General features: G+C 58.7%; 55 protein-coding genes (2 of these 55 only partly in view). 22 read left to right on the plus strand and 33 right to left on the minus strand.

The features are described from left to right. The 3 genes from F6R97_RS20725 to F6R97_RS20735 all read left to right on the plus strand — a co-directional run. Positions 1 to 279: the end of a DsbA family oxidoreductase gene (locus F6R97_RS20725; protein WP_315867011.1), read on the plus strand. The gene continues 387 nt to the left of window position 1, outside the view; 279 of the gene's 666 nt are visible here — the last part of the coding sequence; the start codon falls outside the window, past its left edge; it ends in the stop codon at positions 277 to 279. Positions 280 to 374: 95 nt separating this feature from the next. Then, positions 375 to 1,070 carry a hypothetical protein gene (locus F6R97_RS20730; protein WP_038981848.1) on the plus strand — a complete coding sequence of 232 codons (696 nt, stop codon included), beginning with the start codon at positions 375 to 377 and terminating at the stop codon, positions 1,068 to 1,070. Then, positions 1,067 to 1,975 (plus strand): hypothetical protein, encoded by a 909-nt coding sequence (locus F6R97_RS20735; RefSeq protein ID WP_315867012.1) that lies wholly within the window; start codon positions 1,067 to 1,069, stop codon positions 1,973 to 1,975. Before F6R97_RS20730 ends, F6R97_RS20735 begins: the two co-directional genes overlap by 4 nt. A gap of 141 nt (positions 1,976 to 2,116) precedes the next feature. Here the strand turns inward: F6R97_RS20735 and F6R97_RS20740 are convergent, their stop codons facing one another. The 11 genes from F6R97_RS20740 to F6R97_RS20790 form a co-directional block, all read right to left on the minus strand. After that, positions 2,117 to 2,446 (minus strand): GlpM family protein, encoded by a 330-nt coding sequence (locus F6R97_RS20740; RefSeq protein WP_315867088.1) that lies wholly within the window; start codon positions 2,444 to 2,446, stop codon positions 2,117 to 2,119. 8 nt (positions 2,447 to 2,454) lie between these two features. Further along, complete coding sequence (locus F6R97_RS20745) at positions 2,455 to 3,783, minus strand: sigma-54-dependent transcriptional regulator (RefSeq protein WP_048395545.1); 1,329 nt, start codon at positions 3,781 to 3,783, stop codon at positions 2,455 to 2,457. Next, positions 3,780 to 5,681: a sensor histidine kinase gene (locus F6R97_RS20750; protein ID WP_050682196.1), complete on the minus strand. Its 1,902-nt coding sequence runs from the start codon at positions 5,679 to 5,681 to the stop codon at positions 3,780 to 3,782. Before F6R97_RS20750 ends, F6R97_RS20745 begins: the two co-directional genes overlap by 4 nt. Positions 5,682 to 5,903: 222 nt before the next feature. Next, positions 5,904 to 6,638 carry an amino acid ABC transporter ATP-binding protein gene (locus tag F6R97_RS20755; protein WP_038981857.1) on the minus strand — a complete coding sequence of 245 codons (735 nt, stop codon included), beginning with the start codon at positions 6,636 to 6,638 and terminating at the stop codon, positions 5,904 to 5,906. Continuing rightward, the gene (locus F6R97_RS20760; protein WP_048395547.1) at positions 6,635 to 7,306 is read right to left on the minus strand and encodes an amino acid ABC transporter permease; all 672 of its coding nucleotides are present in this window, start codon (positions 7,304 to 7,306) and stop codon (positions 6,635 to 6,637) included. The genes F6R97_RS20755 and F6R97_RS20760 overlap by 4 nt, the downstream gene beginning before the upstream one ends. Beyond that, on the minus strand, positions 7,306 to 8,052 hold the full coding sequence (locus F6R97_RS20765; RefSeq protein WP_048395548.1) for an amino acid ABC transporter permease: 747 nt from the start codon (positions 8,050 to 8,052) through the stop codon (positions 7,306 to 7,308). The genes F6R97_RS20760 and F6R97_RS20765 overlap by 1 nt, the downstream gene beginning before the upstream one ends. A gap of 194 nt (positions 8,053 to 8,246) precedes the next feature. After that, on the minus strand, positions 8,247 to 9,161 hold the full coding sequence (locus F6R97_RS20770) for a glutamate/aspartate ABC transporter substrate-binding protein (RefSeq protein WP_048395549.1): 915 nt from the start codon (positions 9,159 to 9,161) through the stop codon (positions 8,247 to 8,249). A 447-nt stretch (positions 9,162 to 9,608) separates the two neighbouring features. Further along, complete coding sequence (gene glpD / locus F6R97_RS20775; RefSeq protein WP_048395550.1) at positions 9,609 to 11,147, minus strand: glycerol-3-phosphate dehydrogenase; 1,539 nt, start codon at positions 11,145 to 11,147, stop codon at positions 9,609 to 9,611. A 285-nt stretch (positions 11,148 to 11,432) separates the two neighbouring features. Beyond that, entirely contained in the window at positions 11,433 to 12,188 is a 756-nt protein-coding gene (locus F6R97_RS20780; protein ID WP_007898523.1) for a DeoR/GlpR family transcriptional regulator, read from the minus strand. Positions 12,189 to 12,272: 84 nt separating this feature from the next. Continuing rightward, positions 12,273 to 13,778 carry a glycerol kinase GlpK gene (gene glpK, locus F6R97_RS20785; protein ID WP_007898522.1) on the minus strand — a complete coding sequence of 502 codons (1,506 nt, stop codon included), beginning with the start codon at positions 13,776 to 13,778 and terminating at the stop codon, positions 12,273 to 12,275. Between the two features lie 76 nt (positions 13,779 to 13,854). After that, positions 13,855 to 14,706: an MIP/aquaporin family protein gene (locus F6R97_RS20790; protein ID WP_315867089.1), complete on the minus strand. Its 852-nt coding sequence runs from the start codon at positions 14,704 to 14,706 to the stop codon at positions 13,855 to 13,857. A 370-nt stretch (positions 14,707 to 15,076) separates the two neighbouring features. Here F6R97_RS20790 and ybaK point away from each other — a divergent pair, with 370 nt between their 5' ends. Continuing rightward, a complete protein-coding gene (ybaK, locus tag F6R97_RS20795; RefSeq protein ID WP_007938929.1) occupies positions 15,077 to 15,547 on the plus strand; it encodes a Cys-tRNA(Pro) deacylase in 471 nt (156 codons plus the stop codon). A gap of 116 nt (positions 15,548 to 15,663) precedes the next feature. Continuing rightward, positions 15,664 to 16,446 (plus strand): PhzF family phenazine biosynthesis protein, encoded by a 783-nt coding sequence (locus F6R97_RS20800; RefSeq protein ID WP_315867013.1) that lies wholly within the window; start codon positions 15,664 to 15,666, stop codon positions 16,444 to 16,446. A gap of 89 nt (positions 16,447 to 16,535) precedes the next feature. Here F6R97_RS20800 and F6R97_RS20805 read toward each other — a convergent pair whose 3' ends face one another. Next, positions 16,536 to 17,645 carry an ABC transporter ATP-binding protein gene (locus tag F6R97_RS20805; protein ID WP_315867014.1) on the minus strand — a complete coding sequence of 370 codons (1,110 nt, stop codon included), beginning with the start codon at positions 17,643 to 17,645 and terminating at the stop codon, positions 16,536 to 16,538. Continuing rightward, a complete protein-coding gene (gene argF, locus F6R97_RS20810; protein ID WP_315867015.1) occupies positions 17,642 to 18,562 on the minus strand; it encodes an ornithine carbamoyltransferase in 921 nt (306 codons plus the stop codon). The genes F6R97_RS20805 and argF overlap by 4 nt, the downstream gene beginning before the upstream one ends. 405 nt (positions 18,563 to 18,967) lie before the next feature. On the opposite strand from argF, the gene F6R97_RS20815 reads away from it, so the two are divergent. From F6R97_RS20815 to grxD, 3 genes are all read left to right on the plus strand, one after another. Beyond that, complete coding sequence (locus F6R97_RS20815; RefSeq protein WP_038981868.1) at positions 18,968 to 19,258, plus strand: hypothetical protein; 291 nt, start codon at positions 18,968 to 18,970, stop codon at positions 19,256 to 19,258. Positions 19,259 to 19,392: 134 nt separating this feature from the next. Next, positions 19,393 to 21,501 (plus strand): molybdopterin oxidoreductase family protein, encoded by a 2,109-nt coding sequence (locus tag F6R97_RS20820; RefSeq protein WP_315867016.1) that lies wholly within the window; start codon positions 19,393 to 19,395, stop codon positions 21,499 to 21,501. Between the two features lie 97 nt (positions 21,502 to 21,598). Next, positions 21,599 to 21,940 carry a Grx4 family monothiol glutaredoxin gene (gene grxD, locus F6R97_RS20825; RefSeq protein WP_007898513.1) on the plus strand — a complete coding sequence of 114 codons (342 nt, stop codon included), beginning with the start codon at positions 21,599 to 21,601 and terminating at the stop codon, positions 21,938 to 21,940. A 179-nt stretch (positions 21,941 to 22,119) separates the two neighbouring features. On the opposite strand, the gene bfr is transcribed toward grxD, so the two are convergent. Both bfr and F6R97_RS20835 read right to left on the minus strand, forming a co-directional pair. Next, a complete protein-coding gene (bfr, locus tag F6R97_RS20830; RefSeq protein ID WP_038981870.1) occupies positions 22,120 to 22,590 on the minus strand; it encodes a bacterioferritin in 471 nt (156 codons plus the stop codon). 198 nt (positions 22,591 to 22,788) lie between these two features. Then, the gene (locus F6R97_RS20835; RefSeq protein WP_007938921.1) at positions 22,789 to 23,007 is read right to left on the minus strand and encodes a bacterioferritin-associated ferredoxin; all 219 of its coding nucleotides are present in this window, start codon (positions 23,005 to 23,007) and stop codon (positions 22,789 to 22,791) included. 317 nt (positions 23,008 to 23,324) lie between these two features. Between F6R97_RS20835 and F6R97_RS20840 the strand changes: the two genes are divergently transcribed. Next, entirely contained in the window at positions 23,325 to 23,927 is a 603-nt protein-coding gene (locus F6R97_RS20840; RefSeq protein WP_038981872.1) for a peroxiredoxin, read from the plus strand. A 120-nt stretch (positions 23,928 to 24,047) separates the two neighbouring features. Here the strand turns inward: F6R97_RS20840 and rnt are convergent, their stop codons facing one another. Together rnt and pyrC are read right to left on the minus strand one after the other, a co-directional pair. After that, positions 24,048 to 24,725 carry a ribonuclease T gene (gene rnt, locus F6R97_RS20845; protein WP_007898509.1) on the minus strand — a complete coding sequence of 226 codons (678 nt, stop codon included), beginning with the start codon at positions 24,723 to 24,725 and terminating at the stop codon, positions 24,048 to 24,050. Beyond that, the gene (gene pyrC, locus F6R97_RS20850) at positions 24,722 to 25,768 is read right to left on the minus strand and encodes a dihydroorotase (protein WP_315867017.1); all 1,047 of its coding nucleotides are present in this window, start codon (positions 25,766 to 25,768) and stop codon (positions 24,722 to 24,724) included. The genes rnt and pyrC overlap by 4 nt, the downstream gene beginning before the upstream one ends. Before the next feature lie 157 nt (positions 25,769 to 25,925). On the opposite strand from pyrC, the gene F6R97_RS20855 reads away from it, so the two are divergent. Together F6R97_RS20855 and F6R97_RS20860 are read left to right on the plus strand one after the other, a co-directional pair. After that, the gene (locus F6R97_RS20855) at positions 25,926 to 26,834 is read left to right on the plus strand and encodes a flagellar protein MotY (protein ID WP_038981874.1); all 909 of its coding nucleotides are present in this window, start codon (positions 25,926 to 25,928) and stop codon (positions 26,832 to 26,834) included. Between the two features lie 129 nt (positions 26,835 to 26,963). Next, on the plus strand, positions 26,964 to 28,181 hold the full coding sequence (locus F6R97_RS20860) for an argininosuccinate synthase (protein ID WP_007898502.1): 1,218 nt from the start codon (positions 26,964 to 26,966) through the stop codon (positions 28,179 to 28,181). Between the two features lie 142 nt (positions 28,182 to 28,323). On the opposite strand, the gene F6R97_RS20865 is transcribed toward F6R97_RS20860, so the two are convergent. Beyond that, the gene (locus F6R97_RS20865) at positions 28,324 to 28,938 is read right to left on the minus strand and encodes a hypothetical protein (protein WP_038981875.1); all 615 of its coding nucleotides are present in this window, start codon (positions 28,936 to 28,938) and stop codon (positions 28,324 to 28,326) included. 573 nt (positions 28,939 to 29,511) lie between these two features. Between F6R97_RS20865 and F6R97_RS20870 the strand changes: the two genes are divergently transcribed. Further along, positions 29,512 to 30,138, plus strand: a complete 627-nt coding sequence (locus tag F6R97_RS20870; RefSeq protein WP_007943575.1) for a response regulator transcription factor — start codon at positions 29,512 to 29,514, stop codon at positions 30,136 to 30,138. A 90-nt stretch (positions 30,139 to 30,228) separates the two neighbouring features. Here the strand turns inward: F6R97_RS20870 and F6R97_RS20875 are convergent, their stop codons facing one another. The 8 genes from F6R97_RS20875 to metG all read right to left on the minus strand — a co-directional run bounded on the left by F6R97_RS20875 (position 30,229) and on the right by metG (position 37,205). After that, a complete protein-coding gene (locus tag F6R97_RS20875; protein WP_007898493.1) occupies positions 30,229 to 30,408 on the minus strand; it encodes a PA3496 family putative envelope integrity protein in 180 nt (59 codons plus the stop codon). A 107-nt stretch (positions 30,409 to 30,515) separates the two neighbouring features. Further along, positions 30,516 to 31,154 (minus strand): endonuclease III, encoded by a 639-nt coding sequence (gene nth / locus F6R97_RS20880; RefSeq protein WP_253553524.1) that lies wholly within the window; start codon positions 31,152 to 31,154, stop codon positions 30,516 to 30,518. Between the two features lie 25 nt (positions 31,155 to 31,179). Further along, on the minus strand, positions 31,180 to 31,770 hold the full coding sequence (locus F6R97_RS20885) for an Rnf-Nqr domain containing protein (protein WP_038981877.1): 591 nt from the start codon (positions 31,768 to 31,770) through the stop codon (positions 31,180 to 31,182). Beyond that, positions 31,763 to 32,374, minus strand: a complete 612-nt coding sequence (locus F6R97_RS20890; RefSeq protein ID WP_315867018.1) for an RnfABCDGE type electron transport complex subunit G — start codon at positions 32,372 to 32,374, stop codon at positions 31,763 to 31,765. The genes F6R97_RS20885 and F6R97_RS20890 overlap by 8 nt, the downstream gene beginning before the upstream one ends. After that, on the minus strand, positions 32,371 to 33,363 hold the full coding sequence (locus tag F6R97_RS20895; RefSeq protein WP_315867019.1) for an RnfABCDGE type electron transport complex subunit D: 993 nt from the start codon (positions 33,361 to 33,363) through the stop codon (positions 32,371 to 32,373). Before F6R97_RS20895 ends, F6R97_RS20890 begins: the two co-directional genes overlap by 4 nt. Continuing rightward, complete coding sequence (rsxB, locus tag F6R97_RS20900) at positions 33,350 to 34,357, minus strand: electron transport complex subunit RsxB (RefSeq protein ID WP_315867020.1); 1,008 nt, start codon at positions 34,355 to 34,357, stop codon at positions 33,350 to 33,352. Before rsxB ends, F6R97_RS20895 begins: the two co-directional genes overlap by 14 nt. Further along, positions 34,354 to 34,923, minus strand: coding sequence for an Rnf-Nqr domain containing protein (locus tag F6R97_RS20905; RefSeq protein WP_038981881.1), 570 nt, complete (start codon positions 34,921 to 34,923; stop codon positions 34,354 to 34,356). Before F6R97_RS20905 ends, rsxB begins: the two co-directional genes overlap by 4 nt. A gap of 230 nt (positions 34,924 to 35,153) precedes the next feature. Then, complete coding sequence (gene metG / locus F6R97_RS20910) at positions 35,154 to 37,205, minus strand: methionine--tRNA ligase (RefSeq protein WP_048395569.1); 2,052 nt, start codon at positions 37,203 to 37,205, stop codon at positions 35,154 to 35,156. A 264-nt stretch (positions 37,206 to 37,469) separates the two neighbouring features. On the opposite strand from metG, the gene apbC reads away from it, so the two are divergent. After that, on the plus strand, positions 37,470 to 38,564 hold the full coding sequence (gene apbC / locus F6R97_RS20915) for an iron-sulfur cluster carrier protein ApbC (RefSeq protein WP_315867021.1): 1,095 nt from the start codon (positions 37,470 to 37,472) through the stop codon (positions 38,562 to 38,564). A gap of 92 nt (positions 38,565 to 38,656) precedes the next feature. Here apbC and F6R97_RS20920 read toward each other — a convergent pair whose 3' ends face one another. Continuing rightward, on the minus strand, positions 38,657 to 39,415 hold the full coding sequence (locus F6R97_RS20920; RefSeq protein WP_038981884.1) for an SDR family oxidoreductase: 759 nt from the start codon (positions 39,413 to 39,415) through the stop codon (positions 38,657 to 38,659). 164 nt (positions 39,416 to 39,579) lie between these two features. Here F6R97_RS20920 and F6R97_RS20925 point away from each other — a divergent pair, with 164 nt between their 5' ends. The 4 genes from F6R97_RS20925 (at position 39,580) to groL (ending at position 43,088) form a co-directional block, all read left to right on the plus strand. Then, positions 39,580 to 40,311 (plus strand): HugZ family protein, encoded by a 732-nt coding sequence (locus tag F6R97_RS20925; protein WP_038981885.1) that lies wholly within the window; start codon positions 39,580 to 39,582, stop codon positions 40,309 to 40,311. A gap of 66 nt (positions 40,312 to 40,377) precedes the next feature. Continuing rightward, on the plus strand, positions 40,378 to 40,854 hold the full coding sequence (locus tag F6R97_RS20930) for an FxsA family protein (protein WP_048395571.1): 477 nt from the start codon (positions 40,378 to 40,380) through the stop codon (positions 40,852 to 40,854). A 247-nt stretch (positions 40,855 to 41,101) separates the two neighbouring features. Further along, a complete protein-coding gene (locus tag F6R97_RS20935; RefSeq protein WP_007898444.1) occupies positions 41,102 to 41,395 on the plus strand; it encodes a co-chaperone GroES in 294 nt (97 codons plus the stop codon). 49 nt (positions 41,396 to 41,444) lie between these two features. Then, entirely contained in the window at positions 41,445 to 43,088 is a 1,644-nt protein-coding gene (gene groL / locus F6R97_RS20940) for a chaperonin GroEL (RefSeq protein WP_008155543.1), read from the plus strand. A gap of 203 nt (positions 43,089 to 43,291) precedes the next feature. Here the strand turns inward: groL and F6R97_RS20945 are convergent, their stop codons facing one another. Further along, complete coding sequence (locus tag F6R97_RS20945; protein ID WP_048395575.1) at positions 43,292 to 44,035, minus strand: phosphatase PAP2 family protein; 744 nt, start codon at positions 44,033 to 44,035, stop codon at positions 43,292 to 43,294. 218 nt (positions 44,036 to 44,253) lie between these two features. Between F6R97_RS20945 and colR the strand changes: the two genes are divergently transcribed. The 5 genes from colR to F6R97_RS20970 all read left to right on the plus strand — a co-directional run bounded on the left by colR (position 44,254) and on the right by F6R97_RS20970 (position 47,971). Continuing rightward, positions 44,254 to 44,937, plus strand: coding sequence for a two-component system response regulator ColR (gene colR, locus F6R97_RS20950; protein ID WP_008069526.1), 684 nt, complete (start codon positions 44,254 to 44,256; stop codon positions 44,935 to 44,937). Further along, a complete protein-coding gene (locus F6R97_RS20955; protein WP_038981888.1) occupies positions 44,927 to 46,207 on the plus strand; it encodes a sensor histidine kinase in 1,281 nt (426 codons plus the stop codon). Before colR ends, F6R97_RS20955 begins: the two co-directional genes overlap by 11 nt. Before the next feature lie 147 nt (positions 46,208 to 46,354). Next, entirely contained in the window at positions 46,355 to 47,023 is a 669-nt protein-coding gene (locus F6R97_RS20960) for a class I SAM-dependent methyltransferase (protein ID WP_038981889.1), read from the plus strand. A 4-nt stretch (positions 47,024 to 47,027) separates the two neighbouring features. Beyond that, a complete protein-coding gene (locus tag F6R97_RS20965) occupies positions 47,028 to 47,741 on the plus strand; it encodes a lipopolysaccharide kinase InaA family protein (RefSeq protein ID WP_038981890.1) in 714 nt (237 codons plus the stop codon). 2 nt (positions 47,742 to 47,743) lie between these two features. After that, positions 47,744 to 47,971: a hypothetical protein gene (locus tag F6R97_RS20970; RefSeq protein ID WP_080772094.1), complete on the plus strand. Its 228-nt coding sequence runs from the start codon at positions 47,744 to 47,746 to the stop codon at positions 47,969 to 47,971. A 204-nt stretch (positions 47,972 to 48,175) separates the two neighbouring features. Here the strand turns inward: F6R97_RS20970 and F6R97_RS20975 are convergent, their stop codons facing one another. From F6R97_RS20975 to F6R97_RS20995, 5 genes are all read right to left on the minus strand, one after another. Beyond that, entirely contained in the window at positions 48,176 to 51,202 is a 3,027-nt protein-coding gene (locus tag F6R97_RS20975; RefSeq protein WP_315867022.1) for a multidrug efflux RND transporter permease subunit, read from the minus strand. 13 nt (positions 51,203 to 51,215) lie between these two features. Next, entirely contained in the window at positions 51,216 to 52,364 is a 1,149-nt protein-coding gene (locus F6R97_RS20980; RefSeq protein WP_038981892.1) for an efflux RND transporter periplasmic adaptor subunit, read from the minus strand. A 170-nt stretch (positions 52,365 to 52,534) separates the two neighbouring features. Further along, complete coding sequence (locus F6R97_RS20985; RefSeq protein WP_315867023.1) at positions 52,535 to 53,635, minus strand: DUF1513 domain-containing protein; 1,101 nt, start codon at positions 53,633 to 53,635, stop codon at positions 52,535 to 52,537. 14 nt (positions 53,636 to 53,649) lie between these two features. Further along, a complete protein-coding gene (locus tag F6R97_RS20990) occupies positions 53,650 to 54,714 on the minus strand; it encodes an imelysin family protein (protein ID WP_315867024.1) in 1,065 nt (354 codons plus the stop codon). Between the two features lie 27 nt (positions 54,715 to 54,741). Then, positions 54,742 to 55,787 carry the 3' portion of a di-heme oxidoredictase family protein gene (locus F6R97_RS20995; protein ID WP_315867025.1) on the minus strand. Its footprint extends 382 nt past the window's final position, so the window shows 1,046 of its 1,428 coding nt (coding positions 383-1,428); its start codon lies beyond the right edge, outside the window; its stop codon occupies positions 54,742 to 54,744.

The following is a 55,787-nucleotide window of genomic DNA, read 5'->3' on the forward strand; positions in this document are numbered from 1 at the left end:
TTCACCGAGGGCGGCAATCCGTCCGATCACGGGCAATTGGCGCAGCTCGCCGAAAGCGTGGGGCTGAATCGGCAGCGGGCCGAGGAGATTCTGGCGTCCGACGAATTCGCCAAAGAGGTTCGCGAGGAAGAACAGTTGTGGTTATCACGCGGCGTGAGTTCAGTGCCGACGGTAGTGTTCAACGGGCAGTACGCCGTCAGTGGCGGGCAGCCGGTGGAGACGTTTGTCGGTGCGATTCGCCAGATCATGAGTGAAGCCAAGGGCGGTACGGTCAACTGACGGCTGCGGGTCGAAAATATATCAATGTGCTACTACGGTTTTTGCCGAGGCTGCCGACATAAGCAGCATCGTTAATAATCATAGGGACTTGATCCATGAATCTTCACGTTCTACGCACTTGGGCAGTGCTGACGTTGCTCGCCTGCCTGACCCTCACTGGCTGTGCTCATGTGCAACCTCCAGTGCCGCTGGACCACCAATTCTGGGATGCCAAAGAGTCGACCATCGGCGTAGCGATCACCGTAGTGCCGGAGCCGGTGCTGGCGTTGACCGGCAATCAGGGGCTTCTGCAATTCGCTATCAACAAAGGCGTTAACAGCAAGCTCAGTAGCAACGTCGAAAAATGGCAAGTACGTGACCTCAACACCTTGCCGGATGCCATCGTCGCCAAGCTGCAGGCCAAGGGTTACAAGGCGAAGCGGATCGATGAGCCAGTCGACCTGTCGGTCTACAAGCAAACCGACTTCCGCGAAGGCTACATGACCCGGGACCTGAAGCCGGTCAAGGCGACCTACGGTGTCGATCGTCTGCTATTGGTGAATGTCTATGCCACCGGTGCCACCCGCAGCTACTACAGCGTCGTGCCGACCAGCGTGCCGATGGCGCAAGTGGGCGGACAGGGTATGGTGATCGATCTGGCGGACAACAAGCTGCTGTGGTTCAAACCCTTTGTCGTGACGCAAGCCGCTCAGGGCGAGTGGGATGAACCGACCTACACCAACCTGTCCAACGCGTTTTATCAGGCTGTGGACAATAGCCGTCAGCAAATGATTACCCCGTTCGCGCAATGAAGCGCCTGCCCATAGTGGTCGGCGCGCTGGCCCTGCTGATGCTGACGGGGTGTGCGCAAAAACCGGCCCCTGAGGTCGGTTTCAAGGACCAGAGTGCCTTGCCTTACGTCCAGGCCCACGGGCTTAAGGTCGATGTGCAGTTGCCGCAATCCTTTGTCGGTGCGAGCACAGTGATTGACTCCCAGGCGGCCTTGAAGGCTGCGTCGTCGAGTCATAACCTGGTGGCCAGTTCGGGCAACACTGCCGGGCTTGCCGGTTTGCTGATCGCCAGCCTGATCAACACCCAGATGGGCAGCGGCAGCTTGCAGCGCGATGCGGAAAAAACCGCGCTCAAGGAGGCGCGACCGATGGCTGACTTGCTTGCAGGTGTTCCGTTGCAGGAGCGTCTACAAAAGCGCTATCAACAGGCTTCGCAAGTGGCCGGGTTCAAGCAAGGAGAAGGGCAGGTCACCGCGCGTTTGGTGATTGAGCCCAAACTGATGCTTACCCCCGATCGCGGCAGTTTCGTGCTGGTCAATCAGGTGCAGGTTCAGGACATTGCCGGTTCGGCGCTGTATCGCATGCGGATCGAAGTCGTCAGCCAGCCGATTCGGCGCTGTGGCAAGCAGTGCATTGACGACGGCAGCCTCGATTTGGCGAAGGTCACGGCCGTGCTCGACGAGTGTATCGACGAGTCGATGCGCGTTTTGTCCACCGACCTGATGCAACCGGCACCGCCAGCGGCAGCCCAGGAAACCTTGCGTTATATCCTTGATGGCCAGCGAGTGGTCGAGCGTGGTTATCAACTGGCCAACAACGGTAACTATTGGCGTTATCGCAACCTCTACGGCGCGGTGAAGTCGGTGCCGGTACCGTTTGAGGATGCGTTGACACAAGCGCAGTTGCAGAAGGTTTACGGACAGTAATCCAGGGACTCGCCCCGTACCCCTGTAGGAGCTGCCACAGGCTGCGATCTTTTGATCTTGATCTTTTGCGATCTGGTTGCCGTCGAGAATCAAGATCAAAAGATCGCAGCCTGCGGCAGCTCCTACGGGTGTTTTGTCGCGTCAGCCGTGAAGGCGCATCCACACGCTGACCAACACCGTCGCCGCGATCACCCACGCCACCGCAGCCACCGCCAACGAAGCCTCCAGCCGCATCCGGTCGACCATCACATACAAGGTCGCCAGGTAGACGAAGTACGGAATGATCGACCACATGCCAAACACGATGGTGGTTTTCAGATCATCCAGCGAGCGCCCCTTGCCGACGATGTAATGAGCGATCAGCGCAAAGGTCGGAAACAGCGGCACCAAGCCTGCGATGTAATAGTTTTTGGTCTTGGCCAGCATGGCCAGAATCACCACCACCGCCGCGCCCAGGGTCGCTTTGAACATCAGGTCCATCAGTGACTCAGCCCGTATTTCTTCACTTTGTCGAACAGTGTGGTCTTGGCCATCCCCAGTTCCAGACTGGCCTGGGTCAGGTTGCCGCCGCTGCGCTGCAAGGCGTCGCTGAGCAGGTTACGTTCGAAGGCTTCCACCGCTTCGGCGAAGGCCAGGCCCTGATTACTGCCGCTGGTGCCGGATTTTTTGAAGGCCGGCAGGCCCAATGCGAAACGCTCGGCGACGTTGCGCAATTCGCGCACGTTGCCGGGCCAGTCGTGGCTCATCAGGTTCGACAGGGTCTGATTGTCCAGCTCCGGCACCGCGCGGTCGAAGCGCAGGGATGACTGCTGCAAAAAGTGTTCGAACAATTGCAGGATGTCTTCGCGGCGTTCGCGCAGCGGCGGCAGTTCCAGGGTTACCACGTTCAGGCGGTAATACAGGTCGCTGCGAAACTCGCCGGCCTTGCTCGATTGATCCAGATCGGACTTGGTCGCGGCGATCACCCGGCAATCCACCGCCACGCTCTGGTTCGAGCCCAGGCGTTCAAGGGTGCGTTCCTGCAACACCCGCAGCAGTTTGATCTGCAACGGCAGCGGCATGCTTTCTACTTCGTCGAGGAACAGCGTGCCGCCGTCGGCGTGTTCGATCTTGCCGATCCGCCGCTTGCCGGCACCGGTGAAGGCGTTGGCCTCGTGGCCGAAGATTTCGCTTTCGAACAGGTTCTCCGGCAGGCCACCGCAGTTCAGCGCGACGAACTGTTTGGTGTGCCGACGGCTGAAGTCGTGCAGGCAGCGCGCGACCAGTTCTTTACCGGTCCCGGTCTCGCCTTCGATCAGCACGTTGGCCGAGGTATCGGCGACGTTGGCGATCAGTTCCCGCAGGTTTTGCATGGCCGGCGAGCGCCCGATGATCCGGCCTTCGAGCGAATCGCGCTCGAACAGTTGTCGACGTAACGACGACACTTCCCGCGCCAGGCTGCGTTGCTCCAGCGCACGGCGGGCGACGTCCACTAAACGTTCCGGGGAGAAGGGTTTCTCCATGAAGTCATAGGCGCCTTTCTGCATCGCGCCGACGGCCATCGAGATGTCGCCGTGGCCGGTAATCAGCACCACCGGAAGGCTGCGATCGCGGGCCTTGAGCCGGGTCAGCAGCTCCAGGCCATCGATGCCCGGCAGGCGGATGTCGCTGATGACAATGCCGGCGAAGTTATCGCCGACCCGCTCCAGCGCTTCTTCGGCGCTGCCGACACCCACGCAGGGAATGTCTTCCAGGGTCAGCGCCTGTTGGCAACCGAGCAGGACATGGGGGTCGTCTTCGACGATCAGCACACTAAGGTCGTTGTTCATATTGGCTCGGCGGGAGTGGGGCTTACCAACGGTAAACTGAGGACGAAGGTGGTGCCACCGCTGGCGGGGTGTTCGACACCCAAATGCCCGCCGGTGGCGGCGGCCAGGCTGGCTGAAAGGGTCAGGCCGAGGCCCAGGCCCTGTTCGCCGGGTTTGGTGGTGAAGAACGGTTCGAACAAATGCTTGCGCGCTTCGGCATCGATGCCGTGACCGTTGTCGCGTACCCGCAGGCGATACTTGCCGTCGAATTCCTCGGCTTCGAGCCACAACTCTGGCTGAGGCTGCGACTGCATGGCGTCGAGCGCATTGCCGATCAGGTTGACCAGGATTTGCTCCAGACGGGTCTGGTCGATCTGCACCTGCACATCTTCGAGGTCGCGATGCAATTGCAGATGAGCGCTTTCCATCCGGCCGCCCAGCAATTGCAGCGCGGCGTCTACGGCTTTGCCAAAGCTGGCCTGGCCCTTGTCATCACCGCGCCGGGCGAAGGAGCGCAGGCTGGCGGTGATCCGGCCCATGCGGTCGATCAGTTCATTGATGGTCTTGAGGTTGGTGCTGGCCACATCCAGCTGACCGCGTTCCAGAAAGCGCACGGTATTGCCGGACAAGGTCCGCAAGGCGGCCAGCGGCTGGTTCAATTCGTGGGCGATGCTGGTGGACATCTGGCCGATGGCGGCCAGTTTGCCGGCCTGGACCAGTTCGTCCTGGGCGCGGCGCAAGGTCTCTTCCGCCTGCCGACGTTCGCGGATCTGACCCTTGAGCCGTTCGTTGCTGGCGCGCAGGTCGGTGGTGCGTTCGGTAATCCGACGCTCCAGTTGATTGTTGGCTTCCTGCAAGGCTTCCCGCGCCGCGAGGCGGGTGGCGATCACCTTGCGCCGCTCGTTCCAGGCGATCAGCAGAAACGCCACCAGGGCAAACGCCACCGCCACCAGAATCCCCTGATTGATCGCTTCACGCCGCAGGTCTTGCAGGGGCGTGAGCAGGGTGAAGTTCCACGGGGTATCGCTCAGCGGCCGGGTTTGCGAGAGGTAGCTGATGTTCTCTTCATCGGACACCAATTCGCTGTTGGCGGGGAAGGTCAGTTTTTCCTCGCCTTCGGCCAGTTTCTCCCGCGCCAGCGGTTGCAGTTCGTTCAGTGGAAACCAGTAATACTGCAGGCTGCGGGCCAGTTTTTCCTTGGTTTCCTCGCTCAATGGCACAACCGATTTAAGCCGTCGCGCCGGATCGCTGGAGAGAATGATGATGCCGTTCTCGTCGCTGACGAAGGCTTCCAGGCGCGCACGCTGCCAGCGTTCTTCCATGGCTTCGAGGCGGACCTTGACCACGGCGACGCCGATGATCTTGCCGTGCTCTTCCAGCCCGTGCGCCAGGTAATAGCCAGGTTCGCCGCTGGTGCTGCCGATGCCGTAGAAACGCCCAGGCTGACCGCGCACGGCGTTCTGGAAATAGGCGCGGAAGGACAGGTCCTCACCTAGATAACTGTCGACATCGCGCCAGTTGCTGGTGGCCAGTACGCGACCGGTGGTGTCCATCACATAAATGGCCCGACTGCGGCTACGCCGGTTCAGGCCTTCAAGGTATTCGTTGACCGTCTGCCGGTGTTCCGGCGACGTGTCGGCCAGCAGCTTGGAAACACTGGATTCGAGTTCCAGCAGGCTGGGCAGGTAGGTGTACTTGCTGATCTCGCTCTCGACGGCGCGGGCGTGCAGTTCCAACTGACGCTGGCCATTCTCGCTGAGGCCGCGAATTCCGTAGTGTTCACTGACCCAGAAGCCGATGTAACCCAATCCGATCATCAGGGCGATGACCAGCGGCGGCAGGAACAGATGGCGAATCAAACGGGGTTTCACGGCGAGTGATGGCGGCGCGGCGCGATAGAGAGTGGAGTCGCATTTCATCACAGATGCCTTGGGTCAACCACAACACAAATATCCATATACCCACGAGCCCCCTGTGGGAGCGGGGTGTGGTGAGGGGGCAAACCCAATGGGACCGTAGGAGCCAGGCTTGCCGGCGAAGGCGTCCTTAAGTGCGCTTTCGCCGGCAAGCCTGGCTCCTACGAAAAGCGGTTCACTCCCACACAAGTCCGCTCCCACATTAGTTGGGGAGCGGTGCCGTTCTTAGTGCTGCAAAATTTTCGCAAGGAAGTGCTGTGTACGCTCGGCACGGGCATTGATGTCGCCGAAGAACTCTTCTTTCTTGCAGTCTTCGATGATCTTGCCCTGGTCCATGAAGATCACCCGGTCCGCCACTTTACGGGCGAAGCCCATTTCGTGGGTCACGCACATCATGGTCATGCCTTCGTGGGCCAGTTGCACCATCACGTCGAGTACTTCGTTGACCATTTCCGGGTCCAGCGCCGAGGTCGGTTCGTCGAACAGCATGACGATCGGATCCATCGCCAGCGCACGGGCAATCGCCACACGCTGTTGCTGACCACCGGAGAGTTGGCCCGGGTGCTTTTTGGCATGGGCGGAGAGGCCTACACGCTCAAGCAGTTGCAGGGCTTTTTTGCTGGCTTCTTCCTTGCTGCGGCCCAGCACCTTGATTTGCGCGATGGTCAGGTTATCCATGATGCTCAGGTGCGGGAACAGTTCGAAATGCTGGAACACCATGCCGACGCGCGAACGCAGTTTTGGCAGATTGGTCTTCGGGTCGGCGATGGACGTGCCATCGACGATCACGTCGCCTTTCTGGAACGGTTCCAGCGCGTTGACGCATTTGATCAGGGTGGACTTGCCGGAACCGGATGGCCCGCACACCACGATCACTTCGCCTTTTTTGACCTCGGTGCTGCAGTCAGTCAGTACCTGGAAGTCGCCATACCACTTGTTGACATTCTTGATAGAGATCATACGGCAAACCTTTTTTGCAGACGCTTGACCAGCTGCGAGGCGGCAAAGCTGATGATGAAGTATGTGAAACCGGCGAAGATCAGGAACTCATTGGAGCGGCCGATGATGTCGCCACTGGCGCGCGAGGCATTGAGGAAGTCCACCAGGCCCACCGCGTAAACCAGCGAGGTGTCTTGAAACAGGATGATGCTCTGTTGCAGCAACAGCGGGGTCATCTTGCGGAACGCTTGCGGCAGGATGATCAACCGCATCATCTGGCCGTAAGTCATGCCCATGGCCTGGGCAGCCGCCATCTGGCCTTTGGGAATCGACTGCACGCCGGCCCGGACGATTTCGCAGAAGTACGCCGCTTCGAACATCATGAACGCCACGATGCAGGAGGCGAACGCGCCGATCGGAGTGTCTTCGCCGGTGATCCAGCGTAGTACGAACGGCACCGCCAGGTAGAACCAGGTGATGACCAGCAGCAATGGAATCGAGCGGAAGTAGTTAACGTAGGCGCCGGCGATGTTCGACAGCAGTTTGCTGTGGGACAGGCGCATCAGTGCCAGGATCGTGCCGAGGATGATCCCGCCGACGACGCCCAGCGCCATCAGTTGCAGGGTCATGACCATGCCGTTCCACAAACCCGGCAAGGACGGGATGATGCCCGAGAAGTCGAATTCCATCATTTACCCCCTACGGAGATCAGGCCCGGTACGGCGACTTTCTTCTCGACCCCACGCATCACCAGCATCAGGCCCATGTTCAGGGTGAAGTAGATCAGCGTTGCCAGGGTGAAGGCTTCGAACAGGTTGGCGGAGAACTCGGCGGTCTGTTTGGTCTGCGCGAGCAGCTCCATCAGGCCGATCAGCGAGGCCACGGACGAGTTCTTGAATACGTTCAGGAATTCCGAGGTAAGCGGCGGAATAATGATGCGGTAAGCCTGGGGCAGCAGCACGTTCCAGTAGATCTGCGGCAGCTTGAAACCCATGGCACGGGCAGCGGATTCCTGGCCGCGAGGCAGCGCCTGGATACCGGTGCGCACTTGTTCGCAAACCCGAGCGGTGGTGAACAGACCCAGGCACACGACGACACTGAGGAAGGCCGAGGTGGTCGGGTTGAGATCCTGTTTGTACCACTCCTGGATGTCCGCAGGCAGCAGGTCGGGCACCAGGAAGTACCAGATGAACAGTTGAACCAGCAGTGGCACGTTACGGAAGAGTTCGACGTAGCAGGTCGCGATACCCGATACGATGCGATTCGGTACCGTGCGCATGACACCCAGAATCGAGCCCAGCAGCAGCGCGATGATCCAGGCTGCGATGGCGATGGCGATGGTCCAGCCCAAACCGGAGAGGTACCAGTCGAAATAAATCTCGCTGCCCACGCCGGTGGACTTGAAGAACACGCCCCAGTCCCAGTTGTAATTCATTAGGGTCTCCCCTCGGATTCGTTCGATTTACAAATGCCCGCCTGGGGAAGCTCCGTTCCCGCCCGACCTTGAAGATCAGGCACACACGAGCGGCTCGACAGCCACCGGTTCGAGTGTTTTCCAGAAATGCCAGCAGGGAATGACAACCCCCTGAAAGGGCAGAGGCCCTCTCAAGGGATAAGGTTAGTCAGAAATCAGGATTTCTTTTCGTCAGCCGCTTTGTCGGTTGGATTGGCGATCAGGCCCTTGAGCTCTTCGCTCATCGGGAACATCAGGTTCAGGCCTTTTGGCGGGATTGGCTGCATGAACCATTTTTCGTAGATCTTGTTGATCTCGCCGGACTTGTAGGTCGCGATGATGGCGTCGTCGACAGCTTTCTTGAACGGTGCGTCGCCCTTGCGAACCATGCAGCCGTAAATCTCATTGGACTGCGCAGTCCCGGTCACGGCCCAGTCAGTCGGCTTCTTGGCCTTGGCCATTTCACCGGCCAGCAAGGCGTCGTCCATCATGAAAGCCACGGCACGGCCGGTTTCCAGCATCTGGAAGGACTCGCCATGGTCTTTGGCGGAGATCACGTTCATGCCCATCTGCTTGTCGGCGTTCATCGACTTGAGGATGCGCTCGGACGTGGTGCCCGCGGTGGTCACGACGTTCTTGCCTTTGAGGTCGGCAAAGTCTTTGTACGGGGAATCTTTCTTGGACAGCAGCTTGGTGCCGATTTCGAAGATGCCGACGGAGAAGTCAACTTGCTGCTGACGTTCGACGTTGTTGGTGGTGGAGCCGCACTCGACGTCCACGGTGCCGTTCTGCACCAGCGGGATACGGGTTTGCGAGGTCACCAGGTTGTATTTGACCTGGAGGTTGGGCATGTCCAGGTCTTTCTTGATGGCTTCGACGATTTTCAGTTGGATATCGTGGGAGTAGCCAACCGGTTTGCCGGAAGCGTCCGCGATGTAGGAAAACGGAATGGAAGCGTCACGATGCCCGAGGGTGATGGTGCCGGACTCTTTGATCTTCTTCAGTGTGCCGGTGAGTTCGGCGGCGAAAACTGGAGTGCTAATCAGAGCGGCAGCAATGGCTGCGCCCAGGATATGGGGAACGATGCGCATCAAATTTTCCTCGACATTGTTTTTATATGGAGCCAGTTCATCGGCCTATTGGTGCTTCGAATGCCTGACGGCTCCTGAAGTGTTGGCACAACAGGCATTCGTTCAAGAGTGTAGAGCATGACTCGTGCCAGGCCAGGCGATATAGATCAACTTATTGATTTATAAGGGTATTAAATATTTGTGGCGTGTTTTTTCATGATCAGTAATCCGGTTAACCGAATCGACCGACAAGTCGCGTTCGGAAAACCGAATACAATCTTGGATTTTACTCAAACCCTGTGGGAGCGGGCTTGCTCGCGAAAGCGTTCTATCAGCCGACGGAGATGTTGAATGTTAGTCAGTCTTCGCGAGCAAGCCCGCTCCCACAGTTGATCAATGGTGTTCTCTAGAATGCAAAAAGCCCCTGAACCTTTCGATTCAGGGGCTTGGGTTCAACCGGATTCCCGATCAGGCCGCTTCGATCTTGCTGCGGTTCTGTTCGACCTTGTTCAGGTAATCCTTGAGCTTTTGCTGTTCCGCCGGGGTGGTGAACAGCCCGAGCTTGCTGCGGCGCCACAGAATGTCGTGGGCGGTGGTCGCCCACTCTTCGCTGCACAGGTAATCGACTTCGCGGGTGTAGAGACCGCCGCCGATGTGTTCGCCCAGATCACTGAGGCCTTCCACTCCTTCGAGCATGCGCCAGGTGCGGCTGCCGTAAGTAGTGGCCCAGCGTCGGGCGATTTCGGTGGGCACCCAGTCGAACTTGTCGCGGATCCGCGACCTCAAGGCCTGTGGAGTGGTCATGTCTTCACCGCCAGGCAGGGTGGCGCTGGCGGTCCAGCTTGGCTTGATGTGCGTGAAGTACGGAGCCAGTTGCGCCAGCGCCGACTCGGCCAATTTGCGGTAAGTCGTCAGTTTGCCGCCGAACACTGACAACAACGGCGCTTCTTCGCCACTGCCCGACAACGCCAATGTGTAATCGCGGGTGACGGCTGACGGGTTGTCGGATTCGTCGTTGCACAGCGGACGCACGCCGGAATAGCTGTGCAGGATGTCGTCGCGGCTGAGTTGCTTTTTGAAGTGAGCGTTGACCACTTTGAGCAGGTAATCGGTTTCGCTTTCAGTGATTGCAACGGCAGCCGGGTCGCCGGTGTACTCGCGGTCGGTGGTGCCGATCAGGGTGAAGTGGTTCAGGTAAGGAATGGTGAACACGATGCGCTGATCTTCGTTTTGCAGAATATGCGCGTGTTCGCCTTCATATAGTTTCGGCACGATCAGGTGGCTGCCCTGGATCAGACGGATGCCATAGGGCGATTCCATCTTCAGGTCGTCACGGATGAACTTGGCGACCCACGGGCCGGCTGCATTCACCAGCGCTTTGGCGCGGATCGAAAACAGGCTGCCATCGGCGCGTTCCAGATTCAGGTGCCACAGGCCCTTGGTGCGACGGGCACTGACGCAACGGGTTTGGGTATGGACGTGAGCGCCTTTCTCGCGGGCGGCCATGGCGTTCAGTACAACCAGGCGTGCGTCATCGACCCAGCAATCGGAGTATTCGAAGCCTTTGGTGATTTCGCTTTTCAGTGGGCTGTCCGGGCCGAACTTGAGGCTTTTCGAGCCTTCGAGTTTTTCCCGTTTGCCGAGGTGATCATAAAGGAACAGGCCGGCACGGATCATCCAGGCCGGACGCAGGTGCGGGCGGTGCGGCAGCACGAAACGCATCTGTTTGACGATGTGCGGCGCCTTGGTCAGCAGCACTTCACGCTCGGCGAGGGCTTCGCGTACCAGGCGAAATTCGTAATGTTCGAGGTAGCGCAGGCCGCCATGGATCAGCTTGCTGCTGGCGGACGAAGTGTGGCTGGCCAGGTCATCCTTTTCGCAAAGGAATACCGAAAGACCGCGACCGGCGGCATCCGCTGCGATCCCCACGCCATTGATCCCACCACCGATGACGGCGATATCGTAAACCTCGGCGAGAGGGGGCGTAGGCAAGGTAGAAGTGGGCATCGGCTGGCCTCGGGTTTTTTGAAATTATATATTTGAATTCGAACATTAATGTTCATTTGCGAAAATATTAGCCCATAAAGACGCCCACAGCCAGTCAACTTCGATTGAAAATACTGATCGAAGGGCGGTTAAAGGAAAATTTACGAACATTCGCGCACAGATCGTTCCCACGCTCTGCGTGGGAATGCATCAATAGACGCTCTGCGTCAGCGTTTGAGGCGGGACGCGGAGCGTCCCAGGCGGCATTCCCACGCAGAGCGTGGGAACGAGAGAGTCGCGAGGGGGTTAAACCACTTCCAACCGAATCTTGTGCTGGCTCAACAACTGCGCCAGGGCCGGCGAAGGCTGCTGGTCGGTGACCAGGCAATCGATCAGGCTGATCGGGCCCAGGCGAATCATGGCATTGCGCCCGAATTTGCTGGAGTCAGCCGCCAGAATCACCTGTCGGGCATTCGCGATAATCGCCTGGGACACCCGTACTTCCTGATAATCGAAGTCCAGCAAACTGCCGTCTTCATCAATACCGCTGATGCCGACCAGCGCGAAGTCGACCTTGAACTGGTTGATGAAGTCGACGCTGGCCTGACCGACCACGCCACCGTCACGCCGCACGTTGCCACCGGTCAGCAGTACGTCGAAATCGTCCTTGGCGCTGAGCATCGAGGCGACGTGCAGGTTGTTGGTGATGATCTTCAGGTGGTTGTGGTTGAGCAGCGCCCGGGCGATGGATTCGGTGGTGGTACCGATATTGATGAACAACGAGGCGTGATCGGGAATCTGAGCGGCAATGGCTTCGCCGATACGCTGCTTTTCATCGCGCATCTGATCGGCGCGCATGGCGTAGGCGGTGTTTTCGACGCTGGAATCATAGGCTGCGCCGCCGTGGTAGCGACGCAGCAGATTGACTTCCGCCAGTTGATTGATATCGCGGCGGATGGTTTGCGGTGTAACGACGAACAGCTGAGCCATTTCCTCGATACTGACATAGCCGCGTTCGCGGACCAGTTCGAGGATTTGCTGCTGACGGGGAGGCAGATTCATGGGGCTTCCTTTGGGCTGCCGTGCAAAATTTGCCCATGATGCCGCAGGAATCTGCTCCCTACCAGTTAGAACCCCATCCTTGGCTTATTCAGCGCCTTCGTGCGGTTCCCAATCACGGGTGCGGCTGACGGCTTTTTTCCAGCCGGCGTAGAGTTTTTCCTTCGCGGTTTCGTCCAGCGTCGGTTCGAACTCGCGCTCGATCACTGCCTTGCCGCGCAACTCGTCCAGGCTGCCCCAGAAGCCGCAAGCCAAGCCAGCCAGATAAGCCGCGCCCAACGCTGTGGTTTCGCGCATTTGCGGACGCTCGACCTGAGTGCCGAGGATGTCGGCCTGGAACTGCATCAGGAAGTTGTTCGCAACTGCGCCGCCGTCCACGCGCAGGGACTTGAGGCGTTCGCCGGAATCCTGCTGCATGGCGTCCAGAACGTCGCGGGTCTGGTAGGCAATCGACTCCAGCGCGGCGCGAATGATGTGATCCACGCGTACGCCGCGAGTCAGGCCGAACAGCGCGCCACGGGCATACGGGTCCCAGTACGGAGCGCCCAGACCGGTGAAGGCCGGCACCAGGTACACACCGTTACTGTCCTTGACCTTGTTGGCGAAGTATTCGGTGTCGTGGGCGTCGTTGATGATTTTCAACTCGTCACGCAGCCACTGCACGGTGGAGCCACCGTTGAATACCGCGCCTTCCAGGGCGTAGGCCACTTCGCCACGCGGGCCGCAAGCAATGGTGGTGAGCATGCCGTGTTTGGATTTCACCGCTTTGTCGCCGGTGTTCATCAGCAGGAAGCAACCGGTGCCGTAGGTGTTTTTCGCCTGGCCTGGCTCGACGCACATTTGACCGAAAAGGGCCGCCTGCTGGTCGCCGGCGATCCCGCCAATGGCGATGCCACTTTTGGTGTGGCCGTAGATTTCGGATGAGGACTTAACTTCCGGCAGCATCTCGCGCGGGATGTCGAGGACTTCCAGCATCTTCGCGTCCCACTCCAGCGTGTGGATGTTGAAGAGCATGGTGCGCGAGGCGTTGGTGTAGTCGGTGACGTGCACCTTGCCACCGGTAAATTTCCAGATCAGCCAGCTGTCGATGGTGCCGAACAGCAGTTCACCCTTGCGCGCACGCTCACGGCTGCCTTCGACGTTGTCGAGGATCCACTTGAGCTTGGTGCCGGAGAAGTACGGGTCGGTAACCAGGCCGGTGGTGTCGCTGATGTATTGCTCGTGACCATCGCGCTTGAGCTGCTGGCAGATTTCGGTGCTGCGGCGGCACTGCCAGACGATCGCGTTGTAGATCGGGCGGCCGGTGGTCTTGTCCCAGACCACGGTGGTTTCGCGCTGGTTGGTGATGCCGATGGCCGCGACCTGGTCGTGATGCAGGCCGGCTTGCGCCAGGGCCTCGACCATCACGGCGCTTTGGGTGGCGAAGATTTCCATCGGGTCATGCTCGACCCAACCGGCTTGCGGGTAATGCTGTGCGAATTCGCGCTGGGCGGTGCAGACCACGTTCGCGTCACGGTCGAAAATGATCGCGCGGGAGCTGGTCGTACCCTGATCGAGGGCAATGATGTAGTTCTTATTCTGAATGTCGGTCATGTCGATTGCCTTGGACGAAAATTAGGAAGTGAGGTCAGGCGCGGGACCACATGGGCAGGATCGCGCGCCAACGGTTTCAAGACGTTCTTGGTTTGCCGTCAATGGCCGGTGCTGCATCCTTTGTAGCAGGTATGGCGCTGGGCAGATGACGGGCAATCAGCCCGCGATAAGCTGCAGCACCGAGGCAGGCACCGACAATCGGTGCAAAAATCGGGATCAGGAAGTACGGGATATCGCGCCCGCCAGTGAAGGAAATTTCACCCCAGCCGGCGAAAAAAGTCATTAGTTTAGGGCCGAAGTCACGGGCCGGGTTCATCGCGAAACCGGTCAGCGGGCCCATCGAGCTGCCAATCACGGCAATCAGCAGGCCGATCAGCAGCGGCGCCAGCGGCCCTTTGGGCAGGCCATTGTTGTCGTCGGTCAACGACATGATCACGCCCATCAGGATGGCGGTGATGATCACTTCAACCAAAAAGGCCTGGGCTGTGGTCAGGGCAGGGTTTGGGAAAGTGGAGAACACCGAAGCCAATTCAAGACTGGTCTGGGTGCCACGAACCATTTGGTGAGTTTGTTCGAAATCGAAGAAAAGATTGCTGTACAGCGTGTAAACCAACAAGGCCCCGCAGAAGGCGCCGGCCACCTGGGAGAAGATATAGAAAGGCAGTTTGCGCTTTTCGAAGTCAGCGAAAATGCTTAGCGCGATACTCACGGCAGGATTGAGATGTGCGCCGGAAACGCCAGCGGTGAGGTAGATCGCCATGCTGACGCCAACCCCCCAGATGATGCTGATTTCCCACAACCCGAAGCTGGCACCCGCAACCTTGAGCGCGGCAACGCAACCGGTACCGAAAAAGATTAGCAGTGCAGTACCCAGAAACTCGGCCATGCATTGGCTCGAGAGCGACGGTTGTTGTAAAGCAGTTGTCATTGAAAACCTCGTTTTTGTTGTTGTCTGGCGCTTTTTCATCAAGGTCAAAGCGCGATTTTCACCGAGGCAGGATCCCCATCCTGTGCTCGGCTTACTGCTGGGTGCTGCGGTGAGACATTCGTACAGTATTCAGATTCGAAAAAATATAGACAAGAAACGCTGCTGTCAAAGGTCGAAAGTGAACTGTCGGTCACATTTCAACTATTAGTCACGTGAATGACCGCATCGTTCATCGGGCAGGCCAACCATGGACGAACGGCACAGAAGCCCGGCCAAGCTATTGAAATGGCGTTGTAATAGAGCCTTTTATCGATCAATGACCTAGAATCCTGCGCAGTATTTTTCTTCTGCCGCCAAGCTTGGAGCTGCCATGACCCCCGCATTGGATTTGTTGAAAAAAGTTCGTGCCGAACATCGCGTGCACAGTTACGAACATGATCCGAAGGCAGCGTCCTATGGTCTGGAGGCCGCGGAAAAACTGGGGTTGGACCCGGCTCAGGTGTTCAAGACATTGCTGGCGGCCAGCGAAAAGGGGGAATTGTTGGTGGCGGTGGTGCCGGTCGTCGGCAGTCTGGACTTGAAGGCGCTGGCGCAGGCCGCTGGCGTAAAAAAAGTCGAAATGGCCGACCCCGCGGCTGCACAGCGTTCGACGGGGTATTTGTTGGGCGGCATCAGCCCGCTCGGGCAGAAGAAGCGCCTGCGTACCTTTATTGATCATTCGGCTCAGCCTTTTTCCAGCATCTTCGTCAGCGCCGGACGGCGAGGTCTGGAAGTTGAGCTGGCGCCCGCCGTGTTGGCTGAACACACCCAGGCGAAGTTCGCCGATATCGGTCGCGCCTGAACAGAAGGCCTCGGGCGTTCAGCTCGGCGCTGTATGGTGGAAATTGATTGGTTCTGTCACTGGTGAATGGCTCTTCGTGGCTTCATGCTCGTTGACCTGAAAAAGGGAGAAGTGCCATGCAGCTAGAGTTTCATCAGGTTGATGCGTTCAGCGATCGGCCGTTCAGTGGCAACCCGGCGATGGTGTACCGGCTCGATGCCTGGCTCGACGATGAGTTGATGCAAAAAATCGCCGCCGAACACAACCTCGCCGAAACCGCATTTCTGGTACGTGAGGGTGCCGTCTGGCACATCCGCTGGTTTACCCCGACCACCGAAGTCCCGTTATGCGGCCATGCAACCCTGGCCAGCGCCTATGTTCTGTTTGAAATCTATAAGGAACCGGTCGAGCGGCTGGACTTTATCTGCAAGTCCGGCCCACTGAGTGTCAGCCGCGAGGGCAAGCGCTTGTGGCTGGATTTCCCGGCCATCGTGCCGGCAGACGTGGGCGTGACCCTGGATGTCGAGCGCGCCTTGGGTGTGAAAGCAGTCGATGTGTTGGGTTCGAAAGAACTGTTCGTGGTGCTGGAGTCCGAGCAAGCGGTGCTCGATTGTCAGCCGGACATGGTTGCGCTGGCCAAACTTCCGTGGCCGGGTGCCATTGTGACGGCCAAGGGCAACACGCATGATTTTGTATCGCGGTACTTTGCGCCAGCAATTGGCATCAACGAAGACCCGGTGACCGGGTCAACCCATTGCAGCCTGATTCCGTACTGGTCGCAACGCTTGAGCAAGTCGAGTCTGACGGCTTATCAGTGTTCGGCGCGGGGCGGGGAGTTGTTTTGCCAGTTGGAAGGGGATCGGGTGAGTATTGGCGGCAATGCGACGTTGTTTGCGAGTGGCAAGCTGATGTTGGGTTGAGCTGAAAAGATCGCAGCCTTCGGCAGCTCCTACAGGAGTACACATTCCATTGTAGGAGCTGCCGAAGGCTGCGATCTTTTAGCGATGGTTCAGCTGGCGGAGCTATACCGCCGAACACCGGATTCGATCACCGGAATCTGCGCCGCCGTGCTGCCGTTCGCCTGGAATAACACCAGGTGTTCAGCCGCCACCCGAATACCTACTTCAGCGCCGACCAGATGATCGGCATGGCTCGGGAAAATCGACTCCAGCTGCGCGCCGGTAGGCAACTGCAAGCGGTACAAGGTTGATGCCCCCTGGAAGCTCTTGCCGACAATCTGTGTCCTCAGTGGGCTGTCCGGCGCATAGACGATATCGTCCGGGCGCAGCAACACGTCCACGGCACAACCGATTGGCCAAGTGTAGGCGCGGTTGCCGCGCAACTCACCCAGCTCGGTCTGCACCGACTCCGGGCTGCTCAGCTGACCGCGAATGAAGTAACCCTGGCCAATGAAACTGGCCACGAATGGCGTCAGTGGTTCGTGATAGAGGTTGTAGGGCGTATCCCACTGCTCCAGGCGACCTTCCTTGAAAACGCCCACGTGGTCGCTGACCGCGAAGGCTTCTTCCTGATCGTGGGTCACCAGGATCGCACTGGTGCCGCGAGCCTTGAGAATATCGCGTACCTCATGACTGAGCTTGCGTCGCAATTCGCCGTCGAGGTTGGAGAACGGTTCGTCGAGCAACAGCAACTGCGGTTCCGGCGCCAGGGCGCGGGCGAGGGCGACGCGTTGCTGCTGGCCGCCGGATAGCTCATGAGGGAAGCGCTTGCCGAGGTTTTTCAGGTTGACCAGTTCGAGCAGCTCTTCGGTGATGCGATCCTTTTGCGGGTGCTTGCGGATCCCGAAAGCGATGTTCTCGGCCACGCTCAGATGCGGAAACAGTGCGTAATCCTGGAACACCATGCCGATCCGGCGCTTCTCCGGGGCGAGGGTGAAGCCGGCGCTGGAGATGGTCTCGCCTGCCAGCTGGATTTCACCTTCGTGCACCGGTTCAAAACCGGCAATCGCCCGCAGGGTGGTGGTTTTGCCGCAGCCCGAAGACCCCAGCAGGCAACCGATATCGCCGGCATTCAAATGCAGGTTGAGGTTCTGCACAACCCGCTGGTTTTGATAACCGCAGGCCAGGTTGCGCAGGTTCAGCAGTAAGGTCTGGCTCATGCGTGGTGATACGAAGGCGGGACAAGAAATTCGAGCAGGGCCTTTTGTGCGTGAAGACGGTTTTCGGCTTGATCCCAGGCTACCGAGCGCGAGTCGTCGAGCAGGTCAAGGCTGATTTCTTCGCCACGGTGGGCCGGCAGGCAGTGCATGAACAGCACGTCCGGCGCGGCCAGGTCGAGCAGGGCACGGTTGACCTGGAACGGTGCGAACAACTTCAGACGCTTGGCGGTTTCCTCTTCCTGGCCCATGGAGGTCCAGACGTCGGTGCTCACCAAGTGTGCGCCGCGCACGGCTTCCTGTGGATCGCGGACGATGGTCACCCGATCGCCGGCTTTAGTCACGAACTCTGGGTTGGGTTCGTAACCTTCCGGGCAGGCGATGCGCAACTGGAAGTCGAACTGGATCGCCGCTTCTATATAGCTGTTGCACATGTTGTTGCCATCGCCGATCCAGGCCACGGTCTTGCCTTGAATCGAACCGCGGTGCTCAAGGAAGGTTTGCATGTCGGCCAGCAACTGGCACGGGTGCAGGTCATCGGACAGGCCATTGATCACCGGCACGCGGGAGTTGGCGGCGAATTCGGTCAGGGTGCTGTGGGCAAAGGTACGGATCATCACCGCATCGAGCATGCTCGACATGACGATGGCGCAGTCGCCGATCGGCTCGCCGCGACCCAGTTGCGTATCGCGTGGCGACAGGAAGATCGCCTGGCCACCGAGCTGGATCATGCCGGCTTCGAACGAGATACGGGTGCGGGTCGAGGACTTCTCGAAAATCATCCCCAGGACGCGGTTCTTCAAAGGCTCGAACAGTACGCCGCGGTTACGCAGGTCCTTGAGCTCAACGCCTCGACGGATCACGCTGACCAGCTCTTCGGGCGTGCAATCCATCAGGGAGAGAAAGTGCCTTGCGCTCATCATTGACTACCTTTTTGCAACAGACCGCAGATACTCAAAGCCTTGTTTAACTGAAAAACGGGCGAGACCTGCGGCGTAAGCCGCACGGGGCGACGAAATAGGGGGAGGCGCGATATTGACATTAAATGTCGCGTTTTTCCAATAGGCTACGGTGTTTGGGGATTTCAGAGGGGCTACGAGGTGACCGCAGTAGCGCTTTTGAAGCCTGTTTCCTGACAGCAGCTAACCATTTGTACACCGGGCTCGCCGGGCTTGGCAATCAAACAGGGCGCGGGCGACACGCTGGCGGTCGGTTTTTGACCTGTCATTCGGGTCTTTGGCGGGCAATGTGTCTTGTCCGAAACATTTGCTAAAGCAAAGTGCTGGGTTATAACTAGAGCACGAGTGACGCAGGAAGCCTCAGGAATGGAATCGAAAGAACAACTGTTAATGGAGCTACTCGGCCTTACGGCCCGCTCCCTGACTCACCTCACCGCTTCCATGACCTCGATGTCTTTCGAGCTGATGCGTAGTGAAGACGAAGTCACGAAGGTGGCCGGCCGGCGCATGATCGACCGCATGGCCACCATCAGCGCCGGGCTCGACGAGCATTGGCGACTGATCGGCGAGCTCACCGGAGTGCATGTCGCCCACGAGCAGATCGAAACCATCGAGGAGATCCAGTTGCAGGCGCCGCCGAGTCTGCCGCCGAACTGATCCCTTGCTGTCATCGGCTGGCCTGATAGTCGCCGATTCACAAGACGAACGTCGCTGGCAAAGGGGCGAGTCGCGCGCCATAGTTTTGTTCCCGCGGCCGATATTGCCCGCCCAGAACAAAACAGAGACTGGCCATGACCAAGACTCTCCACCACCGTGCGTGCCACCTGTGTGAAGCCATCTGCGGCCTGACCATCGAAACCACCGACGTCGAAGGCAGCGGCGTACAGATCACCTCGATCAAGGGTGACCCCCAAGACACCTTCAGCCGCGGGCATATCTGCCCCAAAGCGGTTGCCCTGCAAGACATCCAGAACGATCCGGATCGCCTGCGTCAGCCGATGCTGCGGGTAGGCAGCGAATGGCAGCCTATCGAGTGGGAAGATGCCTTCAGTCTTGTGGCCGAACGCCTGGCGGCGATTCAGGAGCGTCACGGGCAGAACGCGGTGGCGGTCTATCAGGGCAACCCCAGCGTGCACAACTACGGGTTGATGACCCACAGCAATTACTTCCTTGGCCTGCTGAAAACCCGCAACCGGTTTTCCGCGACGTCGGTCGATCAATTGCCCCATCACCTGACCAGTCACTTGATGTACGGCCACGGCTTGCTGTTGCCGATTTCGGACATCGATCACACCGATTTCATGCTGATCCTGGGCGGCAATCCATTGGCCTCCAACGGCAGCATCATGACCGTGCCGGATGTAGAGAAGCGCCTCAAGGCGATTCAGGCCCGGGGCGGCAAAGTGGTGGTGGTCGACCCGCGTCGCAGCGAAACGGCGGCGATTGCCGATCAGCATCTGTTCGTGCGCCCCGGTGGCGATGCGGCGCTGTTGTTCGGGCTGCTCAATACCTTGTTCGCCGAAGGCTTGACCCGCGACAGTCATTTACCGGTCGACGGCCTGGATGAAGTGCGTGAGGCGATCGCAGGTTTCACCGCCGAGGCCATGAGCCCGCTGTGCGCAGTGCCTGCCGAGCAGATCCGTCAACTGGCACGGGACTTCGCGGCAGCGCCGACAGCGGTCTGCTACGGCCGCATGGGCGTTTCGACTCAGGCTTTCGGCACCCTGTGCCATTGGTTGGTGCAATTGATCAATCTGGTCACCGGCAACCTCGATCGGGTGGGCGGTGCGCTGTGCACCGAGCCTGCAGTGGATTTGGTGGCGTCGACCTCGGGCGGGCATTTCAACCGGTGGCAGAGCCGGACGTCCGGACGTCCGGAATACGCGGGAGAACTGCCGGTATCGGCGCTGGCCGAAGAGATGCTCACCGAAGGGGAAGGGCAGGTCCGCGCGCTGATCACCGTGGCGGGTAATCCGGTCCTGTCCACGCCTAATGGCCGGCAACTGGAGCAGGCGCTGGATGGATTGGAGTTCATGGTCAGTGTCGACCTGTACATCAATGAAACCACGCGTTACGCCGACCTGATCCTGCCGTCGACTTCTGCGCTGGAAAACGATCATTACGACACCACGTTCAACATGTTCGCGGTGCGCAACGTTACCCGCTTCAACCGGGCGATCCTCGCCAAGCCCGAAGGCGCGTTGCATGACTGGGAAATCTTCGTGGGACTGGCCAAAGCCTTTGCGACCAAGACCGGCAAGGAACTGAAACCGACCATCGCGCCAGCGCAGATGATCGACCGAGGGCTGCGGATGGGCCTGTATGGCGACGCTTCGGAACACAAGTTGTCGCTGGCGACCTTGTTCGACCATCCTCACGGTATCGATCTGGGCGCGCTTAAACCCAACCTGACGCCACGCCTGAAAACGGCCAATCAGCGAGTCCAGGCAGCGCCTGTCGAGATCCTCGCCGACCTGGCGCGCTTCGCGGCACTGCAAGCACCGGCCGCCGATGAGCTGCTGATGATCGGCCGCCGTCATGTGCGCAGTAACAACTCATGGATGCACAACTATCACCGTCTGGTGAAGGGCAAACCGCGCCATCAACTGCTGATGAACCCGGACGATTTGGCCAGCCGCGGGCTCAGCGATGGGCAGCGGGTGCGCGTCAGTTCGCGGGTCGGCGTGATCGAGGTTGAAGTGGTCGCCAGCCTGGATATGATGAAAGGTGTGGTCAGCCTTCCTCACGGTTGGGGTCATGCGCGACCGGGGGTGCAGATGACGATTGCCAGCAGTCAACCTGGCTCCAGCGCCAATGACCTGACTGACGAATGTCAGCTCGATGAGTTGTCGGGCAATGCGGCGTTGAACGGAGTGCCGGTCACCGTGGCGGCGGCATGAACATGACTGTCGGGGAGGCCGAGCATGGCGCTCGGGTTTCCGTTACAATGCGCCACCGTGCCGACCACTGAGTCGGAAAGTTCAGCCGAGGTGCTCCATGGATATCATCGAAACGATTAAAGAGCAGATTGCCAACAACACCATTCTGCTTTACATGAAAGGCTCGCCGAATGCCCCACAGTGTGGCTTCTCCGCGAAAGCCGCTCAGGCTGTAATGGCCTGTGGCGAAAAGTTTGCCTATGTGGACATCCTGCAGAACCCGGAAATCCGCGCCAACCTGCCAAAGTACGCCAACTGGCCAACCTTCCCGCAACTGTGGGTCGGTGGTGAGCTGGTCGGCGGTAGCGACATCATGACTGAAATGGCTGCTGACGGTTCGTTGCAAGCGACGATCAAAGCCGCTGTTGAAGCTGCTGCTGCCAACAAGACCGACGCCTGAGACGATTGGCTCCCCTGTAGGAGCTGTCGAGTGAAACGAGGCTGCGATCTTTTGATCTTCAGTAACTAAAAAGCCCCGCCCCTCTATCGAGGGGCGGGGCTTTTTATTGCGCTTAATAAGTTATTGCAATGTCGTCGCTGCCATCGCCAAGATCGCAGCCTCGTTTCACTCGACAGCTCCTACTCGCCCATCTGCGACTGCAGATAGTTCTCAAGACCTACTTTATCGATCAGGCCCAGTTGGGTTTCCAGCCAGTCGATATGTTCTTCTTCGGATTCAAGAATGTCTTCGAGCAGTTCGCGGCTACCGAAGTCGCCGACAGTTTCGCAGTGAGCGATAGCGACTTTCAGATCGGCATGGCCGTCGCGCTCGATCTTCAAGTCACACTCAAGCATTTCCTTGGTGTGTTCGCCGATGTGCAGCTTGCCCAGGTCCTGGACGTTCGGCAGACCTTCAAGGAACAGGATGCGCTTGATCAGCTTGTCCGCGTGCTTCATCTCGTCGATGGATTCGTGGTACTCGTGCTTGCCGAGCTTGTTCAGACCCCAATCTTCATACATGCGTGCATGCAAAAAGTATTGGTTGATCGCGACCAGTTCATTGGCGAGGATCTTGTTGAGATGCTGGATGACTGTAACGTCGCCTTTCATGATGGGGTCCTGCCCTGAGTAGCTGTCTATAAGGCAGAGTTTGAGCCGCGTATTTAAGAGTGTCAAACCTAAGTTATTGAAACTTAAATGAAAATTAATCGGAATAAGAGTGTTTTTGTTCCGCGTCTAGCGCCTAAGCGATTGATTTCCAGACATAAAAAAACCGGACATCAAGTCCGGTTTTTTGAAATACGGTAGTTATGCGGCTGTAAATTCTACGGGGTAGGGGATCGCGGCCTGAGCCGTTTGCAGTTTGCCCAGGGTTTCGCGCACCACTTCCTTGGCAAGGCAGGCGCATTTACCGCATTGGCTGGCTACGCCAGTAGCCTGACGGACTTCCTTATAGCTGCAGCAACCTTCATAGATTGCATCGCGGATTTGACCGTCGGTGACGCCAGTGCAGAGGCAGACATACATAAGTGAGAACCGTCGCTGGTTGTGACTCAATTGCGATGGATCTTAATGTTAACGAGAATGATTGTCAAAGTGGTTTCTGAAAGCTTTTCGTCATAAAGGCGTGTGACTGACGAACGGCCTCTTTTCACACTTGTCATGAAGAAAATATAGCAGCGGCCTTTTTACCTTCCAGAAAAAACCGTTGAGGACAGGCCAAAAACGCGGTGTATGATGGTCGGCCTTTTGCGAAGGGGGTTCGTGTCACAGGGCTGTCGCCTGAGGGTGGCAGGCTGGTACGAACCCTGTTCTTCAAACGTTATTACACCAGGAGATATCCAATGAGCGTACTCGTAGGCAAACAAGCCCCTGACTTCACCGTACCGGCCGTACTCGGCAATGGCGAAATCGTAGACAGCTTCACCCTGTCCTCGGCCATCAAAGGCAAATACGGCCTGGTGTTCTTCTACCCACTGGACTTCACCTTCGTTTGCCCGTCCGAGCTGATCGCTCTGGACAACCGCATGGGTGACTTCGCCGAACGCAATGTTGAAGTGGTCGCGGTGTCGATCGACTCGCACTTCACCCACAACGCATGGCGCAACACCCCGGTGAACAATGGCGGCATCGGCCAGGTTCGTTACACCATGGCTGCCGACATCAAGCAGGAAATCATGAAGGCCTACGACGTTCAGTCCGCTGACGGCGTGGCTTTCCGTGGTGCGTTCCTGATCGACGACAAAGGCGTTGTCCGCTCGCAGATCATTAACGACCTGCCGCTGGGCCGTAACATGGAAGAGCTGATCCGTCTGGTCGACGCTCTGCAATTCCACGAAGCGCACGGCGAAGTTTGCCCTGCCAACTGGAAAAAAGGTGACAAAGGCATGACCGCTTCCACCGAAGGTGTTGCGGCTTACCTGACCGAGCACGCTGCTGCGCTGTAAGGCAGGCGTCAGGCAATAAAAAAACCGGCTGATAAGGCCGGTTTTTTTATGGGCGGGATAAACCCATGCTGTTCACCTGTGGCGAAGGAGCAAGCTCCCTTACCCCAAGTTAGTGACGGATCAGTCGTTGTAGTCTTCCCAGCCGCCCATTTGTTTCCAGCGATTGACGATGCCGCAGAACAGGTCAGCCGTCTTCTCGGTGTCGTAGCGGGCCGAGTGTGCCTCGCGACCGTCGAAGTCGATATCCGCTGCCTGGCAGGCCTTGGCCAATACGGTTTGACCGTAGGCCAGACCGGCGAGGGTCGCCGTGTCGAAGCTGGAGAACGGGTGAAACGGGTTGCGTTTCATGTCCAGGCGCGCGACAGCGGCGTTGAGGAAGCCCAGGTCGAAGCTGCTGTTGTGCCCGACCAGAATCGCCCGTTTGCAGCCGTTGGCCTTCAGAGCCTTGCGCACACCGCGGAAGATATCGGTCAGGGCCGCTTCTTCACTCACGGCCATGCGTAGCGGGTGATCAAGCTTGATCCCGGTGAATTCCAAAGCTGCCGCTTCGATGTTCGCGCCTTCGAAAGGCTCGACCCGGAAGAAGTAGGTGTGCTCAGGGTACACAAAGCCTTTTTCATCCATGCCGATCACGGTGGCGGCGATTTCCAGCAGGGCATCGGTGGCCGAGTTGAAGCCACCGGTTTCTACGTCGACAACGACCGGCAGGTAACCACGGAACCTGGCTGCCATTGGATGGCGGGAACCGCCTCCGCCGCCATTACCGTCCTGTTCGTCGTCGAAATGGTCTTCACTCACGCGTGTTCCTCCAGCAGGCGCCAGCGCAGTTTTTCACCGGCGCGCAGCGGGATTACGGTCAGCTCGCCAAACGGCAGGCTGGTTGGGGCGGTCCACTCATCGCGGACCAGGGTGATGCGATCGGTGTTCACCGGCAGGCCGTAGAAACGCGGGCCATTGAGGCTGGCGAAGGCTTCGAGCTTGTCCAGCGCGTTGCGCTGTTCGAAGGCTTCGGCATACATCTCGATCGCGGCATAAGCGGTGTAGCAACCGGCACAACCGCAAGCCGCTTCTTTGGCGTGCTGGGCATGGGGCGCCGAGTCGGTGCCGAGGAAGAACTTGTCGCTGCCGCTGGTGGCGGCGTCGAGCAGGGCTTCCTGGTGGGTATTGCGCTTGAGGATCGGCAGGCAATAGAAGTGCGGCCGAATCCCGCCCACCAGCATGTGGTTGCGGTTGTACAGCAGGTGGTGCGCGGTGATGGTTGCGCCGACATTGGCCGAAGCCTCATTGACGAACTGCACGGCGTCGGAGGTGGTGATGTGTTCGAACACCACTTTGAGGGTCGGGAAACGCTCGACCACCCGACGCATATGCTCATCGATGAAGATTTTTTCGCGATCGAAAACGTCGACATCGCCCCGGGTGACTTCACCATGAACCAACAAGGGCATCCCGACTTCGGCCATGGCCTCGAGTGCGGGGAAAATCTTGTCGATGCTGGTGACGCCAGAATCCGAATTGGTGGTCGCGCCGGCCGGATACAGCTTGGCGGCGTAAACGAAACCGCTGGCCTTGGCCTCACGAATTTCTTCGGGCTGGGTGCGGTCGGTCAGGTACAGAACCATCAGCGGTTCGAAACGGCTGCCGGCCGGACGCGCGGCAAGAATCCGCTGGCGATAGCCATTGGCTTCAGCCGCGTTGCGCACCGGCGGTACCAGGTTGGGCATGATGATGGCGCGACCAAAGGTGCGCGCGACATCCGCGACGGTATTGGTCAACACAGCACCATCGCGAAGATGAATATGCCAGTCGTCGGGACGCAGCAGGGTCAGGCGGTCGGACATGAGGGGATTCCAGGCGGGTCAAACTCAGGGGAATGCTACCGGAAAAGACTCTTGCAGGCACTCGCTATCAAGTTTTGCGGCAAGCTTCCGATATCCAACAGGTATGCCGTAAATATGTGTGTCGGTCTTTTTGTTGCAGAAGCCAGTGGAGCCTCCCGTGCGCCAGCGTTATTTAGCCTTGCTCAGTGTGTTTGCCAGCCTTCCCGCGATGGCGCTCACTTTCCAGACCCGTCTGGAGAGCATCGAGTGGACGGTCGAAGGTGACAAGTTCGAATGCCGCCTGACTCAACCCATCACCGATTTCGGTTCGGGGGAGTTCGTGCGTCGCGCCGGCGAGCAGGCGACATTTCGTCTGAAGGCCTACAACTCGATGATCGGTGGCGGTTCCGCGACCTTGTTGGCGGCCGCTGCGCCATGGCAGCCGGGGCGTGGCGACATCAACCTGGGCTCGGTACGAATCGGCAGTGGCAACGTGCTGTTCAACAGCTCGCAAGTTCAGGCCGGTCGCCTGATCAGCGGATTGGTGGACGGTCGCAGCCCGGTCGTTCGACATTCCTCGGGTGACGGTCGGGTATCTGAAGTCCGTCTGCTGCCGGTCAAATTCAGCAAGGCCTACAGTGACTACCAGGGTTGCGTGGCCAAGTTGCTGCCGCAGAATTTCGAGCAGGTGAAGCAATCCGAAATCGGCTTTCCAGGGGAGGGCATCGATCTCGATGCACAAGCCAAGGCCCATTTGCAGGTCATGCTGGAATTCATGAAAGCTGATCCGACGGTCAATCACATTGAACTCGACGGCCATTCCGACAACAGCGGCAACCGCCTGACCAACCGCGAACTGTCGCGACGCAGGGCGCTGGCCGTGATGGATTTCTTTAAGGCTAATGGTATCCAGGAATCGCAGATCACCCTGCGTTTTCATGGTGAGCGCTATCCGCTGGCGCCGAACAAAAACGCCGCCAATCGGGCGAAGAACCGTCGGGTTGCCGTACGCCTTGAACGGGTAGCGCCGACCGAGCAACCGGCGCCTCAAGCCACCGCTTCCGCGGGCAGCGCGAAGGCCTCCTGAACCTGCTGAAATCGTCGCTCGCTCGACATAATCTGTCGCTTCGTCGTCATAAGCTGTCGCGCCTCTGTAAATTATTCTGCATGAGCGGTAGACTTGACGGCTTTCCGTAGAACCCCGTGGAGTGATGGCATGGCGGACGTAAACAAGGTCGTTCTGGCGTATTCCGGCGGCCTGGACACTTCGGTGATCCTCAAGTGGCTGCAGGATACTTATAACTGTGAAGTAGTGACCTTCACCGCTGACCTGGGTCAGGGCGAAGAGGTCGAACCGGCCCGCGCCAAGGCTCAGGCCATGGGCGTAAAAGAAATCTACATCGACGATTTGCGCGAAGAATTCGTGCGCGATTTCGTGTTCCCGATGTTCCGCGCCAACACCGTTTACGAAGGCGAGTACCTGCTGGGTACTTCCATCGCTCGTCCGTTGATCGCCAAGCGCCTGATCGAAATCGCCAACGAAACCGGCGCTGACGCCATTTCCCACGGCGCGACCGGCAAGGGCAACGACCAGGTTCGTTTCGAACTGGGCGCCTACGCCTTGAAGCCAGGCGTGAAAGTGATCGCTCCTTGGCGCGAATGGGACCTGCTCTCCCGTGAAAAGCTGATGGATTATGCTGAAAAGCACAACATCCCGATCGAGCGTCACGGCAAGAAGAAATCCCCGTACTCGATGGACGCCAACCTGCTGCACATCTCCTATGAAGGCGGCGTGCTGGAAGACACCTGGACCGAGCACGAAGAAGACATGTGGAAATGGACCGTCTCCCCGGAGAAGGCTCCAGATAAAGCGCAATACCTGGAATTGACCTACCGCAACGGCGACATCGTCGCACTGGACGGCGTCGAAATGACCCCGGCCACCGTGCTGGCGACCCTGAACCGTATCGGTGGCGAACACGGTATCGGCCGTCTCGACATCGTCGAGAACCGTTACGTGGGCATGAAGTCCCGTGGCTGCTACGAAACCCCGGGCGGCACCATCATGCTGCGCGCTCACCGTGCGATCGAATCGATCACCCTGGACCGCGAAGTGGCTCACCTCAAAGACGAGCTGATGCCTAAATACGCCAGCCTGATCTACACCGGTTACTGGTGGAGCCCAGAGCGTCTGATGCTGCAACAGATGATTGACGCTTCCCAGGCCCACGTGAATGGCGTAGTGCGCCTGAAGCTGTACAAGGGCAACGTGATCGTCACTGGTCGCAAGTCCGACGAGTCGTTGTTCGACGCCAACATCGCGACCTTCGAGGAAGATGGCGGCGCCTACAACCAGGCCGATGCGGCGGGCTTCATCAAGCTCAACGCCTTGCGCATGCGTATCGCGGCAAACAAAGGCCGGAAGCTTTTCTGAGACCTTTGAGTCGGTAATGGATTTGTGGCCTTGCTGATGAGGCCACAAATCTGAAAGAGGGATAACCTGCCGTATATTGCGTTTTCAGCTTTTTTTCTTGTCTCTGCTAATACCTTTCTTCGCTTCTTTCCCCGATAGCTCTTCAAGAGCTGACTGCTGTGTGCCTGTAAAGATTTTGACCAATCATCGTCAGGCCGTGTGAATTCAAATTGTAAGCAATGCAGAACGTTGCGCCGTTGCGTTTCTTGGTGTGCTTTGAAAGCCGGAGCGCGCTTTCCTTCAGCAGCGTCTCCGACTCGGCACAGGTGAGAAATACGATCACCTGCGCAGGATTTTCCTGTGCTTGCTGTATTTTCTCCAGCAGGGCGCTGAAAGCCATTTTGTTGTTCATCCAGCGTGCATCAATGATATGCAGGTCTTTTAAGTGCTCGGGCAGGCGTACGTGGTGCTGGGTCGAGCTTTCAGGCGGTACCCTGGAAGGATCGTTTCCTGACCGGTTAACGTTGTCCATCGCTTTCATGAAGTGCTTCCCTTTCTCGAAATCGGAGGGCGCGTAAAGCGACCGATAGTTGAAGTTGAGTGTGACGAAGAAAAGAAAAAGCAAATAAAAGGGAAAGCTAATCAGAAACCAGACATAGAGTTCTCTCTCCTTGTTGTCGAGGAAGGGGAGGGATACAGCAGCCGATGTTTCAGACAGTGCTGCAAATATTGCAATGATTGTCATGGGGTTGGTGATTCTTTTTTTGAGTTTTATCATGTCTTCTGCTCATGAGATATTATTTCTTCTCGATTTGTTTAAGGGGGTGAATTTCAGGATGATAACTAATGAGTGATGTTTTTCTGTTGTTATGTTGGGCTCCTTTTTTTTGATAAGTGATGTAGGTCATTATAGTAACTGTATTGTTCTTGGTTCAGGTATGGCTGTTCATTTGTTTTAAAGTTATATGTGTTTATTCTGTTGGTGAAATGTTGCTGTATGTGAGCTTTCATAAGTCGTTCGAGCCGAGTTGTACAGGGGGGTGGAAAATGCTCGTTACTTTTAAGAGTAGCTCAATAGTCGCAGCCTGTCGGATGACTAGTATCAAACCCTGTTATTGTGTTTTTTTCGGTTGTACGTCGATACAAAAAACTGTCGAAGTGCTGAACAGCGTTCGGCTAGTAGCCTTCTCATGGCTCATGATATGCAATGATTTTTTGTAGGAATAATCCGTGTTGTTTGTAGGCCATGTCTCTCGCTGCGGGTGGCCGGGGGTGACGGCATGCCATGGGTGAAACGACTAGGCTATGGTGCGGGCTCTAAAAATTCGAACAGCGAAAATTGGACTTGCCCATGAATAAAGTGCTGATCGTGGATGATCACCCCGTCATTCGTCTTGCGGTACGTATGCTAATGGAACGTCATGGCTACGAAGTCATTGCAGAAACAGATAATGGTGTGGACGCATTACAACTTGCCCGTGAACTAATGCCAGATATTGTCATTCTGGATATTGGAATACCGAAACTGGATGGGTTGGAAGTCATCGCGCGTCTGACATCGACGGCGATGCCTCTTAAAGTACTGATATTGACGTCCCAGGCACCAGGGCACTTTTCCATGCGTTGCATGCAATCGGGTGCCGCCGGATATGTCTGTAAGCAACAGGATCTCACTGAGTTGCTCAGTGCAATAAAAGCCGTACTGTCAGGCTACAGCTATTTTCCTAATCAGGCTCTGCATACCGTGCGTTCCAGTCTTGGGAACGCCAGTGAAGCCGATATGGTGGATCGTTTGTCCGGGCGAGAGATGATGGTCCTGCAACAACTGGCCCGAGGAAAGACAAACAAGGAAATTGCCGATGGAATGTTCCTCAGCAATAAAACAGTCAGTACTTACAAGACTCGTCTTCTGTTAAAGCTCAATGCTCGCTCACTGGTCGACCTGATTGAATTGGCCCAGCGCAACGGCCTGGTATGAAGCTGCCTGCGTTTGACGAGGCGCGATGAACGGGCGTTATCAGGGGGCGGCACTTAGTAAAAAGCCTCCGTTTCGGGAGGCTTTTAAGTGTTACAAGTCAAAATCGTAATCGGCCAATTGCTTCTGCAGTCGGCGCTCCTCCAGCAGATTGTCGATGGTGCGGCGTTTGCTCAGGTTGGTCTTTGCCACTTCCACTACCGGCTCAGCATCATCGGCCTCAACGGGAGTGAAGTCGTCTTCTACGTCCAATTGCTCTTTGCCAGTACTCATAAGGTTAACTCCAGGCTAAGGCTGCCTTTGGCGCTCCTTATATCGACAATTTCCCGGCGGGTAAAAAAGATTTTTTCAATCGATCAATCAAAAAAACTAATAGCGCCTCAATCGTCCGAGGTCTTTTGCTTGTATTCGCACAAATCCTCGATCCGGCAGCTGCCACAACGGGGCTTGCGGGCCAGGCAGACGTAGCGCCCATGGAGAATCAGCCAATGATGGGCGTCGAGCAGATATTCCTTCGGCACGAATTTCATCAGTTTTTGCTCCACCTCCACCACATTTTTGCCCGGAGCAATGCCGGTGCGGTTACTGACCCGGAAAATGTGAGTGTCCACGGCCATGGTTAGCTGACGAAAGGCGGTATTGAGCACCACGTTGGCGGTCTTGCGACCAACGCCGGGCAATGCCTCCAGTGCCTCGCGGGTCTGCGGCACTTCACCTCCATGGCGCTCCACCAGCAAGCGACAGGTTTCGATCACATTTTTTGCTTTGCTGTTGAACAGGCCGATGGTCTTGATGTACTCCGACAGCCCTTCGACGCCCAAGGCATGGATCGCCGCTGGCGTGTTGGCCACCGGAAACAGCTTGGCGGTGGCCTTGTTCACGCCGACATCGGTTGACTGCGCCGAGAGAATCACGGCGATCAGCAATTCGAACGCCGAGGAATAGGCCAGTTCGGTCTTCGGTTCAGGATTGTCTTCGTGAAACCTGCGGAAAATTTCAAGACGTTTTGCGGCATTCATGGGCGATGCGTTTCCTCGAAGGCGGTCAATGTGGGGCAGCCGGGCGGCGGGTCCAGGCTTGATGTGCGGCGATCAACAGTCCCAGCAGAATAAACCCGCCAGGGGCCAACGTGGCCAGATGCAGGCCACCGTCGGCGATCAGCGTCCAGCCTTGCCAGTCCGGTTGCGTGGCACCGGCCATCCAGGACAAATGGCTAGCGAGTGTCCCGTTGCCGATGAACTCGCGCAGCAGGCCCAAGCCCACCATCAAGGCGCCGAACAGGCCACACAGACGCAGTCGATCACGCCGTGGGCTCTGGAAAAAACCGTTATGTTCCAGCACGACGCATTGCAAGGCGATCAATCCTGCGTAGAAACCCAGATGCTGGTGCCATTGGAGCGACCAGGCTTGTGTGGCAAGTTCCGCGCAACTGGTCAGCGTGGCAGTCAGCAGCAGGCATGCCAGCAAATGTGTTGCCGGAATCATTCGCGAGCGCAAGACGCTCATGCTCACACCATAAGCACTGAGCACCAGGGCGAACATCAGCCACAAGCCCAGGGCCGTTACCAATGAATCAGTGACGCCGATCAACGGCGTAAGCATCAGCGAGTTCTGCAGGGTCGATGACTTATTCATGGGAGCTGCTCCCGATCAGCGGTTGCCGGTGTTCGTCGAAGTAGCGCAACGCATCATGGGTGGCATTGATCACCGCTCTTGAGGTGATGGTCGCGCCCGCGATCTGATCGAACTGCCCTTGGTCCTTTCTCAAGGCCCAGCCATTGTCATCGGGGTCGATCAGAGACTTGCCGGTAAACACCTGAAGCCAGGCATTGGGCCAGTCGGCGAGCTTGCCGCCCAGCCCCGGGGTTTCCGATTGCTTGAGCGTTTTGACCCCCACTAACTTGCCGTGGGGGTCGATGGCGATCAGCAAGTCAATGGAGCCGGCGTAGCCCAGAGTCTGGCTGCGCAGCAACACGGCGCTCGGTTGGCCAGCCTTGGACGCCAGGTAGCCCCCCAACAGTGTGCTGTTGGCCAGGCGAGTGCTTTCGAGGCTGAGGGGGTGTTCCAGTGGCTGATTGTCGTAGCTGCCGGGCGGTAGCAGATCCAGTAACTGGCGGCTGTCGATCAGGCGTTGTTCGGCGGCAATGCGCGCGGCGCTGGTGTGCTGCACGAGGTAAGTCGCGCCCATCCCCAGGCCCGCCAGCACTATCAGAATCACAACGCTCGTCGCTCGGTTCATGGGGCAACTTGCTCCTGCCTGGGCGCGGCAAACCGCTCCAGCGCCGGTACACAAAGGTTCATCAGCAGAACCGCAAAAGCCACGCCGTCCGGATAACCGCCCCACGTCCGAATCAGGTAAGTCAGTAACCCCACGCCTACGCCGAACAGTAATCGGGCCGTGGGGCTTTTCGCGCCGGATATCGGTTCTGTCACGATGAAGAAGGCACCCAGCATGCTTGCGCCGGTGAGCAGATGAAACAGTGGCGAGCCATGAGAGTCGGAGCCCGTACCGTTCCAACACAACAGGCTGATGACGAACAGGCTGGCGAGCATGCCGACCGGCGCATGCCAGCTGAATACCCGCCGCTGCAGCAGAAACGCACCGCCCGCCAGAAACGCCAGGTTGACCCATTCCACGCCTCGGCCGCCAAAACGGCCGAATGCCGGATTGCCGGCGAACAGTTCTTCCATGGTCAGGCTTTTGTTGATTCGCAGACTGTCCAGCGCCGTGGCCTGAGCCCAGGCATCGGGAGCCTGGCCAAAGCTGAAGCCAAACACCTGTTGCAACCCACCGAACAAATCCATGCCATGGGACGCCGGCCAATGGGTCATTTGCTGGGGAAACATCACCAGGACCAGCGCGAAACCGAGCATCGCCGGATTGAACGGATTCTTGCCGACGCCGCCATACAAGTGCTTGCCGAAAAACAGTCCGAACGCCGCAGCACTGACTGTCAGCCACCACGGGCAATAAGGCGGCAAGGCCAGTGCCAACAGCGTCGCACTGACCAGCGCACTGCCATCGCTCAACGTCGGTTTTGCCGGTTGCTTGCGCAGCTGCAATACCGTCGCTTCCACGGCCAATGCAGTAGCCGCCGCCAGAATCAGGTTGATCAATACGCCCCAGCCATACAGCCAGAACAACATCAGCATCCCCGGCACGGTGGCCAGCAATACCAGCTTCATGGCTTGCTGAAGGCGTTCGTCCACCGATTCAAGGGGTGACATAGGCATCCACCTGACGCTCGGCTTCGCTGAGCGCATGTTGCAACGCTTCGATCTGTTCGGCCGGCGCTTCGCTTATTTGGGCTTTCTTGAGTTCGGCGCGGCGCATGGCCAATTGGATCTTCGCCCGTTTCAACTCGGCATCTTTTGCCGGGGCAGGTGGCGCGGAGACCGGCGGTGCGCTGATCTCCAGTTGCGCCAGCGCCTGTTCGGCGGCTTCGAACTGCTGTTGCAGCACGATCAGTTGCGATTGCTGTTCGAAGGTTGGCGGATGCCCGAAGGCCTTGAGCGATTTGTTCAACTGCGCCCGACTCATCGCCAGATCGACCTTGGCCTTTTTCAATGCTGCATCGGCATTGTCGGCCTTCTGTGCGCGGACGCGCTCCAGTGCAGCCTGAACCGGGTCGAGCGTTACTTCGCTGTGCTGCACGGCGCGTTGGGCGCGGGCTTGGCGTTCGGCGTGTTTCTGTTCCTCTTCGCGATGCAAACGGGCATTGCGCTGTTCGAAACGGCGTCGCGCGTGATTGCGCTTGGCGGCCCGGGCCTGTTGTTCCTCCAGGCTGAACGCCAGCCCGCCGACAATCGGCAGCACCGTGGCCAGCGGTAACGGATGCATCTCGATGCAATCCACCGGGCAGGGCGCCACGCAGAGGTCGCAACCGGTGCATTCGTCGACGATGACTGTGTGCATGAATTTCGCCGCGCCGACAATGGCGTCGACCGGGCAGGCCTGAATGCACTTGGTGCAGCCGATGCATTCGGCTTCGCGGATGTAAGCGATCTGCGCGGGTGCCGAACCGCGACTGACGTCCAGTTCCAGCACCGGCACTTTCAGCAGGTCGGCCAGGGCCGCGATGGTTTCGCTGCCGCCCGGTGGGCACTTGTTGATCGGCTCGCCGCTGGCGATGCCTTCGGCGTAGGGTTTGCATCCGGGGTGGCCACACTTGCCGCATTGGGTCTGCGGCAAGAGGGCGTCGATGCGTTGAATCAGACTCATGTTTTGATCAGCCCGCTGAATCCGAGAAAAACCACCGCGATCAATCCGGCGCCGATCAATTCGATCGGCAGGCCGCGAAAGGGCAGGGGGATATCGTTATCGAGTGTGCGCTGGCGCAAGTCGCTGAACAGACTCAGTACCAGCCAGAAACCCAGCCCGGCGCCAAGGCTCAGGGCTATGGCGTGGAAAATTCCCTTGTCGTCTTGAGCGTTGAGCAATGTCAGCCCAAGCACCCCGGCATTCCCCAGCAGCAGGGGCCAGAGACCATCGAATGAAAGCTTTGCCAATAACCGTGAAAGCAGCTTCAGCAGCGGGCCGATCAGCAGAACGCTCAGCGGCAAGAACACGAACAGACGCAGCGACGTCAGCCCCAAAGGCACCAGTAGCCAGTAATAGAGCGCATAGCCAAGCGTGCCGGTGATCAGCATCAGACAAGTTGTCGCGATGCCTAGCGCGTGGACCTGTGGCCGCTCGCTGCCCAGCACCGGATCGACGCCCAGCGGCCAGTGCAACACGAGGTTGTTGATCAGGGCAGCGCTGATAAGCGTAAGAAGCAGTTCGGTCATGATCTGTCTACCTGAAGGGTCCGTATCCACACATTGCTGATGGCTGTTGAATAACTCCGTAGGAGCTGCCGAAGGCTGCGATCTTTTGATCTTGAAAGAGCAAAGTCAAAAGATCGCAGCCTTCGGCAGCTCCTGCAAGGTGAGGCCGGACTTCAGAGATAGTATGGGCCAGACATGAAAATCCCACAGTCGCGCCGGGCACGACTGTGGGATCGGTTTACCGCAGACCTTTACTTGATGCGCTGACCCGGCTTGGCGCCGCTGTCGGGGCTCAGCAGGTAGATTTCTTCACCGCCAGGACCAGCGGCCATCACCATGCCTTCGGAGATCCCGAATTTCATTTTGCGGGGCTTGAGGTTGGCGATCATCATGGTCAGGCGACCATTGAGCTTGGACGGGTCCGGGTAAGCGCTCTTGATCCCGGAGAACACGTTGCGTTGCTCGTCACCGATGTCCAGGGTCAGGCGCAGCAGTTTGTCGGCGCCTTCCACGGCTTCGGCCTTGACGATCAGCGCCACGCGCAGGTCTACGGCGGCAAAGGCGTCGAACTCGATCTCTGGCGACAGCGGATCCTTGGCCAGTTCACCGTTGCCTGCAGGTGCAGTTTCGCCGGTGTCGGTTGCGCTGGCGGTCAGGTCTTCTTTCGAGGCGTCGGTCATGGCTTGTACTTTTACCGGGTCGATGCGGGTCATCAACGGCTTGAACTCGTTCAGCTGATGATTGCTGAGTAAGGTCGCGTGGTCGTTCCAGGTCAGCGGGGCGACGTTCAGGAATGCCTCGGCATCAGCGGCCAGCAGCGGCAGTACCGGTTTGAGGAAAATCACCAGCTGGCGGAACAGGTTGATGCCCAAGGCGCAAATGGCCTGGACTTCATCCTGCTTGCCTTCCTGTTTGTTCAGCGACCACGGCGCCTTGTCGGCGATCCAGGCGTTGGCGCGGTCGGCCAGGCCCATGATTTCGCGCATGGCACGGGCAAAGTCGCGAGCTTCATAGGCTTCGGCAATGCTTGGCGTGGCGGCCAGGAAGGCATCGGTCAGTTCCGGCGCGGCGTTGCCGGCTACCAACACACCGGCGTTGCCTTTATGGATGAAACCGGCGCAACGGCTGGCGATGTTGACGACTTTGCCGACCAGGTCGGAGTTGACCTTCTGCACGAAGTCTTCGAGGTTCAGGTCCAGGTCGTCGACGCCACGGCTGAGCTTGGCGGCGTAGTAGTAGCGCAGGTATTCCGGCGACAGGTGATCCAGGTAAGTCCGCGCCTTGACGAACGTGCCGCGGGACTTGGACATCTTCTGGCCGTTGACAGTCAGGTAGCCGTGCACGTTGATGCCGGTCGGTTTGCGGAAACCGGAACCTTCAAGCATGGCTGGCCAGAACAGGGCGTGGAAGTTGACGATGTCCTTGCCGATGAAATGGTACAGCTCGGCGGTGGAATCCTTGCCCCAGAACGCATCGAAGTCCAGTTCCGGACGGCGAGCGCAGAGGTTCTTGAAGCTGGCCATGTAGCCGATTGGCGCATCCAGCCACACGTAGAAATACTTGCCCGGCTCGTCGGGAATCTCAAAGCCGAAGTACGGCGCATCGCGGGAAATGTCCCACTGTTGCAGGCCGGCATCCAGCCATTCGGCGATCTTGTTGGCCACGGCCTCTTGCAACGTGCCGCTGCGGGTCCAGGTTTGCAGCATTTCCTGGAAGTCCGGCAGCTTGAAGAAGAAGTGCTGGGAATCCTTGAGCACCGGGGTGGCGCCGGAGATTGCCGACTTCGGATCTTTGAGGTCGGTCGGCGCGTAGGTTGCACCGCATTTTTCGCAGTTGTCGCCGTACTGGTCTTCGGTGCCGCATTTCGGGCAGGTGCCCTTGATGAAGCGGTCGGCCAGGAACATTTTCTTTTCCGGGTCGAAGTACTGAGTGATCGAGCGCGTGGCGATGTGCCCGGCGTCGCGCAGCTTCAGGTAGATCTGGCTCGACAGCTCACGGTTTTCTTCAGCGTGAGTGGAGTGGAAGTTGTCGAAGTCCACCAGGAACTCGGCAAAGTCGGCACTGTGTTCAGCCTGGACATTGGCGATCAGTTGTTCCGGGGTGATGCCTTCCTTTTCCGCGCGCAGCATGATGGCCGAACCGTGGGCGTCGTCGGCGCAGACATAAATGCATTGATTACCGCGATGCTTCTGGAAGCGCACCCACATATCGGTCTGGATGTATTCCAGCATATGGCCGAGGTGGATCGAACCATTGGCATAGGGCAGGGCGCTGGTGACGAGGATCTTGCGTGGCTCGGACATGGGGCTCGGCTACTTGATGAAACGGAGGTCGGCCACTATAAAGCGCTGGCGCATATTTTTCACCCCGTGAGGTTGTTTCCTCCGATGATCGAATGAGTGGTGCCGGCAAAAGATCGCAGCCTTCGGCAGCTCCTACAAAAGCGATGTCATACGCAGGCCCTGTAGGAGCTGCCGAAGGCTGCGATCTTTTGATGGCATCCCGCCGAACGATCAGAACAGGTACGATACCCGCCTGATTTTCCAGTCTTGCTATCGGAGTTGCCCATGAGCGCCGTCAATCGCGCAGCGGTGGAAGCCGTCCTTCGCCAATACACCGACCCTTACCTGAACCAGGACCCGGTCAGCGCCGGGTGCGTGCGCAGCATCGACATCCAGGGTGATCGCGTCAGCGTCCAGCTGGAGCTGGGTTACGCCGCCGGTCTGTTCAAGAGCGGCTGGGCGCAGTTGCTGCAACTGGCCATCGAAGGCCTGGAAGGCGTCGTCACCGCGCGCGTCGAGATCACCAGTGTGATCGCCGCGCACAAGGCCCAGGCACAGATTCCGGGGCTGGCCAACGTCAAGAACGTCGTGGCCGTGGCGTCCGGCAAGGGTGGCGTGGGCAAGTCCACCACCGCTGCCAACCTGGCCCTCGCGCTGGCCCGTGAAGGCGCCAAAGTCGGGATTCTCGACGCGGATATCTACGGTCCGAGCCAAGGCATCATGTTCGGTATCCCCGAAGGCACCCGACCAAAGGTCAAGGATCAGAAGTGGTTCATTCCGATTGAATCCCATGGCGTCGAAGTGATGTCCATGGCCTTTCTGACCGACGACAACACGCCGATGGTCTGGCGTGGTCCGATGGTGTCCGGCGCCCTGTTGCAACTGGTCACGCAAACGGCCTGGGGCGACCTGGATTACCTGGTCATCGACATGCCGCCAGGCACCGGTGATATCCAGCTGACCCTGGCGCAGAAAGTCCCGGTGGCCGGTGCGGTAATCGTGACCACCCCACAGGATCTGGCATTGCTGGACGCGCGCAAGGGCGTGGAGATGTTCCGCAAGGTCAACATCCCTGTGCTGGGCGTGGTGGAAAACATGGCCGTGCACATCTGCTCCAACTGCGGGCATGCCGAGCATCTGTTCGGTGAGGGGGGCGGTGTGAAGCTGGCCAACCAGTACGGTGTCGAACTGTTGGCTTCGTTGCCACTGTCGATGCTGATCCGCGAACAGGCCGATGGCGGCAAGCCAACGGTGATCGCCGAGCCGGACAGTCAGATTGCGATGGTTTACCAGGAACTGGCCCGCCATGTCGGCGCGCGGATTGTGTTGCAGGAAGCGGTAACGCCGGCGATGCCGAACATTACCGTCAGCGACGATTGATTCGCTGAAAAAGGATCGCAGCTCCTACATGAATAGGCTTACACCTGTAGGAGCTGTCGAGCGAAGCGAGGCTGCGATCTTTTGATCTTGCTCTAGATCCGCAACCCGCCATCCAATTCCAGAATCCGACCGGTGTAGTAGTCGTTTTCGAAAATGTAGGCCGCCGACTGGGCGATCTCTTCAGGTTTACCCATGCGCTTGAGCGGAATCCCCGAAGTCATTTTCTCCAGCGCTTCCGGCTTCATGCTCAGGGTCATCTCGGTCTCGATGAAACCCGGCGCAATGCCTGCCACGCGAATGCCGTAGCGTGCCAGTTCCTTGGCCCAGGTCACGGTCGCCGCAGCGACACCGGCCTTGGCGGCGGAGTAGTTGGTCTGGCCAACGTTGCCGGCGCGCGAAATCGACGAGATATTGATGATCGCGCCGCTGTTATTCAGCTCGACCATTTTTGCCGCGACTTCACGGGTGCACAGGAACACACCGGTCAGATTGACGTCGATGACTGCCTGCCATTGAGCCAGACTCATCTTGGTCATTTCGCCGTCCTTGACCTTCAACAGCAGGCCGTCGCGCAGAATGCCGGCGTTGTTGATCAAGCCATGGATCGCACCGAAATCGTCGGCCACCTGGGCGGCCATGTGGGTCACTTGCTCTTCATCGGCGACGTTGCACAGGTAGGCGCGGGCCTCGACACCCTTGGCTTTGCACGCCGCGACGGCGGCGTCGAGTTTTTCCTGATTCAGGTCCACCAGCGCCAGCTTCGCGCCTTTGCCTGCGAGATACTCGGCCATGGAACGACCTAAACCCTGGCAACCGCCGGTGATAATGATTACTTTGTCAGTGAGTTGCATTCGCATAGCCCCATAGCAGATCGGAGTGGTTTTCCTTCTAGAGGGCCTCTCGATCTGAGCCTGATATGGCCTGGCTGCACATGAGAACTGCCCCTATGGCGTGCTGGAACTTTACCCAGGCGCCTGTCCGTTTTTTTGACGGATTCTATATAAGGAGTCATAAATTGAGCGTTGTAGTGGCTAAGCATGCCCGAGAATTGCTTCTCAAGGAATACCGTGGAGTGCTCTCGACGCACTCCAAATCGATGCCCGGTTTTCCGTTTGGCTCCGTGGTTCCTTACTGTCTGGACGAGCAGGGCCGGCCGCTGATCCTTATCAGCCGCATCGCTCAGCACACTCACAATCTGCAGAAAGATCCAAAATGTTCGCTGCTGGTGGGTGAGCGTGAAGCCGAAGACGTACAAGCCGTTGGTCGCCTGACTTACCTCGCCGAGGCAGAAAAGCTTCAAGACCCCGCTGCTATCGAAGCGGCGGCCGAGCGTTACTACCGCTATTTCCCTGATTCGCAGAACTATCACAAGGCCCATGATTTCGATTTCTGGGTGCTCAACGAGGTACGTCACCGCTACATCGGTGGCTTCGGTGCGATCCACTGGATTGATCAGTTGACCCTCGCCAATCCGTTCGCCGGCAAGGCCGAAGTGAGCATGGTCGAGCACATGAATGCCGATCACGCCAAAGCCATTGCGCACTACGTCGAGCTGGCGGGGCTGCCGAAAACCGCTCCGGCGCAATTGGCCGGCATCGACACCGAAGGCATGCACTTGCGCATCGGTCAGGGGCTCTACTGGCTGCCGTTTCAAACGCCCTGTAATACGCCGACACAAGTCCGGGAAGCCTTGGTTTTTCTGGCTCACGCCGAGCATTGGCCGAAAAATGAAGTGGCCGACGCTTGAATTCACGAAACGGCGACGTCATCTAGGGAAGACTGGCAAGGCATTCTTGCGTTGAGGAACCATTTGATGCGCCCTTTTTTATTGCTCTTTGTACTGTTCCCGGTGTTGGAGCTGTTCGTATTCGTCAAGGTCAGCGGGGCGATCGGGTTTTTCCCGGCCCTGCTGCTGATCATTCTCGGCTCGATGCTCGGCGTGTTCGTGCTGCGTATCGCCGGTCTGGCTACTGCGCTGCGCGCCCGTGAAAGCCTGAGCCGCGGCGAGCTGCCGGCTCAGACCATGCTCGAAGGACTGATGCTGGCCCTGGCGGGTGGTTTGTTGATCCTGCCGGGCTTCGTCACCGACGTGCTGGGTCTGATCATGTTGCTGCCGATCTCTCGTCGACTGCTGGCCAACAAAATGCGCCTGCGCGCCGAGGAACAAGCGATGCGTCAGCGTGCGTTCGCCGATGACCTTCAGCCACGGGGCGGTCCTGCTCCGCAGCAGCCACTGGGCCGTGAGCCCAATGTGATCGAAGGCGAGTTCGAACACCGCGACTCCAAGTAACACTTCCATCGATACGGCACCTTCGGGTGCCGTGTTCGTTTTCAGGGCGTAGAGGTAAAAATTTTTCGCTCCCCGCCCTTGAAATAAGCTTGTACGCCCTTATGTAACGGTCACCGCAAGGTTTCTGGCAATTGCGCCAGACAGACTTCCGCGGTTCGCTTGACGAACCGCACCCGGCTCCGCCGGATTTGTTAAACCCGCCGGGACTACACCGGCCGATGAAAACCACAATTAGGAGAGATCGACAATGAAGCTTCGTCCTCTGCATGACCGCGTCGTCGTCCGTCGCAGCGAAGAAGAAAAGAAAACCGCTGGCGGTATCGTCCTGCCAGGTTCGGCTGCTGAAAAGCCAAACCAGGGTGAAGTCCTCGCTGTAGGCCCAGGCAAAGCACTGGACAACGGTGAAGTGCGTGCGCTGGCCGTGAAAGTGGGTGACAAGGTTGTGTTCGGCCCTTACTCCGGCAGCAACACTGTGAAAGTTGACGGCGAAGACCTGCTGGTAATTGGCGAGAGCGAAATCCTCGCCGTTATCGAAGGCTGATTCCCCGCTCATTTTCCCGCTACTACAAAGTATTTAAGGAATATCGATCATGGCTGCTAAAGAAGTTAAATTCGGCGATTCCGCCCGCAAGAAAATGCTCGCCGGTGTCAACGTCCTGGCTGACGCAGTAAAAGCGACCCTGGGCCCTAAAGGCCGTAACGTGATCATCGAGAAGAGCTTCGGCGCTCCGACCATCACCAAGGACGGCGTGTCCGTTGCCAAAGAAATCGAGCTGAAAGATCGCTTCGAAAACATGGGCGCGCAGCTGGTCAAAGACGTTGCCTCCCGTGCCAACGATGACGCAGGCGACGGCACCACCACCGCTACCGTTCTGGCTCAATCGATCGTCAACGAAGGCCTGAAAGCCGTCGCTGCCGGCATGAACCCGATGGACCTGAAGCGCGGCATCGACAAAGCGACCATCGCTATCGTCAAAGAGCTGAAAGCCCTGTCCAAGCCTTGCGCTGACACCAAGGCCATCGCTCAGGTCGGCACCATCTCGGCCAACTCCGACAGCTCCATCGGCGACATCATTGCCGAAGCCATGGAAAAAGTCGGTAAAGAAGGCGTGATCACCGTTGAAGAAGGCTCGGGCCTGGAAAACGAACTGTCGGTTGTTGAAGGCATGCAGTTCGACCGTGGCTACCTGTCCCCGTACTTCGTCAACAAGCCAGAGACCATGACTGCCGAGCTGGACGGTCCGCTGATCCTGCTGGTCGACAAAAAGATCTCCAACATCCGCGAAATGTTGCCAGTACTGGAAGCCGTTGCCAAAGCCGGCCGTCCACTGCTGATCGTTGCCGAAGACGTTGAAGGCGAAGCCCTGGCGACTCTGGTTGTGAACAACATGCGTGGCATCGTTAAAGTCGCAGCCGTCAAGGCTCCAGGCTTCGGCGACCGTCGCAAGGCAATGCTGCAGGACATCGCTGTTCTGACTGGCGGTACCGTTATCTCCGAAGAGATCGGTCTGAGCCTGGAAAGCACTACCCTGGAACACCTGGGTAATGCCAAGCGCGTGATCCTGTCCAAAGAAAACACCACCGTGATCGACGGTGCCGGCGTTGAGGCTGATATCCAGGCTCGCGTTCTGCAGATCCGTCAGCAAGTGGCTGATACTTCGTCCGACTACGACCGTGAAAAACTGCAAGAGCGTCTGGCCAAACTGTCCGGCGGCGTTGCAGTGATCAAGGTTGGCGCTGGTTCCGAAGTTGAAATGAAAGAGAAGAAAGCCCGCGTTGAAGACGCCCTGCACGCTACCCGTGCAGCCGTTGAAGAAGGCGTGGTACCTGGCGGCGGCGTGGCACTGGTTCGCGCCCTGCAGGCTATCTCCGAGCTGAAAGGCGACAACGATGACCAGAACGTTGGCATCCAGTTGCTGCGTCGCGCTGTTGAAGCGCCACTGCGCCAGATCGTTGCCAACTCCGGCGACGAGCCAAGCGTAGTAGTCGACAAGGTCAAGCAGGGTTCGGGTAACTACGGTTACAACGCTGCTACCGGCGAATACGGCGACATGATCGAAATGGGTATCCTGGACCCGGCTAAAGTGACTCGTTCGGCTCTGCAAGCGGCTTCGTCGATTGCCAGCCTGATGATCACCACCGAAGCCATGATCGCCGAGATCAAGGAAGACGGCCCAGCTGGCGGCGGCATGCCAGACATGGGTGGTATGGGTGGCATGGGCGGCATGATGTAAGCCAGCCTTACCCCGTACATAAAAACCCCGTCTGCGTTGAGCAGGCGGGGTTTTTTATTGCCCGGAGTTTGTCCCGATCATGGGATCTACATCGGCCCCCTGTGGGAGCGGGCTTGCTCGCGAAAGCGGTCTGACATTCAACATCTTCGGTGAATGTTAAGCCGCCTTCGCGAGCAAGCCCGCTCCCACATTGGAATTGTGTTTCAGGTACTGACTGGTTGTGCCTTGGTGACTAGCTCAGCCTTGGAAGCTGGTCGATAAAGAATGTAGTAATACGCCCCCAAACAAATCAGCCAGCAGAAAATCGCCGTCCACACATTGTGCGAAAAGAAGTGCGCCCCCTGCATCATCCTGCTGAGGGAAAACACCGAGCCCAACGTGAAGGCCAGGACAAACGCCTTGCGCGCCAGGCGCGGACGACGGTCGCGCAGGACGAAGAACAGCGCAAACAACGTGAAGCCAGTCGCCGCATGACCGCCAGGCCAGCAGCGGCCCGGCTTGTCGGTGTGCGGGCGAGGGCTGAGCAGTTCGCTGTAGGTTTCGTGCCCGCCGAATTGCTCCAGGCTCCATGGGCATTGCACCGCCGTCACCGCTTTGACCGGGGTGACAAACGAGGTTGCCAGTGCCAGAGACAACACCAGGCAACCCAGTTCACGTTTGAACGGTTTGAGCCTTTCCATGAAAAAGGAGCCGATGAAGCCCAGGATGGCGAACACCGAAAAGGCGATGACCACTTGCTTGGCCCGGTCATGCAGGATGTTTTCCAGGAAGTAACTGTGCCGTCCGATGAACTCGCCTGCCACCGGGTCATAGAACCGCTTGGCAAGGTCCATGTCCAGGGACGTCAGTTCGAGCAGCAGCAGGGTGATCGCCGCAATGGCGGGCAATCCCAGGAATAGCCAGGCATTCATTGGCCTGGAAGCGGGGCGGGCAGCGGTCGAAGCCATGGCAATTCCTTGGTGAGTAAAATGTTCTGAAGAGCGCAACCGCGGGGAGTCTGTACACGCCGCTGTCGTCAGCCTGTGAATCGATGGTGAAAAAGTTGTTAACGCCGTCTCAGGCTTTTTTTGTCGGATTTACCCCTGCACGCCACCCTATCCCTGAGCCACACTTGGCCTTAAGCTGCGCGCCAAGACAGCCGTTACTGTGTACGGAGGAGGTGCCGATGCGAATTCTATTGGTTGAAGACAACCGCGATATCCTGGCCAACCTGGCCGATTATCTAGGGCTCAAGGGTTACACCGTGGATTGCGCGCAGGACGGTCTGTCAGGCCTGCACCTGGCGGCCACCGAGCATTACGACTTGATCGTGCTCGACATCATGCTGCCCGGCATCGACGGCTACACCCTGTGCAAACGCCTGCGCGAAGACGCCCGCCGCGACACGCCAGTGATCATGCTCACGGCGCGCGATCAACTGGATGACCGTTTGCAAGGTTTCAAATCCGGTGCCGACGACTACCTGATCAAACCCTTTGCCCTGTCCGAACTGGCCGCGCGGATCGAGGCGGTCATGCGCCGCGCCCAAGGGGGCGGTCGCAGAGCCTTGCAAGTCGGTGATCTGAGCTACGACCTCGATACCCTGGAAGTCACGCGCGAAGGCCGTCTGCTGAAACTCAACCCGGTGGGCCTGAAGCTGCTGGCCGTGTTAATGCAGAAAAGCCCCCATGTGTTACGCCGCGAGGTTCTCGAAGAGGCCCTGTGGGGCGATGACTGCCCGGACAGCGACAGCCTGCGCAGCCACGTCCATCAACTGCGCCAGGTGATCGACAAGCCGTTCGACAAGCCCTTGCTGCACACGGTGCATGGCGTCGGTTATCGCTTGGCCGAGGGCCGTGATGGAGTTTAAGCAGAGCCTTGCTCAACGGATCATCATCGCCTTTGCGTTGATGAGCGCACTGGTGGCGGGAGCCTTCGCCATGGGCATTGTGGCGACCGTGCACCTGGTGGAAGAGAAACTGATCTCGGCAGGTCTGGGCGGCGATTTGCAACGCCTGTTGCTGATGGACAGCGTGTCAGACTGGAGCCACCGTCCCGAGCCGGACCAGCTGTTCTATTTCAGCGGCGGGCCGGGCGACTTCGATTTGCCCAAGGATTTGCGGCACCTGGACTCGGGCTTTCATGAAGTCTTTCGCGAGCAGCTGTCGTACCACGCGATGGTCGAAATCGTCGACGGTCGGCGTTACGTACTGTTGCAGGACCAGAGCGATTTCGAAGAGCGTGAGCGGGTGCTGTTTGCCGTGGTGCTGGTGGGGTTCGTCCTGAGCCTGGCATTGGCGGTATTTCTTGGCTGGGTGCTGGCGCGCAAGGTCATGGCGCCGGTGGTACGACTGGCCCGTCAGGTGCGTCATCGCGATCAATTGCTGGGCCTGGCGCCACCACTGGCGCCGGATTATGCCGCCGATGAAGTGGGCGAACTGGCCGTGGCCTTCGACGCTACCCTGGGGCGCTTGCGTCAGGCGTTGACCCGTGAGCGATTGTTCACCAGTGACGTCAGCCACGAACTGCGCACACCGTTGATGGTGTTGGCCAGTTCCTGTGAGCTGTTGCTGGAAAACCCCGGTATCGATCAGCGCGGGCGCGCCCAGGTCGAGCGAATCGCCCGTGCGTGTGCCGAAATGCGTGAGCTGGTGCAAACCTTCCTCATGCTGGCTCGCGCTCAACATGAAGACGCCAGCATGGCCCCCCAGCAGACCCTGAGCCAAGTGGCCGACGGGCTACTCTCTCAATGGCGCGAGCCGATCGAAGCCAAGGGCCTGACGCTGAACTTTGAGCCGGGCAATCCGCCGGACACCCGCTATAACGCGACCCTTTTGCATGCGGTGATGGGCAACCTGTTGCGTAATGCGCTGCATTACACCGAGCACGGTTACATTCGCCTCGCCTTGACAGATACAGGGTTCGTGGTCGAGGACAGTGGTGTCGGCATTCCCGAGGAAAAACGCGAGGCGATGTTCGAGCCTTTCGTGCGTGGCAATGAGAAACGCGGTGAGGGCCTGGGGCTGGGACTGTCGCTGGTGCAGCGGATTTGCGAGAACCAGGGTTGGAGCGTCAGTTTGACGAACATGGAACCCAATGGTTGCCGTTTTCAGGTGGAGTTGAGTCTGTCCCGGATCTGATAGGGGGCCGAAAAGACCGCATTCGATCCTGTAAAACCTCGTAATAATTCCAGGTTTTACATGACAATTTTTTCACAAAGGCACGACCTGACGCTGACGCGGCGCTACCTAAGGTGGTAGTCATCAGACGTTCAGGAGACTGCAGTGATGGCTGGCCCGATCAAACTCGATTTTTCCGAAAAGTACGACGATCAACACGCACGAGAATATCTGCTCAAGCATCAGGATGGCCTCAGTCGCAAACTGTCCCATTGGCGTGACGAGCAACTGGCACGCAAGGCTCTGACTCTGGTTGGTGAACCGGGGCTGGTTCTCGATCTTCCGTGTGGCGCGGGGCGTTTCTGGCCATTGCTGGCGGAAAAACACAACCGTGTCATCATTGGAGCCGACAACTCGGAGTCCATGTTGAAGATTGCCATGCGGGCGCAACCCGCTGACGTCGTAAAACGGGTACAACCCTTGCACACTTCTGCATTCGACATTGCCTTGCCTGATAACGCCGTCGATAGCATTTTCTGCATGCGATTGCTCCATCACATCGGTGAAGCCGAGCATCGCCTGGCCATCCTGAGCGAATTCGAGCGCGTCACCCGTGACAGCGTGATTGTTTCGTTGTGGGTGGACGGCAATTTCAAAGCCTGGAAACGCAAACGCCTTGAGCAGACGCGTGAGCAGGAAAGTTACCAAAATCGATTTGTGTTACCGGCTGCCACGGTTGAAAAAGAATTCGAGCAGGCGGGTTTCCGTATCCAGGAGCAACTGGACTTTTTACCGCTCTACGCCATGTGGCGGGTCTATGTATTACGCAAGAGGTAACAAGATGGCAGTGCAGTGTGCAGCACAAACGGAAGTTGCTTCTCAGGACCGCTTTGACTACTTCTGGAACCTGCGCGGTGAATGGGTAGAAGAACCCAATGTCCGTCGTGGTGGAGAAAGTGGCGTGCAGCGCGTCATGGGCAGTGATGGACAGCTGCTCTACACCAAGCGTCAAACCGGGCATATCTATCGCAGCGGGTTACACCCGTTCGGCCGGCCAACAGTATTGCGCGAGCGCGATGCGCTCATTGGCCTGCGCCTGCTCGACGTTAGTGTTCCGGAAATCGTTTTCTGTGGGGCACAGCGTGATCCCGTGCATAAATGGCGCGCATTGCTGGTTACCAAGTCCCTGGATGGCTTCGAAGAAATCGAACACTGGTACGCGGGTGGCGGTCGGGAGCGTTATGGTGAGGCGGTGCATGATCGCGTATTGAAGGAGCTGGCCGACAACCTGGTCCGCATGCACAAGGGCCGTTGGCAGCACAGCTGCCTCTACATCAAGCACGTATTCGTGCGGGTAACCGGCGAGGGCGAGTCAGCCAAGGTCGAAATTGCCTTGATCGATCTGGAGAAATGTCGGCAGCGTTTGACCGCTCGTCAAGCGGCGACCCATGACCTGAAACAACTGCGTCGCCACTCGTCGTTCCGCGATACGGACTGGGAAAAACTCGTCTATTTTTATAAGACGGCGTTTGGCAGCGCTATCAAAGGCTTATAACAATGAAACTCGAAATTGCACGAGGTTTGTTTTTAGCCGGAGCCTTGGCAGTTACTTCATTGGCGGTGGCAGCGTGGGAGCAGCCCCGCACGCAAGTCCTCAGCTCCGTGCACGGTGACGCGCATTGTCCGTTGCCCCGGGTTGCCAAAGCACCCGTGGCTACTCAACCCGATCATGACTTGTTACTGTTCATGTTCGGACTCTCTCAGGGACTGAGGCCACAAAGTTGAACAGATTGAAGCCCAAATAAAAGGCCTCGCAAATGCGAGGTCTTTTGCTTTTTGACGTCGATCGTTCCCACGCTCTGCGTGGGAATGCCTCTACGGACGCTCCGCGTTCGGCTTTGGATGGGACGCGGAGCATCCCGGCTGCATTCCCACGCAGAGCGTGGGAACGATCGTGTAGGAACTGCCGAAGGCTGCGATCTTTTGACGTTAAGGTTTATCAGGCTTGGCCAGCAACGTGTAGATGCACGGCAACACGAACAAGGTGAACAGCGTCCCGATCGACATCCCCGTCGCGATCACCGTGCCGATGTCGAACCGGCTGACCGCTCCCGCGCCCGTGGCGATGATCAACGGCACCATGCCGAACACCATCGCCGCCGTGGTCATCAATACGGGACGCAGACGAATGGCCGCCGCTTCCTCCACCGCTTCGCGAGGCGACAAGCCCTTCTCCTTGCGTAGCTGGTTGGCGAACTCGACGATCAGAATCCCGTGCTTGCTGATCAGCCCGATCAACGTCACCAATCCCACTTGGGTATAGATGTTCATGCTCGACCAGCCAAGGAATAACGGGATCAACGCGCCACAGATCGACAGCGGCACGGTGACCAGAATCACCAATGGGTCGCGGAAGCTTTCGAACTGGGCCGCCAGCACCAGGAAGATGATCGCCAGCGCCAAGGCAAAGGTGACCCACAGCGCGCTGCCTTCCTGAACGTATTGCCGTGACGCACCGGCATAGTCGACGGCATAACCCGCCGGCGCTTCCTCCCGGGCGATCTGGCGCACGGTGTCGATGGCTTCACCCATGCTGACCAGCGGGACCCCGGAAAGAATCGCCGAGTTGAGTTGCTGGAACTGGTTCAACTGGCGCGGGCGCGCCCGGTCGGTCACGGTGATCAGGGTCGATAGGGGCAGCAATTCGCCCTTGGTGTTCTTGACGTAATAATGGTTCAGCCAGTCGGGGTTATCCCGGAAGGGCCGTTCCACCTGTGCAATGACTTTGTAGCTGCGACCTTCGATGGTGAAACGGTTGATCTCCGCTTCACCCAGCAACGTCGCGAGGGTGCCGCCCAGGTCTTGCATCGACACACCCATCTGTGCGGCCTTGGCGCGATCGATATCCACCACGACTTCGGGTTTGTCGAAGGCCAGGTCGACGTCGACAAAGGCAAACTTGCCGGACTCCATCGCTCTTTTTTTCACCCGGTCCGTCACTTCCAGCAATGACTCATAGCTGTTGGCCGAGTTGATCACGAATTGAAACGGCAAGCCTTCACCCGTGCCCGGCAGGGAAGGCAGGTTGAAGCCGAAGATTTGCAAGCCCGGAATGCTCTCCAGTTTGGCCTGGACCTCGGGCAGGATCTGCATTTGGGTCCGGTCGCGTTCGTTCCAGGGTTTGAGCAGGAAGCCGCCGATCCCCGATTGCACGCCATTGAAGCCGTTGATCTGGAACGAGGAGTAGTACTCGGGGAACTCCTTGAAAATCGCGAGGAACTCGTCGGTGTAGGTGTTCAGGTAGTCGAGGTTGGCCGGTTGCGGGGCATTGGCCATCATGAATATGACGCCCTGGTCCTCGTTCGGCGCCAGTTCCGACTGGGTGAATTTGAGCAGGACCGGAATCAGGCACAGCACGATCACCGCGAACACCAGCACCACCGGCCGGGTGTTGAGGGTGCCATGAAGCACACTCTGGTAACGGCGCTTGAGGCCTTCGAAGATCACGTCCAGGCGATGGGCAAGGCCGCTGGGGTTTTCATCGTGGCGCAGCAGCAGGGCGCACATCATCGGCGACAGTGTCAGGGCAACAACGCCGGAAATCACCACCGCCCCGGCCAGGGTCAGGGCGAACTCCTTGAACAGCGCTCCCGTCAGGCCGGTCAGGAAGCCGATCGGCGCATAGACCGCCGCCAAGGTAATGGTCATCGACACCACCGGCATGGCGATTTCCGCAGCGCCTTCAATCGCGGCATCCAGCGGTGTCTTGCCTTCTTCAATGTGCCGATGGATGTTTTCCACCACCACGATGGCGTCGTCCACCACCAGCCCGATGGCCAATACCATCGCCAGTAAGGTCAGCAGGTTGATCGAGTAGCCCATCATCTGCATGAAGAACATCACGCCGATCATCGACAGCGGAATGGTGACCACCGGGATCACCACCGAGCGCAGGGCGCCGAGGAACAGGAACACCACCACGATCACGATCAGCACCGCTTCGAACAGGGTTTTCACCACTTCGTCGATGGAGGCCTGGATGAACAGCGTGGCGTCGTAGGCGATTTCACCTTTCAGGTTCGGCGGCAACTGGGCTTCCAGTTCCGGCATGATCTTGCGCACTTCCCTGATCACGTCCAGCGGGTTGGCGCCGGGCGTGGCCTTGATGCCGATGTACACCGAGGGCGTGCCGCCGAAGGAACTGATGGTGTTGTAGTTCTCTGCGCCCATCTCGACCCGCGCCACGTCCCGCAGCAGTACGCGACTGTCGCCCTCGACCTTGAGCGGGATCGCGCCAAAGGCCTCGGCGGATTTGAGTTCGGTGTTGGCGTTGATGCTGGTGACCACATACTCGCCTTTCACTTCGCCGGCGGCGGAGAGGAAGTTGTATTGGCGTACGGCGTTGGTCACGTCGCTGGCGCTCAGGCCGAAACCGGCGAGTTTCACCGGGTCCAGCCACAGGCGCATGGCGAACACCTGGTTGCCGAGAATCTCGGCTTCGGCCATGCCCGGCAAGGTCGCCAGTTTCGGCTGGATGACCCGTGACAGGTAATCGGTGATCTGCGGATTGCTCAGCTCGTCGCTGAAGAAGCTGATGTACATCAGCGCCGAGGCGTCGGCGGCTTCCTTGCTCAGTACCGGGTCTTCGGCGTCCTGGGGCAGCTGGTTCTTGACCTCGTTGGCCTTGGCCAGCAGTTCGGTGAACAAGCGGTCGCTGTTGGAACCGATGCGCGCGTAGATCGAGATCACCGAGAAGTTCTGGCGGCTGACCGAGGTCATGTAGTCGATGCCTTCGGCGCTGGCCAGGCTCTGCTGCATCGGTTGGGTGATGTAACCCTGGATGGTTTCGGCGTTGGCCCCGGGGTAAGCGGTGGTCACCGTGATCAGGGCGTTTTCCATTTGCGGGTATTGGCGCAGCGGCAACTTGCTCCAGGCCTGGAAGCCCAGCAGCACAATCAACAGGCTGACCACGGTGGCGAGCACCGGGCGGCGGATGAACGGATCGGTAAAAGCCATGGGGATTCCTTGATCAGTCAGCGCGCGGCTGACTGCTCTTCTCGGCTAGGGTCTTGTCGTCGCTGATGGCAATGTGTGCGCCGTGGTCCAGTTTGATCTGGCCCCCCGTGACCACTTTTTCGCCGTTCTGCACGCCTTTGGTGATCATGACCATCCCGTCGCGGCGTTCGCCGGTTTCGACGAAGCGTCGTTCGGCGATCAGAATCGGTTCGCCCTTGTCGTCTTTTTCGAGGCTGCCGTCTTCGGCCTTTTTCTGCGCGACGACGTACAGCGAGTTGCCATAAAGGGTGTAGGTGATCGCGTTTTCCGGCACGACGATGCGTGGCTGCGGATCAGGCAACATCACCTGCAGGCTGGCGAACATCCCCGGCAACAGTTTGCCATCGGGGTTGGCCAGGGTAGCGCGCACCAGCACGTTGCGGGTGCTGCTCTCGACCTTCGGGTTGATTGCACTGATGGTCCCGGGGAAACTCTGCGTCGGGTAGGCCGAGACGATGACCTGTACCGGTTGGCCGAGTGCGATTTTCGGCACCGATTGCTCGGGCACGAAGAAGTCGACGTAGAGGCTGCTGATGTCTTGCAGGGTGGCGATCATCGTGCCGCTGGCCACGTAGTCGCCAACGTCTACCTGACGAATGCCGATGGTCCCGCTGAACGGGGCGAGGATGCGTTTTCTCTCCAGTGCCGCCTTGAGCTGATTGACCGTGGCACGGCTCTTTTGCAACACCGCCGAGAGTCGGTCGAACTCGCCTTTGGAAATAGCCTGGCTGCCCACCAATTGGCTGCCGCGTCCGTAATCCAGTTGCGCCAATCCCAGGTCGGCTTGAGCGGTTGCCAGCAGGGCAGTTTCAACGGCGGTGTCGAGTTGCAGGATCGGCTGACCGGCCTTGACCTTCTGCCCGGACTCGAATTGCACCTCTTTGACAGTGCCGGCGATCTCCAGGCTCAGGTCGACCCCTTGCAGCGCCGTGAGGGTGCCGACCGTTGGCAAGCGGCTTTGCCACGGACGTTCGGTGGCGGTGGCCACGGCGACGCTTATCGGCGGTTTCGGCGCGGAGAAGCCTTGCATCATCGTGTAGATAGAGAAGGCTTTGTAACCGGCCAGGACCAGCACGATTAGCAGAACAACACCCAACATGATCAGCATGCGGCGACGCAGCATATATCCAGTTCCTTGGAGAAAATCAGGTGAGACAGGCGGGAACATTACTCCCACTGCGAAGGGGATTCCAATGGATGTTTTTTGCGTGATCTTACGAAAAAGATCGCAGCCTGCGGCAGCTCCTACGAGGTACGCATTCCCATGTAGGAGCTGCCGCAGGCTGCGATCTTTTAAACCATCAGATGAAGATGGTTGTCCCAGAGCCCCGCAGGCAACTCCAGAGGTTTTGCAACCAGGGTTGTCTGGCGACAATCGTAGTACCGGCATCGTCCTTGACCGGAGGTCACGACAAAACCATCGGCCACGGCCCCGACACCGGCGCAATCTGGAAGTGGCGCGTCCAGGCGTACTTCACCGCTGTCCAAGTCCCAGATAAAAAAGCGGTTGCCCCGCGGCGCGGTCAGGGCGACCAGACGCAGTTCGCTGTGTACGGCGACGCTGGCGGTGTAATGCCCCATGGCCTGCAACTGATGCTCGGGCACCGGGAACGCCACGAACGGTTGGCCGGGCCGCTTGATCGCCAGCAGCTCCGATGACTCGTGGGCAGCGCCCATGAACTGCTGGCCGGCCACGATGGTGCCGTCGCTGGCGACGCCCAAATGCCGCACGCTGTTCATCTGTTGGGCCAGTGTTTCCTTGCTCAACAAAGTGCCATCGCGCTGCATCAACACCAGGCTCGGTTCCATCGCATTGAGGTTCATCTCGACCCGGCTTTCGGCCTCGGTGCGAATGCCGCCGTTGGCCACAATCAGCGTCTCGCCATCGGGCATCCACGACACCTGATGCGGGCCGACACCGTGGGTGGGAAGCTCGCCGCTGTGCACCAGTCGCTCACCTTCGAACTTATACACACCGAGCAGGCCACGGCCCGGATCGGAGGTGTCGTTCTCGGTGGCGTACAGCCAGTCGCCGCTCTGGTGAATCACGGCGTGACCGTAGAAGTGCCGGTTCGGCTGCGAGACCACGGTTTGCAGCAACGTGCCGTCGCGCAGGTCGATCAGGTAACTCTCGGTGCCGGGACGTCGAGCGACGAACAGCGCTATCGGCAGCGTCGGGTGGTTGATGATGTCGTGGCAACGCTGGCCGACCTGGGTGGCAAACACCCGGGTACCGTCCAGCCGATAACCGACGGCGTAATGCTTGCCGTCACCATCGTCCCGCGCCGAGAGCAGTAGCGGGCTTTTGTCCTTTTGCTTGAACAGCGTCCAGCCGCCCAGTGTCACCGCACCCAGCAGCAAACTCCCTAACGTCAGAGCCTGGCGTCGCAGCATGGCACTAGCCCTCATCAGTCACCGTCGTTGGCGTTGAAGCCCAGTTGGATGCCCAGCGTCTTGGCCAGCTCGCCTTCGTGCAGGCGATGGACAACGTTGAGGCTGTCGTAGATCGCGTTGAGCTGCTGGCGCCCGGCATCGTTGGTGAGCATGTCGGTCAGCGAGCGCTGGTTGCTGGCGAACAGTTTCAGAGACGCTTCGTAGGCCGCGTCGATCTTGTCGGCCAAGGGTTTCTGCTCGCTTGGCAACAGACCGCGCAGGCCTTTGTTGTCGACACCGACCCAGACGGTTTGCGCCGCGCTCAGGCTCGCTTGCAGGCCTTGCAGCGACGATTGGCTGCGCCAGGCATCGGCCTGGAACGGCTGTGGCGTGCCCTTGCTCTGACGGCCCATCGGCGTGCCGAGTTTTTTCTTCAGGGAGTCCAGCGCCGTCACTTGCACGCGCAACAGATCGGCGATCGCCTCGTGGGAGTCGGCGTAGCGCTGGTTCGGGAATTTGCTCATCTGCGCGAGCATGCCGTCGTTGGTGTTCCAGCGCGACAGGATCTCTTCAGCCAATTGCTTCTGGCGTTCGCCAATGGCGGTCAGCAGCGGGCAGTATTTGGCTTTCTGCGCGCTGTCAGCCATGTCGATCTTGCTGTCGAACAGGATGTACTCATAGGCCGAGAGGCCTTGTACCACAACGCTGGATTTGGTCAGGGCGGCGGCATCGATCTGCGGTTGCGCGGTGACCAGTTGCTCGACCTGACGGCCCACGAGGTTTTTCTTGTCCGGCCAGAACTGCACTTGCCACGAACGGTTGCCCTCGGCCAACGGCCCGATCAGTAGCGGTTGCAACTCGGCCCAGGCTTTCTGCGCGTGCAGGAAGTCGGCGCGGGCGGTGTCCAGGGTTTCCTTGCCTTGGCAGAACGCCAGGGCGCTGACCGCCAATTGACGGTCGGCTTCGACCCAGCGGCTGTAGGTCGGCAGGATGACTTGCTTGGCAATGGCCGCCGACGTGACCGCTTGCGGATCCTGGGGCGAACAGGCGCCCAGGGCGAGGGCGGCAAGGCTGGTGAACAACAATTTGGGACGGAACATGTCGGGCTCCCGCTGAAGGAAAACGTATTAAAGAGAATTCAAAAACGCCAGCAACGCCGCGCGCTGCTCGGCATTGAAAGACAAAACCTGTTGCTGCGCCGCCTTTGCCTCGCCGCCATGCCAGAGCACGGCTTCGAGCAGGTTACGGGCGCGGCCGTCATGCAAAAACTGGGTGTGGCCGCTGACCGCCTGTGTCAGGCCGATGCCCCACAACGGCGGCGTGCGCCAGTCGCGGCCGCTGGCCTGGAATTCGCTGCGGTTGTCGGCCAGGCCATCGCCCATGTCATGCAGCAGCAGGTCGCTGTAAGGGCGAATCACTTGATTGGCCAATTCAGGTTCCGCGGCGTTGGCGGCGGTGGTGTATTGAGGGGTGTGGCAGGACTGGCATCCCGCCTGGAAAAACAGATTCTTGCCGGCCAGCACCTCAGGCGCGCCGACATCGCGACGGGCCGGTACCGCGAGGTTACGGCTGTAGAACAGCACCAGACGCAGGATGTTATCGCTGACTTCCGGCTCACCATCCGGGCCATTGCCGTTGGGTGCCTGCTTGCAAGCGGTTTGCGCGTCGGTGCAGTCATCAACGGTTCTCAGGCTGGTTGTGAGACCCATGTCTCCAGAGAACGCGTGAACGTTTTGTTGATTGAGGTTCGGTTGCCCGGCCTTCCAGCCAAATCGCCCGAGGACGGTTTTCTGCTGCGCGTCGTCCCAGACCCGGTTCGGTCGTCCGGCGATGCCGTTTTTCTCCCGCGCCTGAGCCTCGGCGTTAGCCAGGATGGCCTCGTCGGGGATCGCCTCAAGCAAGCCCAGGCCAATCATCGGCGGTGCGATGCGCGCCGAGAAGCGCGTGTCGGGGTGCATCGGGCCATAGCCGAGTTGAGTGATCTGCAGGGTCGGCTTACGCAACTCGATTTCGCTGCCGTCCTTGAAGCGTATCGGGACCGCTGTGTAATCGACACGTACCTTGCCTTCCGGGACGACGCCGGGCACCGACATGTCCTGGAACTGCCCGCCGTAGACCGGCTCTGGCACCACGCCCAGTTGTTCGATGATCTTGGCGTAGGCCGGCGAATCGG

The sequence above is a fragment of the Pseudomonas sp. JV414 genome, from assembly GCF_032424305.1.
GTDB lineage: Bacteria > Pseudomonadota > Gammaproteobacteria > Pseudomonadales > Pseudomonadaceae > Aquipseudomonas > Aquipseudomonas lini.

Excerpts from the sequence above, each read along its gene's own strand:
- F6R97_RS20730 (WP_038981848.1), top strand. The coding sequence starts at position 375 with ATGAATCTTCACGTTCTACGCACTTGGGCAGTGCTGACGTTGCTCGCC.
- F6R97_RS20735 (WP_315867012.1), top strand. The coding sequence starts at position 1,067 with ATGAAGCGCCTGCCCATAGTGGTCGGCGCGCTGGCCCTGCTGATGCTG.
- F6R97_RS20740 (WP_315867088.1), bottom strand. The coding sequence starts at position 2,446 with ATGTTCAAAGCGACCCTGGGCGCGGCGGTGGTGGTGATTCTGGCCATG.
- F6R97_RS20745 (WP_048395545.1), bottom strand. The coding sequence starts at position 3,783 with ATGAACAACGACCTTAGTGTGCTGATCGTCGAAGACGACCCCCATGTC.
- F6R97_RS20750 (WP_050682196.1), bottom strand. The coding sequence starts at position 5,681 with ATGAAATGCGACTCCACTCTCTATCGCGCCGCGCCGCCATCACTCGCC.
- F6R97_RS20755 (WP_038981857.1), bottom strand. The coding sequence starts at position 6,638 with ATGATCTCTATCAAGAATGTCAACAAGTGGTATGGCGACTTCCAGGTA.
- F6R97_RS20760 (WP_048395547.1), bottom strand. The coding sequence starts at position 7,306 with ATGGAATTCGACTTCTCGGGCATCATCCCGTCCTTGCCGGGTTTGTGG.
- F6R97_RS20765 (WP_048395548.1), bottom strand. The coding sequence starts at position 8,052 with ATGAATTACAACTGGGACTGGGGCGTGTTCTTCAAGTCCACCGGCGTG.
- F6R97_RS20770 (WP_048395549.1), bottom strand. The coding sequence starts at position 9,161 with ATGCGCATCGTTCCCCATATCCTGGGCGCAGCCATTGCTGCCGCTCTG.
- glpD (WP_048395550.1), bottom strand. The coding sequence starts at position 11,147 with ATGCCCACTTCTACCTTGCCTACGCCCCCTCTCGCCGAGGTTTACGAT.
- F6R97_RS20780 (WP_007898523.1), bottom strand. The coding sequence starts at position 12,188 with ATGAATCTGCCTCCCCGTCAGCAGCAAATCCTCGAACTGGTCCGCGAA.
- glpK (WP_007898522.1), bottom strand. The coding sequence starts at position 13,778 with ATGACCGACATTCAGAATAAGAACTACATCATTGCCCTCGATCAGGGT.
- F6R97_RS20790 (WP_315867089.1), bottom strand. The coding sequence starts at position 14,706 with ATGACAACTGCTTTACAACAACCGTCGCTCTCGAGCCAATGCATGGCC.
- ybaK (WP_007938929.1), top strand. The coding sequence starts at position 15,077 with ATGACCCCCGCATTGGATTTGTTGAAAAAAGTTCGTGCCGAACATCGC.
- F6R97_RS20800 (WP_315867013.1), top strand. The coding sequence starts at position 15,664 with ATGCAGCTAGAGTTTCATCAGGTTGATGCGTTCAGCGATCGGCCGTTC.
- F6R97_RS20805 (WP_315867014.1), bottom strand. The coding sequence starts at position 17,645 with ATGAGCCAGACCTTACTGCTGAACCTGCGCAACCTGGCCTGCGGTTAT.
- argF (WP_315867015.1), bottom strand. The coding sequence starts at position 18,562 with ATGAGCGCAAGGCACTTTCTCTCCCTGATGGATTGCACGCCCGAAGAG.
- F6R97_RS20815 (WP_038981868.1), top strand. The coding sequence starts at position 18,968 with ATGGAATCGAAAGAACAACTGTTAATGGAGCTACTCGGCCTTACGGCC.
- F6R97_RS20820 (WP_315867016.1), top strand. The coding sequence starts at position 19,393 with ATGACCAAGACTCTCCACCACCGTGCGTGCCACCTGTGTGAAGCCATC.
- grxD (WP_007898513.1), top strand. The coding sequence starts at position 21,599 with ATGGATATCATCGAAACGATTAAAGAGCAGATTGCCAACAACACCATT.
- bfr (WP_038981870.1), bottom strand. The coding sequence starts at position 22,590 with ATGAAAGGCGACGTTACAGTCATCCAGCATCTCAACAAGATCCTCGCC.
- F6R97_RS20835 (WP_007938921.1), bottom strand. The coding sequence starts at position 23,007 with ATGTATGTCTGCCTCTGCACTGGCGTCACCGACGGTCAAATCCGCGAT.
- F6R97_RS20840 (WP_038981872.1), top strand. The coding sequence starts at position 23,325 with ATGAGCGTACTCGTAGGCAAACAAGCCCCTGACTTCACCGTACCGGCC.
- pyrC (WP_315867017.1), bottom strand. The coding sequence starts at position 25,768 with ATGTCCGACCGCCTGACCCTGCTGCGTCCCGACGACTGGCATATTCAT.
- F6R97_RS20860 (WP_007898502.1), top strand. The coding sequence starts at position 26,964 with ATGGCGGACGTAAACAAGGTCGTTCTGGCGTATTCCGGCGGCCTGGAC.
- F6R97_RS20865 (WP_038981875.1), bottom strand. The coding sequence starts at position 28,938 with ATGATAAAACTCAAAAAAAGAATCACCAACCCCATGACAATCATTGCA.
- F6R97_RS20870 (WP_007943575.1), top strand. The coding sequence starts at position 29,512 with ATGAATAAAGTGCTGATCGTGGATGATCACCCCGTCATTCGTCTTGCG.
- F6R97_RS20875 (WP_007898493.1), bottom strand. The coding sequence starts at position 30,408 with ATGAGTACTGGCAAAGAGCAATTGGACGTAGAAGACGACTTCACTCCC.
- nth (WP_253553524.1), bottom strand. The coding sequence starts at position 31,154 with ATGAATGCCGCAAAACGTCTTGAAATTTTCCGCAGGTTTCACGAAGAC.
- F6R97_RS20885 (WP_038981877.1), bottom strand. The coding sequence starts at position 31,770 with ATGAATAAGTCATCGACCCTGCAGAACTCGCTGATGCTTACGCCGTTG.
- F6R97_RS20890 (WP_315867018.1), bottom strand. The coding sequence starts at position 32,374 with ATGAACCGAGCGACGAGCGTTGTGATTCTGATAGTGCTGGCGGGCCTG.
- F6R97_RS20895 (WP_315867019.1), bottom strand. The coding sequence starts at position 33,363 with ATGTCACCCCTTGAATCGGTGGACGAACGCCTTCAGCAAGCCATGAAG.
- rsxB (WP_315867020.1), bottom strand. The coding sequence starts at position 34,357 with ATGAGTCTGATTCAACGCATCGACGCCCTCTTGCCGCAGACCCAATGC.
- F6R97_RS20905 (WP_038981881.1), bottom strand. The coding sequence starts at position 34,923 with ATGACCGAACTGCTTCTTACGCTTATCAGCGCTGCCCTGATCAACAAC.
- metG (WP_048395569.1), bottom strand. The coding sequence starts at position 37,205 with ATGTCCGAGCCACGCAAGATCCTCGTCACCAGCGCCCTGCCCTATGCC.
- apbC (WP_315867021.1), top strand. The coding sequence starts at position 37,470 with ATGAGCGCCGTCAATCGCGCAGCGGTGGAAGCCGTCCTTCGCCAATAC.
- F6R97_RS20920 (WP_038981884.1), bottom strand. The coding sequence starts at position 39,415 with ATGCAACTCACTGACAAAGTAATCATTATCACCGGCGGTTGCCAGGGT.
- F6R97_RS20930 (WP_048395571.1), top strand. The coding sequence starts at position 40,378 with ATGCGCCCTTTTTTATTGCTCTTTGTACTGTTCCCGGTGTTGGAGCTG.
- F6R97_RS20935 (WP_007898444.1), top strand. The coding sequence starts at position 41,102 with ATGAAGCTTCGTCCTCTGCATGACCGCGTCGTCGTCCGTCGCAGCGAA.
- groL (WP_008155543.1), top strand. The coding sequence starts at position 41,445 with ATGGCTGCTAAAGAAGTTAAATTCGGCGATTCCGCCCGCAAGAAAATG.
- F6R97_RS20945 (WP_048395575.1), bottom strand. The coding sequence starts at position 44,035 with ATGGCTTCGACCGCTGCCCGCCCCGCTTCCAGGCCAATGAATGCCTGG.
- colR (WP_008069526.1), top strand. The coding sequence starts at position 44,254 with ATGCGAATTCTATTGGTTGAAGACAACCGCGATATCCTGGCCAACCTG.
- F6R97_RS20955 (WP_038981888.1), top strand. The coding sequence starts at position 44,927 with ATGGAGTTTAAGCAGAGCCTTGCTCAACGGATCATCATCGCCTTTGCG.
- F6R97_RS20960 (WP_038981889.1), top strand. The coding sequence starts at position 46,355 with ATGGCTGGCCCGATCAAACTCGATTTTTCCGAAAAGTACGACGATCAA.
- F6R97_RS20965 (WP_038981890.1), top strand. The coding sequence starts at position 47,028 with ATGGCAGTGCAGTGTGCAGCACAAACGGAAGTTGCTTCTCAGGACCGC.
- F6R97_RS20970 (WP_080772094.1), top strand. The coding sequence starts at position 47,744 with ATGAAACTCGAAATTGCACGAGGTTTGTTTTTAGCCGGAGCCTTGGCA.
- F6R97_RS20975 (WP_315867022.1), bottom strand. The coding sequence starts at position 51,202 with ATGGCTTTTACCGATCCGTTCATCCGCCGCCCGGTGCTCGCCACCGTG.
- F6R97_RS20980 (WP_038981892.1), bottom strand. The coding sequence starts at position 52,364 with ATGCTGCGTCGCCGCATGCTGATCATGTTGGGTGTTGTTCTGCTAATC.
- F6R97_RS20985 (WP_315867023.1), bottom strand. The coding sequence starts at position 53,635 with ATGCTGCGACGCCAGGCTCTGACGTTAGGGAGTTTGCTGCTGGGTGCG.
- F6R97_RS20990 (WP_315867024.1), bottom strand. The coding sequence starts at position 54,714 with ATGTTCCGTCCCAAATTGTTGTTCACCAGCCTTGCCGCCCTCGCCCTG.